This is a genomic window from Streptosporangium nanhuense (genome assembly GCF_059358815.1).
Window position 1 is genome coordinate 1 of sequence record NZ_JCADBG010000012.1, and the last position, 57,671, is coordinate 57,671.

General features: G+C 70.2%; 49 protein-coding genes (1 of these 49 running past the window's edge). 9 read left to right on the plus strand and 40 right to left on the minus strand.

Features of this window, described 5'->3' with window-relative positions:
- The 12 genes from AC5L38_RS22750 to AC5L38_RS22805 form a co-directional block, all read right to left on the minus strand.
- A partial coding sequence (locus tag AC5L38_RS22750; RefSeq protein WP_495244852.1) for an endo-1,4-beta-xylanase occupies positions 1-599 on the minus strand: 599 nt, incomplete at its 3' end.
- 529 nt (positions 600-1,128) lie between these two features.
- Positions 1,129-2,376 carry a cation:proton antiporter gene (locus AC5L38_RS22755; RefSeq protein WP_495244853.1) on the minus strand — a complete coding sequence of 416 codons (1,248 nt, stop codon included), beginning with the start codon at positions 2,374-2,376 and terminating at the stop codon, positions 1,129-1,131.
- 80 nt (positions 2,377-2,456) lie between these two features.
- Entirely contained in the window at positions 2,457-2,732 is a 276-nt protein-coding gene (locus tag AC5L38_RS22760; protein WP_495244854.1) for a hypothetical protein, read from the minus strand.
- Between the two features lie 64 nt (positions 2,733-2,796).
- Positions 2,797-3,963: a DUF418 domain-containing protein gene (locus AC5L38_RS22765; RefSeq protein ID WP_495244855.1), complete on the minus strand. Its 1,167-nt coding sequence runs from the start codon at positions 3,961-3,963 to the stop codon at positions 2,797-2,799.
- Between the two features lie 125 nt (positions 3,964-4,088).
- Positions 4,089-5,237 carry an N-acetylglucosamine kinase gene (locus AC5L38_RS22770; protein ID WP_495244856.1) on the minus strand — a complete coding sequence of 383 codons (1,149 nt, stop codon included), beginning with the start codon at positions 5,235-5,237 and terminating at the stop codon, positions 4,089-4,091.
- 5 nt (positions 5,238-5,242) lie between these two features.
- Positions 5,243-6,130: an alpha/beta hydrolase gene (locus AC5L38_RS22775; RefSeq protein ID WP_495244857.1), complete on the minus strand. Its 888-nt coding sequence runs from the start codon at positions 6,128-6,130 to the stop codon at positions 5,243-5,245.
- A gap of 144 nt (positions 6,131-6,274) precedes the next feature.
- Positions 6,275-7,669, minus strand: coding sequence for an NAD(P)/FAD-dependent oxidoreductase (locus tag AC5L38_RS22780; protein ID WP_495245057.1), 1,395 nt, complete (start codon positions 7,667-7,669; stop codon positions 6,275-6,277).
- 327 nt (positions 7,670-7,996) lie between these two features.
- Positions 7,997-8,848 carry an ABC transporter permease gene (locus tag AC5L38_RS22785; protein WP_495244858.1) on the minus strand — a complete coding sequence of 284 codons (852 nt, stop codon included), beginning with the start codon at positions 8,846-8,848 and terminating at the stop codon, positions 7,997-7,999.
- Entirely contained in the window at positions 8,845-9,696 is an 852-nt protein-coding gene (locus tag AC5L38_RS22790; RefSeq protein ID WP_495244859.1) for an ABC transporter permease, read from the minus strand. Before AC5L38_RS22790 ends, AC5L38_RS22785 begins: the two co-directional genes overlap by 4 nt.
- A gap of 46 nt (positions 9,697-9,742) precedes the next feature.
- Positions 9,743-10,951 carry a polyamine ABC transporter substrate-binding protein gene (locus AC5L38_RS22795; protein ID WP_495244860.1) on the minus strand — a complete coding sequence of 403 codons (1,209 nt, stop codon included), beginning with the start codon at positions 10,949-10,951 and terminating at the stop codon, positions 9,743-9,745.
- Between the two features lie 43 nt (positions 10,952-10,994).
- Entirely contained in the window at positions 10,995-12,140 is a 1,146-nt protein-coding gene (locus tag AC5L38_RS22800) for an ABC transporter ATP-binding protein (protein WP_495244861.1), read from the minus strand.
- A 25-nt stretch (positions 12,141-12,165) separates the two neighbouring features.
- A complete protein-coding gene (locus tag AC5L38_RS22805; protein ID WP_495244862.1) occupies positions 12,166-13,623 on the minus strand; it encodes a gamma-aminobutyraldehyde dehydrogenase in 1,458 nt (485 codons plus the stop codon).
- Positions 13,624-13,816: 193 nt separating this feature from the next.
- Between AC5L38_RS22805 and AC5L38_RS22810 the strand changes: the two genes are divergently transcribed.
- Positions 13,817-14,311 (plus strand): Lrp/AsnC family transcriptional regulator, encoded by a 495-nt coding sequence (locus AC5L38_RS22810; RefSeq protein ID WP_344745451.1) that lies wholly within the window; start codon positions 13,817-13,819, stop codon positions 14,309-14,311.
- A 34-nt stretch (positions 14,312-14,345) separates the two neighbouring features.
- On the opposite strand, the gene AC5L38_RS22815 is transcribed toward AC5L38_RS22810, so the two are convergent.
- Entirely contained in the window at positions 14,346-14,921 is a 576-nt protein-coding gene (locus AC5L38_RS22815; protein WP_495244863.1) for a DivIVA domain-containing protein, read from the minus strand.
- 541 nt (positions 14,922-15,462) lie between these two features.
- Positions 15,463-18,219 carry a glycosyl hydrolase family 95 catalytic domain-containing protein gene (locus tag AC5L38_RS22820; protein WP_495244864.1) on the minus strand — a complete coding sequence of 919 codons (2,757 nt, stop codon included), beginning with the start codon at positions 18,217-18,219 and terminating at the stop codon, positions 15,463-15,465.
- Between the two features lie 637 nt (positions 18,220-18,856).
- Here AC5L38_RS22820 and AC5L38_RS22825 point away from each other — a divergent pair.
- The 4 genes from AC5L38_RS22825 (at position 18,857) to AC5L38_RS22840 (ending at position 26,146) form a co-directional block, all read left to right on the plus strand.
- On the plus strand, positions 18,857-20,980 hold the full coding sequence (locus AC5L38_RS22825) for a ThuA domain-containing protein (protein WP_495244865.1): 2,124 nt from the start codon (positions 18,857-18,859) through the stop codon (positions 20,978-20,980).
- Positions 20,981-21,026: 46 nt separating this feature from the next.
- Positions 21,027-24,419, plus strand: coding sequence for a galactose-binding domain-containing protein (locus AC5L38_RS22830; protein ID WP_495244866.1), 3,393 nt, complete (start codon positions 21,027-21,029; stop codon positions 24,417-24,419).
- 312 nt (positions 24,420-24,731) lie between these two features.
- Positions 24,732-25,478 carry an ATP-binding cassette domain-containing protein gene (locus AC5L38_RS22835; RefSeq protein ID WP_495244867.1) on the plus strand — a complete coding sequence of 249 codons (747 nt, stop codon included), beginning with the start codon at positions 24,732-24,734 and terminating at the stop codon, positions 25,476-25,478.
- The gene (locus AC5L38_RS22840; RefSeq protein ID WP_495244868.1) at positions 25,475-26,146 is read left to right on the plus strand and encodes a hypothetical protein; all 672 of its coding nucleotides are present in this window, start codon (positions 25,475-25,477) and stop codon (positions 26,144-26,146) included. Before AC5L38_RS22835 ends, AC5L38_RS22840 begins: the two co-directional genes overlap by 4 nt.
- A gap of 129 nt (positions 26,147-26,275) precedes the next feature.
- On the opposite strand, the gene AC5L38_RS22845 is transcribed toward AC5L38_RS22840, so the two are convergent.
- Complete coding sequence (locus AC5L38_RS22845; protein WP_495244869.1) at positions 26,276-27,829, minus strand: alpha/beta fold hydrolase; 1,554 nt, start codon at positions 27,827-27,829, stop codon at positions 26,276-26,278.
- A gap of 254 nt (positions 27,830-28,083) precedes the next feature.
- Here AC5L38_RS22845 and AC5L38_RS22850 point away from each other — a divergent pair, with 254 nt between their 5' ends.
- Positions 28,084-28,359 carry a hypothetical protein gene (locus AC5L38_RS22850; RefSeq protein WP_495244870.1) on the plus strand — a complete coding sequence of 92 codons (276 nt, stop codon included), beginning with the start codon at positions 28,084-28,086 and terminating at the stop codon, positions 28,357-28,359.
- A 1,170-nt stretch (positions 28,360-29,529) separates the two neighbouring features.
- On the opposite strand, the gene rlmN is transcribed toward AC5L38_RS22850, so the two are convergent.
- Positions 29,530-30,654: a dual-specificity RNA methyltransferase RlmN gene (gene rlmN, locus AC5L38_RS22855; RefSeq protein WP_495244871.1), complete on the minus strand. Its 1,125-nt coding sequence runs from the start codon at positions 30,652-30,654 to the stop codon at positions 29,530-29,532.
- 72 nt (positions 30,655-30,726) lie between these two features.
- On the opposite strand from rlmN, the gene AC5L38_RS22860 reads away from it, so the two are divergent.
- Positions 30,727-31,818, plus strand: a complete 1,092-nt coding sequence (locus AC5L38_RS22860; RefSeq protein ID WP_495244872.1) for a suppressor of fused domain protein — start codon at positions 30,727-30,729, stop codon at positions 31,816-31,818.
- Between the two features lie 16 nt (positions 31,819-31,834).
- Here AC5L38_RS22860 and AC5L38_RS22865 read toward each other — a convergent pair whose 3' ends face one another.
- The 6 genes from AC5L38_RS22865 to AC5L38_RS22890 all read right to left on the minus strand — a co-directional run bounded on the left by AC5L38_RS22865 (position 31,835) and on the right by AC5L38_RS22890 (position 37,270).
- Complete coding sequence (locus AC5L38_RS22865; RefSeq protein WP_495244873.1) at positions 31,835-32,704, minus strand: phosphatidate cytidylyltransferase; 870 nt, start codon at positions 32,702-32,704, stop codon at positions 31,835-31,837.
- Between the two features lie 71 nt (positions 32,705-32,775).
- Positions 32,776-33,333 (minus strand): ribosome recycling factor, encoded by a 558-nt coding sequence (gene frr / locus AC5L38_RS22870; RefSeq protein ID WP_495244874.1) that lies wholly within the window; start codon positions 33,331-33,333, stop codon positions 32,776-32,778.
- A gap of 372 nt (positions 33,334-33,705) precedes the next feature.
- Positions 33,706-34,473, minus strand: a complete 768-nt coding sequence (gene pyrH / locus AC5L38_RS22875; protein WP_386160956.1) for a UMP kinase — start codon at positions 34,471-34,473, stop codon at positions 33,706-33,708.
- Positions 34,474-34,523: 50 nt separating this feature from the next.
- Positions 34,524-35,357, minus strand: a complete 834-nt coding sequence (gene tsf, locus AC5L38_RS22880) for a translation elongation factor Ts (RefSeq protein ID WP_495244875.1) — start codon at positions 35,355-35,357, stop codon at positions 34,524-34,526.
- Positions 35,358-35,466: 109 nt separating this feature from the next.
- On the minus strand, positions 35,467-36,423 hold the full coding sequence (gene rpsB, locus AC5L38_RS22885) for a 30S ribosomal protein S2 (protein WP_495244876.1): 957 nt from the start codon (positions 36,421-36,423) through the stop codon (positions 35,467-35,469).
- Between the two features lie 226 nt (positions 36,424-36,649).
- A complete protein-coding gene (locus AC5L38_RS22890) occupies positions 36,650-37,270 on the minus strand; it encodes an ArsR/SmtB family transcription factor (RefSeq protein ID WP_495244877.1) in 621 nt (206 codons plus the stop codon).
- Positions 37,271-37,388: 118 nt separating this feature from the next.
- Between AC5L38_RS22890 and AC5L38_RS22895 the strand changes: the two genes are divergently transcribed.
- Positions 37,389-38,711, plus strand: a complete 1,323-nt coding sequence (locus AC5L38_RS22895; RefSeq protein WP_495244878.1) for an MFS transporter — start codon at positions 37,389-37,391, stop codon at positions 38,709-38,711.
- A gap of 262 nt (positions 38,712-38,973) precedes the next feature.
- On the opposite strand, the gene AC5L38_RS22900 is transcribed toward AC5L38_RS22895, so the two are convergent.
- A complete protein-coding gene (locus AC5L38_RS22900) occupies positions 38,974-40,326 on the minus strand; it encodes a CoA transferase (protein ID WP_495244879.1) in 1,353 nt (450 codons plus the stop codon).
- A 79-nt stretch (positions 40,327-40,405) separates the two neighbouring features.
- On the opposite strand from AC5L38_RS22900, the gene AC5L38_RS22905 reads away from it, so the two are divergent.
- The gene (locus AC5L38_RS22905) at positions 40,406-41,176 is read left to right on the plus strand and encodes a murein hydrolase activator EnvC family protein (protein WP_495244880.1); all 771 of its coding nucleotides are present in this window, start codon (positions 40,406-40,408) and stop codon (positions 41,174-41,176) included.
- An 85-nt stretch (positions 41,177-41,261) separates the two neighbouring features.
- Here the strand turns inward: AC5L38_RS22905 and dprA are convergent, their stop codons facing one another.
- From dprA to AC5L38_RS22990, 17 genes are all read right to left on the minus strand, one after another.
- Entirely contained in the window at positions 41,262-42,803 is a 1,542-nt protein-coding gene (gene dprA, locus AC5L38_RS22910) for a DNA-processing protein DprA (RefSeq protein WP_495244881.1), read from the minus strand.
- A complete protein-coding gene (locus AC5L38_RS22915; protein WP_495244882.1) occupies positions 42,800-44,446 on the minus strand; it encodes a YifB family Mg chelatase-like AAA ATPase in 1,647 nt (548 codons plus the stop codon). Before AC5L38_RS22915 ends, dprA begins: the two co-directional genes overlap by 4 nt.
- Before the next feature lie 68 nt (positions 44,447-44,514).
- Entirely contained in the window at positions 44,515-44,868 is a 354-nt protein-coding gene (locus AC5L38_RS22920; protein ID WP_495244883.1) for a YraN family protein, read from the minus strand.
- Between the two features lie 455 nt (positions 44,869-45,323).
- Entirely contained in the window at positions 45,324-45,647 is a 324-nt protein-coding gene (locus AC5L38_RS22925) for a DUF2469 domain-containing protein (protein ID WP_030511723.1), read from the minus strand.
- 39 nt (positions 45,648-45,686) lie between these two features.
- Entirely contained in the window at positions 45,687-46,343 is a 657-nt protein-coding gene (locus AC5L38_RS22930) for a ribonuclease HII (RefSeq protein WP_495244884.1), read from the minus strand.
- A gap of 94 nt (positions 46,344-46,437) precedes the next feature.
- Positions 46,438-47,052, minus strand: coding sequence for a signal peptidase I (gene lepB, locus AC5L38_RS22935; protein WP_495244885.1), 615 nt, complete (start codon positions 47,050-47,052; stop codon positions 46,438-46,440).
- 9 nt (positions 47,053-47,061) lie between these two features.
- Complete coding sequence (gene lepB, locus AC5L38_RS22940) at positions 47,062-47,928, minus strand: signal peptidase I (protein ID WP_495244886.1); 867 nt, start codon at positions 47,926-47,928, stop codon at positions 47,062-47,064.
- Positions 47,929-48,084: 156 nt separating this feature from the next.
- A complete protein-coding gene (gene rplS / locus AC5L38_RS22945) occupies positions 48,085-48,438 on the minus strand; it encodes a 50S ribosomal protein L19 (RefSeq protein WP_344919323.1) in 354 nt (117 codons plus the stop codon).
- Between the two features lie 190 nt (positions 48,439-48,628).
- On the minus strand, positions 48,629-49,438 hold the full coding sequence (trmD, locus tag AC5L38_RS22950) for a tRNA (guanosine(37)-N1)-methyltransferase TrmD (RefSeq protein WP_495244887.1): 810 nt from the start codon (positions 49,436-49,438) through the stop codon (positions 48,629-48,631).
- Position 49,439: 1 nt separating this feature from the next.
- Positions 49,440-49,964: a ribosome maturation factor RimM gene (gene rimM, locus AC5L38_RS22955; protein WP_495244888.1), complete on the minus strand. Its 525-nt coding sequence runs from the start codon at positions 49,962-49,964 to the stop codon at positions 49,440-49,442.
- 104 nt (positions 49,965-50,068) lie between these two features.
- Entirely contained in the window at positions 50,069-50,311 is a 243-nt protein-coding gene (locus tag AC5L38_RS22960; RefSeq protein ID WP_329091253.1) for an RNA-binding protein, read from the minus strand.
- 1 nt (position 50,312) lies between these two features.
- Positions 50,313-50,816 carry a 30S ribosomal protein S16 gene (rpsP, locus tag AC5L38_RS22965; protein WP_389922756.1) on the minus strand — a complete coding sequence of 168 codons (504 nt, stop codon included), beginning with the start codon at positions 50,814-50,816 and terminating at the stop codon, positions 50,313-50,315.
- 1,099 nt (positions 50,817-51,915) lie between these two features.
- Positions 51,916-53,478 carry a signal recognition particle protein gene (ffh, locus tag AC5L38_RS22970; RefSeq protein WP_495244889.1) on the minus strand — a complete coding sequence of 521 codons (1,563 nt, stop codon included), beginning with the start codon at positions 53,476-53,478 and terminating at the stop codon, positions 51,916-51,918.
- A gap of 85 nt (positions 53,479-53,563) precedes the next feature.
- On the minus strand, positions 53,564-54,124 hold the full coding sequence (locus AC5L38_RS22975) for a GTP-binding protein (RefSeq protein WP_031158879.1): 561 nt from the start codon (positions 54,122-54,124) through the stop codon (positions 53,564-53,566).
- Positions 54,125-54,137: 13 nt separating this feature from the next.
- Positions 54,138-54,596: a DUF742 domain-containing protein gene (locus tag AC5L38_RS22980; RefSeq protein WP_495244890.1), complete on the minus strand. Its 459-nt coding sequence runs from the start codon at positions 54,594-54,596 to the stop codon at positions 54,138-54,140.
- A 24-nt stretch (positions 54,597-54,620) separates the two neighbouring features.
- Positions 54,621-55,034, minus strand: coding sequence for a roadblock/LC7 domain-containing protein (locus AC5L38_RS22985; RefSeq protein ID WP_326646986.1), 414 nt, complete (start codon positions 55,032-55,034; stop codon positions 54,621-54,623).
- 43 nt (positions 55,035-55,077) lie between these two features.
- Positions 55,078-57,671: the 3' portion of a sensor histidine kinase gene (locus tag AC5L38_RS22990; RefSeq protein WP_495244891.1), read on the minus strand. The gene runs 580 nt beyond the window's last position; only the last 2,594 of its 3,174 coding nucleotides appear in the window; its start codon lies beyond the right edge, outside the window; its stop codon occupies positions 55,078-55,080.

The following is a 57,671-nucleotide window of genomic DNA, read 5'->3' on the forward strand; positions in this document are numbered from 1 at the left end:
GCGGCGGGGTCGGCGGCGCGCGCGGTGCGGAAGGCGACCTCGATCCAGTCGTTGCCGGTGCGCTGCAGGTTGGAGTCACGCCGGCCGCCGGAGTTGCCGTCGGCGAAGGCCTCGTTCACCACGTCCCAGGCGTAGATCTTGCCCTTGTAGTGGTTCATCACGCCGTTGATGTGGTTGATCATCGCCTGGCGCAGGTTGCTGCCCGACATCGCCTCCATCCAGCCCGGCTGCTGGGAGTGCCAGGCCAGGGTGTGGCCGCGCACCCGCTTGCCGTTCTGCACGGCCCAGTTGTAGATGCGGTCGCCGTTGGTGAAGTTGAACTGGTTCTGATTCGGCTCGGTCGCGTTGATCTTCATCTCGTTCTCGGCGGTGATCATGTCGAACTCGCGGTTCGCGATCGTCGTGTACTGCGAGTCGCCCAGCTTGCTCGCCGAGATCGCGGTGCCGAAGTAGCGGCCGCTCTGCTGGGCCGCCGCGCCCAGCGTGGACGCGGCCGCGTCCGCGGGAACCGACGCCATCATCGCCGCGGCCAGGACACCCGCGACGCCGACGACGATGCCCCTGCGAAGGACACCAAAATGTCGGTACGCGGATGACACCGAAACTTTCATACCCATGCCTGACTCCATACTGAAATCACGGAAAGAGGGAACGCGGGGAACCCGGCGGACGACGCCACGCCCCGGCCGGAGGCGCACACCACGACGGCGTCATGACCGGCGGCCCTCGCCGATCACCACATCAGGTAGGGCCGACCGCCTTGAACACTCAGTGTGGAAACGTAGCCGAAACATGTCAATATCAGTACGAAACTTTCGGATTCACAGAGTCAGCATGTTGGCGTCACAGCCGGTACGACCGGGCTGCTGCGGGACACTTTCCCCCAGCGAGTCGCGCGAATTTCCCAGACAATGCCGTATGAAAATTTCATTTCGCATCCGCAACTTGCGAATATCAGGAGTGCCACGTGCGGGCGAACAACGCCTTCTGGGCACGGCCGGGCACGGAAGGCCACCGCCCCCTGAGGCCCACGTCACGACGGTCCACGCTCCCGGCGGCCACGCGGCCACCGGGAGCGCCTCCGTCTCCCGGTCTCGGGGAACGGGGTACCGGGGGTTGCCAGGAGTACTAGGAGACCTGTTCCCTTTCCCCGGCCTCCGCCGGGTCCACCGGGTCCACCGGGTCCACCGGGTCCACCGCCTCGGCGCCGCGCCTGCCGCCGGGGAGCAGCCGGGCGATCTGCTCGGAGCGGCTCGCGACCAGCGGGCCCAGCAGGGCGAGGATGAGCACGTACCCGGCGATGAACGGGGCGAGCCTGCCGTCCAGCCCCGCGGCCAGCGCCATGGTGGCGAGGACCAGGGCGAACTCGCCGCGCGAGAGCACGGTCAGCGAGATGTTGACCGCCTCCACCTGGCCGAACGCGTTGAGCCTGGCCGCGAGCACCCCGGCCGCGACGTTGAGCACCACCGTGACCAGTACCGCGATCGCGATGGGCCAGGCCACCGACAGCATGTCGCCCGGCTCGATGGACAGGCCGAAGGCGAAGAAGAACAGCGCGGCGAAGGCGTCCCTGAGCGGGTGGACGAGCTGCCGGATGCGCGGGGCGGCCCTGCTGGAGCTCAGGATGAGCCCGATCATGAAGGCTCCGATGGCGTCGGAGACGCCCAGTTCCTCGGCGACCCCGGCGGTGAAGATCGCCAGGCCGGTGAACATCACCACCAGCAGTTCCTCGTCCCTGGTGGTGACCAGCTTGTTGACCAGCCGCGTACCCCACCGCGCCAGTGCGGTCAGCGCGATCAGGAAGGCGAACGCCTTGCCGAAGGAGAGCGCGGCGGCGCCGAAACTGTCGGCTCCGCTGAGGACCGGCTGCAGCACGGCGAGGTAGAGCGCGAGGAAGACGTCCTCGACGACGATGATCCCCAGGATGAGACGGCTCTCGGGGTTGCCGAGGCGCCCCATGTCGACCAGGAGCTTGGTCACGATCGCCGAGGAGGAGATGCCGATCACCCCGGCCAGGACCATGGCCTCCCTGGTCCCCCAGCCCACGGCGAACCCGAAGGCCAGGCCGCCCCCGACATTGAGCACGATGTAGCCGACCCCGGCCAGCACCAGGCGCCTGCCCCCGGCCACCAGGTCGTCGAGGGAGAACTCCAGGCCGAGGTAGAACAGCAGGAAGATCAGGCCGAGCGCGGCGACGACCTTCAGGTCCGCCGGGTTCTCCACGAGGGCGAGACCGGGCGTGTGCGGGCCGAAGATGATGCCCGCCAGCATGAACAGGGGGATGGTCGGCAGCCCTATCCGGGTGCCGAGCCTGGCGATGATCCCGGCGGCGAGGAAGGAGCCGCCGAGCGCGACGAGAGCGTCACCCAGTGCCATGCGGCCCTCCCCCGGGGACGATCGCGGGCATGATCACGGGCATGGCGAACACACATTCGTGGAACATGGAAAAACCTCCGTCAAACGATCTCGGGCGGGAACCTCTGCTGATCGCTTGACGGGGGTGCTCGGGGGGAGCTGTCGTCGTACAGGGTGTGCGTGGCCGGGACCGGCCAGGCGGGCGGCGGCGCGACCCCCGCCGACGGGCCGGGCGGCGCGAGGCCGGGACCGGGCGGGCACAGGTCGCAGGCCGGCGGGTGGGGGGTCGCGGGAGCGAAGCCGACCCCGCTGGCCAGCGTGATCGCGGCGCCGGGGACGGCGGGGTGATGGGCGGGCCCCGGCAGCGGGGCGTACACGAGGGCATCAGGAAAAGCAGAAGGGCCGCGACCGTACCGGCGACCCTTCGCGACAAACCATGCCCTAACGTTTGGTGGAAACTTCTACTATTTTATCAGGCTTCTCCCGGCGCCCCTGTGGCAGCAGGTACGCCCACTGCCAGAGCGTCTCGACGGGACCTCGCTCGAAGCGACGCAGCCACAGCGTGGACAGCGTCATGAAGAGCGCGCAGATGCCCGCCCAGGCCGCCAGGACCCACCACGGCCGCAGGCCGTCGAGCGACGCGGCCAGGCCGAGGCCCCAGCCGTAGCAGAGCGCCGACGCGACCAGGTTCTGGAAGATGTAGGAGCTCAGGGCGGTACGGCCGACGTTGGTCAGTCCTCGCCTCAGCACGCCCGGGGCGCCGGTCGCCCGCCGCGCGAGGGTGGCGACGAGGCCGAGCAGGCCCAGCGCCACCAGCGGGGGCAGCAGGTACCGGTCCACCAGGAACCAGCCGGGACCGGCGAAGGAGGTGACCAGGTTCAGCGGCACCCCCACGGCGAGCCCGGCGACCATGAGCCTCCGGCGCAGCGCGGCCCCCCGCGCCGAGTCCTCGAACACCCCGGCGCGCATCAGCCGGGAGCCGAGCAGGAACAGCACGATGCCCATCGGGACGATGAGGACGATCTCGATCCGGTAGAGGCCGAACATCTCGATCCGGGCGGCGACCTGCTGCGGGTAGGTGCCGTCGGAGAAGAGCGTGGACGGCTCCGGGGCCACGCCCGTGCTCGCCGGAGCGGAGAGCATGCCGGCGGTGAGCAGGCCGATCAGCGCGGCGAACACCGACCCGACGGTGATCATCCACACCTTGACCGCGCGGTCGCTCCTGCCGATCAGGTACGCCACCACGATCGAGGTCAGCGCGTAGCCCATCAGCACGTCGAACTCGAAGATCAGCAGGTAGTGGATCAGGCCCTCGACGAACAGCAGCCCGGCCCGCCACAGGTACCAGCCGGGCCACGGCACGCCACGGCGCGCGGCCGAGCGGTACTGGAGTTCGAGCCCGACCCCGAAGAGCAGGGTGAGCAGCGCGAGGAACTTGCCGTTGGTGAGGAAGCGGAGGAAGGTCTCCAGAGTCTCCGGCCGGCCCAGCGCCCCCATGACGTCGGCGGGACCGCCGGGATCGGTGAAGATCCAGATGTTCGTGCCCAGGGTGCCGACGATGGCGATCCCCCTGAGCAGGTCGAGCACTTCGATACGGCGACTTGTCACGCCTTCCACGATCCCGTCCGGCGGGCCCGCGGACATCGTCACGCAGGCCCATCCGGGACGTACATCGATGTATGTACCGGCCCCGCGTTCCGGCCCGCCGGACCGGTCGCGGGAACGGGGCCCGGTCAGTCGCCGGAGACGATGCGGGCGTGCAGCCGGGCCGCCGTCGCCGGGTCCCAGCCGAACGCCTTCCGGCCGGCCAGCCAGGCCGCCGCCCCCGCGCCGTCGCCCGCCAGGACCGTCGAGGGCCCCAGCCTCTCCCGTACGGCGGAGGCGACCGGTCCCTCGCTGGTCAGCACGCTCCCGGCCAGCACGATCGGGCTCGTCTCCGCCGCCTGGCGGACCTCGGCCACCGTCTCGCAGAGCAACCGGGCCGCGGTGGACACGATCCCCAGGGCGGCCGGGTCGCCCTCCGCCGCCGCCCGGCTGACGAGCGGGGCGAGGCGGGCCAGCTCCAGCGGGGGCCGCGACTGCGCGCGGACCACCACCCTGATCGCCAGGGCCCGCATCTCCTCCACCGAAGCCGCCGAACCCACCGAAGCCGCCGCACTCACCGAAGCCGCCGAACCCACCGAACCTGCCGCACTCACCGAACCCGCCGCACTCACCGAACCCGCTGAACCCGCCGCGCCCGCTGAACCCACCGAACCTGCCGCACTCACCGAACCCGCCGTCCCCGCGTCACCACCGTCCATCTCGCCGACCCCCGCCCCGGCCCTCTCCCCCGCCAGGAGGGCGGCCACGACGAGGCGGGTGAGCCCGCCGTCCGCCTCGCCCCGGCTGAGGGCGCGGGCGGCGGCGCCGGCCGCCTCCCTGCCCAGCCAGAATCCGGAGCCCCGGTCGCCCAGCAGCCAGCCGAGCCCGTCGGCGATCAGCACCGGCTCGCCGTCCTCGATCCTGGCGGCGATGGCCCCGGTCCCGGCGATGAGCGCGGTGCCGTGCGGTTCCGCCGTGCCGGCGGCGAAGGCGATGCCCAGGTCGCCGGTGAGCCGGGGCGGGACGCGCAGGCCCGCGGCGGCCCACATCGGGTCGAACACCAGGCGGTCCAGCGCCCCGCCGCCCGCCAGCCCGATGACCGCCCCGGCCACCAGGCCCGGGTCGATCCCGTGCAGGGCGAGGTCCAGTGCCTGACCGATGTTGGCCACCGCGACGGCGTTGCCGTGGGCCGCGGGATTGCCGCCCGGGGCCCTGCCGTACCCGGCCCGCCGCCCGGAGGCGTCGAGCAGGAGGGCCCGCGAGGAGGTCCCGCCGACGTCCAGCCCGAGGACGTACACCGCGTTCAGAGGTGCTCGCCGAAGAACGCGGCGACGGCCTCGACCGCCCGGGTGACGTGCGGTTCGGCGTCGTAGAGGTCGATGTGCAGCCTGGCGTCCAGCCAGACGAGCCTCTTGGGCTCGTCCATCCGCCGGTACGCCTCCTCGGCGCCCTCCGGCGAGCAGAAGCGGTCGACCACGCCGTGCACGATCAGGCCGGGCTTGGGCGACAGGAAGTCGGCGCCCGTCATGTTGTCCACGGTGATCAGCTCGCGGACGGAGGCCCGGGTGACCTCGTTGCGCCAGTGCTCCGAGGCGCCCCTGGAGGTGCCGTAGTAGGCGAACGGCTCGTCGCCCGGCATGGCCGCCTCCCCCTCCTCGGCCACCGCGGGCAGGTATTCCACCTCACCACCCCCGTCCTGGCGCTCCAGCACCTCTGTGAACGAGGCCAGCGCCTGCTGGTACCCCGAGGGCGACATCCCGGCCCGCATGCCGTACGGGTTGTTGTAGGCCCCCGCGACGCCCGCGAACGCCTTCACCCGGGGGTCGAACGCGGCGAACTTGAGCGCGTAGCCCCCGCCGAGGCAGATCCCGACCGCGCCGATCCGGTCGCCGTCCACCTCGGGGCGCGAGCGCAGCAGCGAGACCCCGGCCCGCAGGTCCTCCAGCTTGCCCTGGGCGTCCTCGTGGTTGCGCGGCTCCCCGCCCGACTCCCCCCAGTTGCGGTGGTCGAAGGCGAGCGTCACGTATCCCGCCTCGGCCAGCCGGGCGGCGTACAGGCCGGTGACCTGGTCGCGGGTGCCGGTGAACGGGCCCGTGAGGACCAGGGCGGGGTGCGGGCCCGGCGCCGCCGGGATCCGCAAGTCGCCGACGAGGGTGATCCCTCCGGCGGTGAACTTCACCTTTTCGGACATGCCCCAAGTCTGTACGGCCCGCGCGGCGGAAGCCAGCGGGTTCCCCGGCCGTCCCCGCCCCCGCCCACCCGGCCGGCCTGGGCCGGTGAGCGGGAGCGGGAGCGGGGACGGGGACGGGAACAGCCCTCGGGAGCCTCGGGAGCCTCAGGAGTCGAAGCCGAGACCCATCCGGTCCAGGGTGCGCAGCCAGAGGTTGCGGCGCCCCTGGTGCAGGTCGGCCTGGGCGATCGACCAGCGGGTCATCTGGATCCCCGCCGAGCGGACCGGCTCGGGCGGGAACGGGACGGGCTTCTCCTTGACCATCCGGAGCTCGGTCCGCTCGGTCCGCTCTCCGGCGAGCAGGTCGAGCATGACGTTCGCCCCGAACCGGGTCGCGCCGACGCCCATGCCGGTGTACCCGGCCGCGTAGGCCAGGCGCCCGCCGTGCGACTGGCCGTAGAAGGCGCTGAACCGGCTGCAGGTGTCGATCACGCCGCCCCACCTGTGGGTGAAGCGCAGCCCGGAGAGCTGGGGGAACGTGGTGGAGAAGTGTTCCGCCAGCTTGACGAAGGTCTCGTCGCGCTGCTCGTACTCGGGCTTGATCATGCCGCCGTTGTAGTAGACCGCGTCGTAACCGCCCCAGAGGATCCGGTTGTCCTCGGTCAGCCGGTAGTAGTGGAACTGGTTGGCCGCGTCGCCGACCCCCTGCCGGTTGTGCCAGCCCACCGAGGCCAGCTGGCCGTCCGAGAGCGGCTCGGTCATCAGCGCGTAGTCGTAGACCGGCACCAGGAAGTGCTTCAACCGCCGCAGCAGCGGCTGGAACACGCCGGTGCCGAGCGCGACCCTGCGCGCCCTGACGCTGCCGTGCGGGGTGATCAGGTCCAGGCTCGTCGGGGTGTCCCTCATCGTGCGTACCGGCGTGCGCTCGTAGATGCGCACGCCCACCGAGAGGCAGGCCTGCCGGAGCCCCCAGGCCAGCCGGGCGGGGTCGAGCATGGCGCAGCCGTCGCGCTCCCAGTGGCCCCCGATGTACGTGGGCGAGTTCACCTCCGCCCGCACCTGTTCCTCGTCGAGGACGTCGAAGCGGGCGCCCAGGTCGCGGGCGACGCCGACGTTGCGGTTCATCTCCTCCAGCTGCCACGGCTCGGTGGCCACGTGCAGCTCGCCGGTGCGCTCGTAGCCGCAGTCGATGCCGTACCCGGCGATCGCCTCGCCGATCTCGTCGAGGTTGTCGACGCCGAGGCGTTCGAGCGTGGAGATCTCCTCGGGCCAGCGCTCCAGCCCGTTGGCGATGCCGTGGGTCAGCGTGGCCATCGCGAAGCCGCCGTTGCGGCCGGACGCCGCCCAGCCGACCCTGCGTCCCTCAAGGAGGACGACGTCGAGCGAGGGGTCGCGTTCCTTGGCCATCAGGGCGGTCCACAGCCCCGAGAAGCCGCCGCCGACCACCGCCAGATCAGCGGTGGTCTCGCCGAAGAGCCGCGCGAGCGGCTCGGGTTTCGCCGGACTGTCGAGCCAGTACGGCTTGCGCTCCGCGTCAGCAAGAGCCTTCAGCGGATCCACAAATCTCACTTCCCTACGTGAGTCAGGTTGTCTTTGTGTGTGTCGCGTGGTCACGGAGATCACGCGCGGGTTCCCCCCGCCTGGGTCCGATCTCGCCTCCCTGTTCTCTGCCGGAAATCTGTTCTGTGCCGGGTCGTTCTATGCCGGTTCGTTCCGTACCGGGTCGTTAGTGCCCGGTTGGCACTCGCCGGGTCGTCGCCCGTCGGGTCATTGTCCGCCGGAGACTTCGCCGCCGGGGACCCGGGGGTCCCGGGGTCCCGAGGAGCCGGGAACCCGGGTACACCGAAGCCCCGTGCCACCCGGTGAGGGCACGGGGCTCGGCGACGGCTAGGTGCGGCGGCGCGCGGTGACCGTGTTGACCACGGCGATGGCGACGCCTACCGCGAATATAAGCGTTCCGATGACGTTCACCTGAGGCGGCACCCCGATGCGGGTGGCCCCCCAGATCCACAGCGGGAACGTCTGGGTCGCGCCGCTGGTGAACTGGGTGATCACGAAGTCGTCGATGGACAGGGCGAAGGCGAGCAGCGCGCCCGAGACGACGCCGGGCAGGATCATCGGGAAGGTGATCCGCCAGAACGTGATCCAGGTGGACGCGCCGAGGTCGCGCGCCGCCTCCTCGATCGACCGGTCGAGCCCGATCACCCGGGCCCGCACGGTGATCGCCACGAAGGAGAGCGAGAACAGCACGTGCGCGACGACCACGGTCGCGAAGCCGGTCTGCACGCCGAGGCTGACGAACAGCGACAGCAGCGAGGCGCCCATGACCAGCTCGGGCGAGGCGATCGCGGCGAACATCACCAGGTTGGTGGCGCCCTGCCCGCGGAACCGGTAGCGGCCCAGGGCGAGGCCCATGAGCGTGCCGAGCACCGTCGTGATCACCGTGGAGAGCAGGGCGATGTAGACGGAGTTGCGCACCGCCCTGAGCAGCTCGGGGTACTCGTCCAGGCGGCCCCACCACTGGAGGGTGAAGCCCTGCCAGGTCACGTTCGACTTGCTCTGGGTGTCGTTGAAGCCGAACACGATCATGACGGCGATCGGCAGGAACAGCCAGATCAGGATCAGCCACACGTAGCCGAAGAGCAGCCGGTCGCCCAGCCTCCTCCGGGCCCGCGGGGCCTTCCGCCCGGCGGGGGCGTCCGCCACCGGAGCCTCCGTGACGTCGATGGTGCTGCTCATCGGGCCGCCGCCTCCAGGACGTTCTCGGTGCCGAGCGCCTTGGCGTAGGCGAAGATGCCGATCAACATCGCCGCCATCAGCGTGAACGACAGCGCGGCGGCGGTCGGGTAGTCGTTGTTGACCAGATACTCGGTCTGGATGATGTTGCCGATCATCGTGTTCTCCGGGCCGCCGAGGATGCCCGCGTTGACGTAGTCGGCGGTCATCGGGACGAACGTCATCAGCACCCCGGCGAACACGCCCGGCAGCGAGAGCGGCAGCACGATCTTGGTGAACGCCTCCCGCTTGGCCGCGTAGAGGTCCTGGGCGGCTTCCACGACCTTGGGGTCCACCCGCTCCAGCGCGACGTAGATCGGCAGGATCATGAACGGCAGGTAGTTGTAGACCAGCCCGCCGATCACCGCGAACGTCGTCTGCAGCACGTGGAAGTCCTCGGGCAGCAGCCCCGCCGACTTCAGCGGCCCCAGCAGCATGCCGTCGTCGGCGAGCATGAACTTCCACGACACCGTGCGCAGCACGAACGAGACGAAGAACGGCAGCAGCACCAGCAGCAGGTAGGTCGACTTGCGGCTGCCGCCCTTGAAGGCGATCCAGTAGGCCATCGGGTAGGCCAGGGCGATGGAGACGACGGTCGCGACCAGCCCGTACCCGGCCGAGCGCAGGAACTGGGTCTGGTACTGCGCCAGGACGTCGCCGTACACCGCGAAGTTGAACGTCTGGGCGAATCCGTCGACCACGTTGCCCTCCTGGATGGAGACCGAGGCCATGAAGACCATCGGCACCACCAGGAAGATCGCGAGCCAGAGCCCGCCGGGCAGGATGAGCAGGTAGGGGGCGAGTCGCTTCACCGGCCGACCGTCCCCTCAGGTCCGAGTCGCTCTCTCATCGGTCGGCCTAGCCCTGCGTGACCGGCTGGAAGATGTCCTCGAAGATCTTCTCCTCGGCGGAGGTCAGCGTCTTGTACGACCGCAGCTTGGCCATGTCCGCCTCGGAGGGGAAGATCAGCGGGCTCTCGGCGATCTGCTCCAGCGCCTTGCGCTCGTCGCCCTTGGCCTTGGCGGCGTCGGCGAGGACGAGGTCCTTGGCGGAGGAGACCGGCGTGATGTAGTTGATGTACTCGACCAGCATCGTGGCGATCTTGGGCTGGTAGACGTAGTCCATCAGGGTCAGCGCGTCGACCGGGTTCTGCGCGGTCTTGGGGATGCACATGTTGTCGGTCCAGATCGTGCCGCCCTCCTCGGGCACCACGAACCTCAGGTCCTTGCCCTCGGCGACCTGCTGGAAGATGTCGCCCGACCAGGCCATGGTGATCCAGATGTCGCCCCTGGCGAGGGCGTCGACGTAGTCGTTCTCGTAGTACTTGCGCACGAGCCCGGCGTCGCGCTGCTCCTTGAGCTTCGCCCCGGCCTTCTTCCAGTCGGCCTCGGTGGACTTGTCGGGGTCGATGCCCAGGGCGAACATGCCGAAGTTGGCGACCTCCTGGGTGTCGAGCATCATGCCGACCTTGCCCTGGTACTTGGGGTTCCAGAGGTCCTGGATGCTCTTGACCTCGTCCACGTACTTGGGGTTGTAGGCGATGCCGGTCACGCCGACCGTCCAGGGGACCGTGTGGGTGTTGTTGGGGTCCCAGGTGGGGTTCTTCACCGCGGAGCTCGCGTTGGCCGCGAAGTTCGGCAGCTTGGAGTGGTCGAGGGGGACGAGGTAGCCCAGCGCGATGGCCTTGCTCAGCTGGAGGCCGTTGGTCAGGACCATCAGGTCGTAGCCGATGTCGTTGTTGGCGGCGAGCAGCGGCTGGACCTTGCCGAAGAACGTGCTGTTGTCCTGGATGGCCTCCTGGTAGGCCACCTGGATGCCGGTGTCGGCGGTGAACAGCTCCAGGGAGGGGTAGCGCTTGCCCTCCTTGTCGATGTAGAGCGGCCAGTTGGCGAAGCGCAGCGTGCCGTTCTTCTTCTTGGAGCCCCAGTACTCGGCGATGGCGTCTCTCGGGGGAACGGCCGCCGCCTTCTTGCCCTCCACGCCGCAGGCGGCGAGGGCGAGAGCCGCGGCCGACATCCCGCCGAGGCGAAGGGCGTCACGGCGGGTGACGGAACGGCTCTGCGTCATGCCTCGCAGAAAGGCGGGGTTCTGGCGGGGGTCCATATCGAGCTCAACTTCCGATCGCGTACGAGTGGTGCGGCAACCACGACAACCAGACGGCGTCTCCACGCTCCGCCGTGCTCGCGCTGTCGAGTGCGTTCTGCTGGAAGACGGTCACCTCCGCGCCGTGGGCCAGGGAGACCGTGTAACTGGTGTAAAGCCCCAGGTAGACCACCTCTGAGACGGTGCCTCGCACGACACTGAGGTCTCCGGTGGGCTCCTCCGTGGTGATTCTGATCTTCTCCGGGCGGACCGTGATCGCGATCGGCTCCCCGGCACGGAACGATCCGCCCTCGGCGAGGACGTGGTCGTCATCACCCAGCTTAAGCACCGCGAAACCCGACTGAAGACGGTCGACAGTGCCGCTGAGCAGGTTGGACGTGCCGATGAACCCCGCCACGAAAGCGGTGGAGGGCCGCTCGTAGATCTCTCTGGGGGTGCCCAGCTGCTCGACCAGGCCGTCGTTCATGACGGCGATGCGGTCACTCATCGTGAGCGCCTCGCTCTGGTCGTGGGTGACGTACACGAAGGTGATGCCGACCTCGCGCTGGATGCGCTTGAGCTCGATCTGCATGGCCTGGCGGAGCTTGAGGTCGAGGGCGCCGAGCGGCTCGTCCAGCAGGAGCGCCCGGGGCTTGTTGACCAGGGCGCGGGCGAGGGCGACCCGCTGCTGCTGGCCTCCGGACATCTCCCGGGGGCGGCGTTTCTCGCGCCCGGTGAGATCGACGATCTCCAGGATCTCCCCGACCCGGCGCTTGATCTCGGCGTCGGCCACCTTCTTGCGCCGCAGGCCGAACGCGACGTTCTCCCAGACGTTCATGTGCGGGAAGAGGGCGTAGGACTGGAAGACCATGTTGACGTCGCGCTTGTTCGGGGGGACGTCGGTGACGTCCTGGCCGAGCAGCCGTACGGTGCCGCGCGAGGGGTCCTCGAAACCGGCGATCATGCGCATGGTGGTGGTCTTGCCGCACCCCGAGGGGCCGAGGAGCGAGAAGAACTCCCCCTCGGCGATCGACAGGGTGACCCCCTTGACCGCCTGGACGACCTCGCCGTGGGAGACGTACTCCTTGACGACCCCGTCAAGTTCGATTGCGGGTACGTGGGGCGGGCCGGAGACGGTGTCGGCCGCCTCCGCGCCCGCCTGGATTTCGGTCATTCCAGGCTTATCCCTCTGTTCGCGGCTATTCGCCGATGTAGTGCATGACGTGCTTGACGCGCAGGTAGTCGTGCAGTCCGAAAACCGAGAGGTCCTTGCCGTAGCCGGAGTGCTTGAAGCCTCCGTGCGGCATCTCCGAGACGAACGGGATATGGGTGTTGACCCACACCACGCCGAAGTCGAGACGGTTCGACACCCGCATCGCCCGGCCGTGGTCGGAGGTCCACACCGAACCCGAGAGCCCGTACCTGACGCCGTTGGCCTTGGCGACCGCGTCGGCCTCGTCGGAGAAGGTCTGGACGGTGATCACCGGCCCGAACACCTCGTTCTGCACCATCTCGTCGTCCTGCCTGAGGCCGTCGACGATGGTGGGAGCGAAGAAGTAACCCCGGTCGCCGACCCGGTTCCCGCCGGTCAGGACCTTGGCGTGGCCGGGCACCCGGTCGATGAAGCCGGTGACCCGGGCCAGCTGGTCGGCGTTGTTGAGCGGGCCGTACAGGGCGTCCTCGTCGGAGAGGTCGCCGGTCACGGTGCTCGCCGCCGCCTCGGTGAGCGCGGCCACGAACTCGTCGTGGACGTCCTCGTGGACCAGCACGCGGCAGGCCGCGGTGCAGTCCTGCCCGGCGTTGTACAGGCCCGCGGTGGCGATGGACTCCGCGGCGGACTTGAGGTCCTTGACGTCGTCGAACACGACGACGGGCGCCTTGCCGCCCAGCTCCAGGTGCACCCGCTTGAGGTCCTCGGCGGCGCTCCTGGCCACGGCCATGCCCGCGCCGACCGAACCGGTGATCGCGACCATCGACGCGGCCGGGTGGCCGACGACCAGCGCGCCGGTCTCCCGGTCGCCGACGACGACGTTGAAGACGCCCTTCGGCAGGACCTCGCCGAGGATCTCGGCCAGCTTGACCGTGGAGACGGGGGTGGTGTCCGAGGGCTTGAGCACGACGGTGTTGCCGGCGGCGAGCGCCGGGGCGATCTTCCAGACCGCCATCATCATCGGGTAGTTCCAGGGGGTGACCTGGCCCACCACGCCGATCGGCTCGTGCCGGATGACGGAGGTGTGCTCGGCGAGGAACTCGCCCGAGGTCGGGCCCTCCAGGGTGCGCGCGGCCCCCGCGAAGAAGCGGAAGTGGTCGGCGGCGATCGGGGTCTCGTCCTCGGCCATGCGGGCGCGCGGCTTGCCGGTGTTGCGGCACTCGGCCTCGTTCAGCTCCTCGGCCCGCGCGTCGATCGCGTCGGCGACCTTGAGAAGGAGGTTGGCTCGCTCACCCGGGGTGGCCTGGCTCCACGACTCGAACGCCGCCGCGGCGGCGGCATAGGCCGCGTCGACGTCCTCCGAACCCGATACCGGGGCCTTAAGGTAGATCTCTCCGGTGCACGGATCGATGACGTCGGAGAACCGGCCGCTTTTGGCCTCCACGAGTTCGCCGCCGACATAATTCCGCAGGCGCGGGAGTTCGTTGGTCTCAACCGGGGTGGTCACCGTCGGCCTCCTAAGGATCGGGGCTGAGTTGTCGCGACTCTTACAGAGCGACAGCCCTACGACAAGGGATTTCGTTGTTAAGATACCAAATTGCTACGAAATCGCTTGACAGAAGCACCGGAACTGACAGCATGTCGCATCGGAGCCGCAACATGACGGCAACAGCCCCGCAACATGACGCCAGGGAGCGCCCATGACGACGCCGCCCAAGGTTCGCCGTGAGAACGACGCCAGGAACGGCCCTGTCGTCCTCGACGAGATCTCCAAGCAGATCATCGAGCAACTGCAGACGGACGGGCGCAAACCGTATGCCGCCATCGGCAAGGCGGTGGGGCTCTCCGAGGCGGCCGTACGTCAGCGGGTCCAGCGGCTGCTCGACGCGGGGGTGATGCAGATCGTCGCGGTGACCGACCCGCTGACCCTGGGCTTCCCCCGCCAGGCCATGATCGGCATCAAGTGCGAGGGCGACCTGGAGACGGTGGCCGACGAGCTGTCGGCCATCAGGGAGATCGACTACGTCGTGCTGACCGCCGGGTCGCTGGACATCATGGTCGAGGTGGTCTGCGAGAGCGACCAGCACCTCCTGGAGATCCTGGGCAAGATCCGGGCCATCCCCACCGTCCGCGCCACCGAGACCTTCGTCTATCTCAAGCTTCACAAACAGACCTACTCCTGGGGCACCCGCTGACGGTTCCCGGGGCGCGCTCCGGCGCGTCGCCGGTTCACCGGGACTCCGGGGCCTCTCCGGCCGGACGGAGTTCCATGACGTCCGCGAGCTCGTCGAGGAACTCGTCGACGTCGCCGATCGCGTACCCCGGCCTCAGCATCACCGTGGCGAACCTCGCCTCGCGCACGTCGCCGGGGGTGAGAGGCGTGTCGGTGGTACCGCGCAGGGTGGCCACGATCCGGTCGAGGAAGTCGTCGACCTCGTCCTCGTTGTAGCCCATGCCGAGCCGTCCCGGCCTGAAGGCGACCCGCTCGACCCGGGTGGCGTGATCCTCGCGGTCCTCTGGGTCCTGCCGCTCGGACTCCTCCGGCTTCTCGGGCTCCTCGGGCGCGGTGCGGCGGGCGGGGACGGCCGGGCGCCCGTCCGTGCCGGTGGGCCGGGTCTCGATCGCCACGATGAAGGCCTCGAGCGCGAAGTCGACGGCGACCTCGTTGTAGCCGCCGAGCCTGGTGCGGAAGCGAGCGTCGCGGATCTCGTCCGCGGTGACCGGCCCGCCTTCCGGGGTGCCCCTGCCGAGGGTCCCCTCGATCCTGCGAACCAGCAGGTCCACCTGGTCCGTGTCATATCCCATGCGAATCCCGAGGACCCGTGGAAAGCGGTTCAAACCCGCGTCCTTTCGCGTCTCCCCGACAGGGCCTTTACTCGATGTGTCCATTCTGGAGGGAATGGCCGGGCAAAAGCGAGACGTCGGGGGCGGGCGTGAAGCCCGGCGTTCCGATGGGCGTCGAGCCCGTGAGAACGGCCTCGGTCACGCGGTGTCGCGCGCCGAGGTCCGGGCGATCCCGCGGCGGCGCGGAAATCCGGGCGTGACGGCCCGTACGACCTGCGAGAAAAGGCGAAGACCGGATACCGCGTGCCGGACGGAACGCGAGGATGACGGAGATCGGGCCCGGCGGATCGGGTGACCTGCGGGAAAGACGGAAATCGAGCCGGGTGACCGCCGGAAAAGACGGAAACAGGGCCCGCGTGACCGGCGGGAAAGACGGAAACCGAGCCGGGTGACCGGCGGGAAAGACGGAGACCGGGCCCGCGTGACCGGCGGAAAAAGGGGGAAACCGGGTCCGGCGGGTCGAGGTGTCCCGCCGGGCCCGGTTTCCGGAGAATCCGCCGATCTAGTTGTTCACCAGGTCGAAGCTCTCCCAGGGACCGACCGCGTCGCGGTCGGCGATCAGCGGCTGGGCGCCGCCGCCCTCGGCGCACACCAGCTTGCCGTTGACCTGGGCCCTGAGGCTGACCGAGCCGTCCGGGTTGGTGACGAGTTGGAAGACCTCCCAGGGGCCCACCGCGTCACGGTCGGCGATCAGCGGCTGGGCCCCGGCGCCCTCCGCGGCCACGAACTTGTTGTTGACCTTCGCCCGGAGCGCGATGGTGCCGTCGCTCTGGTTGACCCGGTCGAACTGCTGCGCCGTGCCGGCGGACGTCCCGTTCGCGATCAGCGGCGAGCCGTTGGCGGCGGTGACGTAGAGCCCGTTGGCCTTGGAGCGCAGGCTGATCGTCCCGTTGCTCGTGCCGCCCGGCAGGCCCAGGGTGGAGGCGGTGCCGCTCAGGGCCTTGACGCCCTGGTTGGCCGAGCCGGTCAGCGTCGTCGAGGCGTAGCCGCTCAGCGGCTTGGCGGTCCGCTCCACGACGTACACCGTGTTGGCGGCGGTGGCGAAGGAGACCTCGCCGGTGGAGACGGTGGTCAGGATGGCGTTGTCGGAGGCGCGGCGCACCCGGATCTGCTGGGTGCCCCAGGGGTTGACCACCGTGGCCTGCTTGCCGTGCAGGCTCCTGAGCCCGACGTACTTGGTCTCCCCGGCCTCGCGCTCGGAGCTGACCAGGAAGCCGTCCTTGGCCAGGAGGGTGAACTTGCCGACGAAGGAGGAGTCGCCCGGCACCGCGGGGAACACCCTGATCTTGTCGTTGTAGCTCTGCATGAGCGACTCGTTCAGCGCCGACAGGTGCACGCCGAGATACTCGAAGACGCCGTTGGTGTTGGTCGTCATGCCGTTGGGGTAGTTCTGGTACTTCTGCAGCATCGTCTTCATGCCCTGGTACGCCTGGTCGCCGAGGCCGAGGCGGGCCGCCTGCACCGCGTCGTTGGACCAGACGTTGCCGTAGGGGAACGGCCGCTGGTTCCAGGTGTTCAGCGCGGTCTGGTAGTCGGGGTAGCCGATGCCGGTGATGTTGTACGGCCAGATCAGCTCCGAGGCGACGTTCTCGTTGTTCCTCGTCTGCGAGATCGGCGGCTCGTGGGGCAGGTAGGCACCGTTGCCCGTCGGGTAGGCGGTCAGGTTGTTCACGATGTTCTGCCAGTCGGCGCGCAGGCCGGAGTCGAGGCCGAGCTGCTGGCTGACCTGGATCGTGAGCGGGAAGATGCTGCGCACCGCGGCCAGGTCGGTGATCGCGTTGCGGACGTTCCAGTACGTCTCGTGCGAGTGGGAGTTGGCCATGTAGTACTTGCCGGTCGGCCCGTCGAAGGACAGCAGTCCCTTGTAGAGCTTGGCCGTCTCCCGCATGTACGGGTACGCCACGTCCCGCAGGTAGTTCGCGTCGTTGGTGTAGCGGTACTGCAGGTACATGTTGTACGCGGCCTGGTAGCCGGTCGTCAGGATGTTCTTGGTGTAGTCGCTGTTGACCGTGCCGCGCGCGTTGCCGTCCCAGCCCATGGTCTCGGGCACCCACAACGCGTCGATCCCGTACCTCGTCTGCGTGTACGCCTTCAGCGCGGTGTAGTTACGGCTGTAGAGCCGGTTGAAGGTGTTCATCAGGTCGGCGTGGTTGGAGGCGAGGAACGAGTTGTAGACGTCCCGCTGGTTCCAGTACCAGTAGGCGTTGCTCCACTTGGAGTTGTCCTGCGTGGCGCGGAAGACACCGTTGATGAAGTGCAGCGGGTAGTTGCCGTAGCCGCCCGCGGCGATCATGTACGTGCTGAGGTAGTAGACGTTCTCCAGGTAGTCCGCGTCGCGGTTGGAGTTGGAGTACTGGACGAACGACTTCTCCCAGAACGCGTGCCACCAGTTGCGGTAGTTGTTGTACGTGGTGGTGTAGCCGGTGCTCTTCACCGAGGCGAGCTGGCTGCGGGCCTGGGCGACCGAGTCGCGGTTGGGGGCGTTGATCCGGCTCGCGGCGGTGAACCAGATGGTGTAGCTGGAGGTGGGCGTGATGTTCAGCCGCACGTTCCTGCCGTTCACGACCTGGGTGGTGAAGTTCGCGCCCTCGACGGTGGCGGCCATGGTGTAGCCGAAGCCGTTCGCGTCGGTCTGGCCCCGGCTGAACCCGGCCACGCCGGAGTCGGAGAAGGTGGAGATCGTCCGCCAGGTGTTCAGGTCGGGCACGTCCGCGATGTTCTGGACGGTGGCCGGGTCCCACATGCTGAGGTCGAACGCCACGTTGGACACGCCGCCCCGGGTGTCCTCGACGTGGATGCCCATGACCTCGGAGTTCGGCGACCCCATCACGGTCACGGTCCGGTTGGAGTCGTACTTGGTGGTCAGCGTCCCGTCGTACAGCGACAGCCGCTGCTGGAAGGTCGTGTACCCGCTGTCCATGGCCGGGCTGGTGCTGAGGTTCGCCAGGCCCGCCGCGTAGGTCGACTGCGGCGACAGGTCCACCCCCGACACCTGCATCGTGAGGCCGTTCTGGTTCCAGGCCATCGCCCCGGTGCGGCCGTTGCCGACGGTGAGGCCCTGGATCGGGTTGGTGTTGGGGCGGTTGTAGACGATGTCGTGCTTCGACAGGTACGACCCGTGGTTGACCCTCAGCGCCCCGGCCGCCTGGTCGAAGGCCGTGTCACCCGGTGCCGCCCACGCCGGCACGGCCATGCCGACCGCGGCCAGGCATGTCACGAGGAACCACATGAACAACAGGCGTACTGGTTTTCTCGACATGATCTTCCTTAATCGCCACCGGGGACGGCGGCCACGCCGCCCCGCCTTGACCAAGCGCGCGACTCACCCACCTGCGGGCCGGCGCCACCGCCCGGGGAGGGCGGGTCGCATCGGCGGACGTTCCGGATCGGCGGACGTTCCGGTGGGCGGGTGACGTGGTGCAGGGAGCACGCCGGGGAGTCAGGGAGCCGCCGCCGGCAATCGGCGACCGGCGGCGGCTCCCTGACTTCCCCGTGGGTACAGATCCGCCACCGGGACACCTGCGGTCACAGGCCGGGCCTGCTTTCACACTTGGTAGATCGGATCTGTCAGCCGTAGTTAACATCGGACGTCTGTGAACGTCAAGATGTGAAATATCCCCTTTGGACAGGAAAAACTCGCCCGCCGATTGCGATGAGTCGCTGACCAGGCCGTATTTTGTCCATCTCGTCCGGAAATTACAGCGCGACGCAAATAAATACATCCGATGTATCAAGATCATCGAGGGGCGAACCGCCTGTTAGCGCTACCAATCCATTGACGCTTTCGTTGGTCCGTGCGAATCTTTTGTCGTACGGCGGCGAATGTCTTGACGTCACCGCCGAAAGGTTGTCACCAGGTGCGGCGGCGCGCTCCTCTCCCCCCTAGGAGTAGACGTATGCGCCGGATCTCGCGGGTTCTCCTCGCGCTGGCCGTCATGATCACCGGAGCCATCGCGCTGCTGCCCGGCACCGCCTCGGCGGCCCCCCTGACCAAGGTCCTCATCTTCTCCAAGACAGCCGGCTTCCGGCACTCCTCCATCCCCTTCGGGATCTCCGCCATCCAGCAGCTCGGCGCGGCAGAAGGCTTCACGGCGGTCGCCACGGAGGACGCGGGCGCCTTCACCACCGCCAACCTCGCCCAGTACCAGGCGGTCATCTGGCTGTCGACCACCGGAGACGTGCTCAACGCGGCGCAGCAGACCGCGTTCCAGTCCTACATCGCGGGCGGCGGCGGATACGTGGGCGTCCACGCCGCGGCCGACACCGAGTACGACTGGCCCTGGTACGGCGGCCTGGTCGGCGCCTACTTCCGCGCCCACCCCGCCACCCAGCAGGCGACGATCCGCGTCGAGGACCGGGCGAACCCGTCCACCTCGCACCTGGCGCCCACCTGGACCCGCACCGACGAGTGGTACGACTACCGCGCCAACCCGCGCCCCGCGGTCAAGGTGCTGGCCAACCTGAACGAGGCGTCCTACAGCGGCGGCGGCATGGGAGCCGACCACCCGATCACCTGGTGCCAGGACTACCAGGGCGGGCGGGCCTGGTACACCGGCCTCGGTCACACCGACGAGTCCTACGCCGACCCCAACTTCACGAAGATGCTGCTCGGCGGCATCCAGGTCGCCGCGAGGGCGAAGGCCGCCGACTGCCGTCCCGAGACCGGCTACACGCCGCTGTTCGACGGCACGCAGGCCAGCCTGAACCAGTGGCGGCAGGCCGGCGCCGGCAGCTTCACCCTGGCCAACGGGACGCTGTCCTCCGTCGGCGGCATGGGCCTGCTCTGGTACCCCGTCTCGACCTTCTCCAACTACTCGCTCAAGCTCGACTGGATGATGCCGGGCGACGACAACGGCGGCGTCTTCATCGGCTTCCCCGACCCGGGCAACGACCCGTGGCAGCCGGTCGACCTGGGACACGAGATCCAGATCGACGCCAGCGACGCCGACCCCACCCGGACCACGGGCAGCGTCTACAGCTTCAAGGCGCCCGACACGGCCGCGCGCGACGCGGCGCTCAACCCGCCCGGCTCCTGGAACACCTACGAGATCGCGGTGCACGGGCAGCGGGTCGAGATCTACCTCAACGGCACCAAGATCAACGACTACACGAGCACCCGTAACATCGCCAACGGCTACATCGGCGTCCAGAACGACGGTGACGGGCTCGACATCAACTACCGCAACATCCGCATCAAGCAGGACGGGCCCTCCAACCCGCCGGCCACCGACCTGGCGCAGGGCAAGCCGGTCACGGTCAGCAGCGTGGAGAGCGGCAGCGCGCACGCCGGGGCGAACGCGGTGGACGGCGACCCCGCCACCCGCTGGGGCAGCGCCTACGCCGACCCGCAGTGGATCACCGTCGACCTGGGCGCGACCTACAACCTCAGCCGGGTGCGCCTGAACTGGGAGGCCGCCTACGGCAAGGCGTACCAGGTGCAGACCTCCACCAACAACAGCACCTGGACCAACGCCTACTCCACGACCACGAGCGACGGCGGCGTGGACGACCTGACGCTGACCGGGACCGGCCGCTACGTGCGCGTGTACGGCACCCAGCGCGGCCTGGCCCCCTACGGCTACTCCCTGTGGGACCTCAACGTCTACGGCACCCCCGCCACCTCGACCCCCGCGCTGCTGTCCGTCGGCAAGCCGGTCACGACCTCCAGCGTGGAGACCGGCAGCGCGCACGTCGGATCGAACGCGGTGGACGGCAACTCCGCCACCCGCTGGGGCAGCGCCTACGCCGACCCGCAGTGGATCACCGTCGACCTGGGGGCCACCCGCTCGATCAGCCGGGTCCGGCTGAACTGGGAGGCCGCCTACGGCAAGGCGTACCAGGTGCAGACCTCCACCGACAACAGCACCTGGACCGGCATCTACTCCACCACCGCGAGCGACGGCGGCGTGGACGACCTGACCGTCACCGGCAGCGGGCGCTACGTGCGCGTGTACGGCACCCAGCGCGGCCTGGCCCCCTACGGCTACTCCCTGTGGGACCTCGACATCTACGGCACCTGACACCCCTCCCGCACGCATCTGCCTTTTCACCCCCCTGGAGACCTTCGTGTTAGGTTTCACGCGCCTTCGCACGGCCTTGGGCGTCGCGGTCCTCGCTCTCGCCACCGCCGCGGCGGGAGCCACCGGCACCACCGCCGCGGCGTCCACCGCCTCCACGCTCGGCACCGCCTCCACGCTCGGCACCGACACCACCTCCACGCTCGGCGCCACCGCGTCGCTCGGTGCCGGCTCCACGCTCGGCACCGGCACCGCCGCCCTGGCCGCTCCCCCGCCGACCAGCGCCTTCGAGAAGGTCAAGCTGGACGGCGGGCTGTCGATGGGCGAGCCCATCGAGCTCTCCGTCCTGCCCGACGGCAAGGTGCTCTACATCAACCGGGGCACCACCTCCGGCGGCGGCCAGGTCCGTCTGTACAACCCGACCACGAAGGCCACGACCGTGGCGCTCACGCTCCAGCTGGACGCGCGCTTCGAGGACGGGCTCATCGGCATCACCCTCCACCCGCAGTTCGCCACCAACCGCTGGGTGTTCCTCTTCTACTCCCCCAAGGTGACGCCGCTGGTGAACCGGATCTCCCGGTTCACCTTCAACACCACCACCAACGTCCTCGACCCGGCCAGCGAGGACATGATCATCGAGTGGCCCACCGAGCGCGAGCTGTGCTGCCACTCGGCCGGCTCGATGACCTGGGACGGCAACGGCAACCTGTACTTCGCCGTCGGCGACAACACCAACTCCGGCGGCGACTCGGCGGGCATGGCCCCGATCGACGAGCGCACGAGCCGCAACCCGCAGTACGACGCGCAGCGCACCTCCGGCAACACCAACGACCTGCGCGGCAAGATCAACCGGATCCACCCGGAGAACAACGGCACCTACACCATCCCCTCGGGCAACCTCTTCGCCCCGGGCACCGCGCAGACCAGGCCCGAGATCTACGTCATGGGCACCCGCAACCCGTACCGGATCTGGGTCGACAAGAAGTCGGGCAACACCCTGCACTGGGGTGAGGTCGGCCCCGACGCGAACGCGACCCTCGCCAACCGCGGCCCCGCCGCCTACGACGAGTTCAACCGCGCCACCGGGCCCGGCAACTACGGCTGGCCCTACTGCGGCGGTCCCAACGTCGCCTACAACGACTGGGACTTCGCGGCCAACGCCCCCCGCGGCTGGTTCCCCTGCGGCGGCACGACCGGCCCGGTCAACAACTCGCCGCGCAACACCGGCCTGCAGCAGCTGCCCCCCACCAAGCCCGCGCTGGTCTGGGAGCAGCACGGCGGCAGCAAGGAGTGGCCCGCCCTGGACAACCCCGGCGGCTGCGGCTCTCCCAACCACGCCGAGGTCTACCACTACGACCCGAACCTCGTCTCGGACGTGAAGTGGCCCGCCTACTACGACAACAAGCTGCTGATCTCCGAGTACTGCCGCAACTGGATCAAGGAGGTCCAGTTCGACAACGGCAACCCGACGACGGGGGCGCCGACCGTCATCGAGCCGGTGCTCGCGGGGATGAACCTCGTGCACCCCATCGACATGGAGTTCGGCCCCGACGGCTCGCTCTACCTGCTGGAGTACGGCAGCGGCTACTTCTCCGGCGCCGCCGACGCTGGCCTCTACAAGATCAACCATGTGCAGGGCGGCCGCTCGCCGATCGCCCAGGCCACGGTGAACCGGGACAACGGGCTCGCCCCGCTGGCGGTCACCTTCTCCAGCGCCGGGACCTCCGACCCCGACGGTGACGCGCTCACCTACGCCTGGGACTTCGACGACAACGGCACCGTCGACTCCACCGCCGCCAACCCCACGTACACCTACACGACCAACGGCGACAAGCGGGCCCGGCTCACCGTCAGGGATCCGAGCAACCGCACCGGGACCGTCGTGATCCCCGTCGTGGTGGGCAACAACCGGCCCGCGGTGACGCTGAACGGCCTGCCCGCCGGAGGCATGTACAGCTGGGGCGACGACCTGGTCTCGACCGCGACCGCGACCGACGCCCAGGACGGCACGCCCGCCTGCGCCGACGTCGTCATCCGCGCCGCGCTCGGCCACCAGGAACACGCCCACGAGGAGGGCCAGGGCACCGGCTGCGGCTTCACCGTGAACACCGGCCCGATCCACGCCGGGCTCGACGCCGTGCAGTTCTTCGTGATCCGCAGCAGCTACACCGACCGCGGCGCGACCGGCTCCGTCCCGCTCACCGGCGAGAAGGAGATCACCCTCTGGCCCAAGCAGTGGCAGGCCGAGCACTACGCGCAGCTCAACGGTCCCAGGGTCGTCGACCAGGCGGCGGCCGAGGGCGCCAAGCGGCTCGGTGACATCCAGAACGGCGAGTGGGTCAGGCACCACGCCGTCAGCCTCAAGGGCATCACCGGGGTGAAGGCTCGCGTCTCCTCCGCCAACGCGGGCGGCACCCTGTCGTTCCGCTTCGACTCGCCCACCGGACCCGAGGTCGCCCGCCTCACGGTCGGCGGGACCGGCGGCTGGGACAACTACGCCGAGGTGACCGCCCCGGTCACCAAGCCCGACGACGGCACCCACGACCTGTACATCGTCTTCACCGGGACCGGCACCGGCGCCCTGTACGACCTGGACAGCTACACCTTCACCGGCACCGGCGCCGGCACCCCGCCCGGCAACCCCGGCGGCGACGTCGCGCGGGGCAAGCCGGTCACGACCTCCAGCGTGGAGGGCGGCAGCACGCACGCCGGGGCGAACGCGGTGGACGGCGACCCCGCCACCCGCTGGGGCAGCGCCTACGCCGACCCGCAGTGGATCACCGTCGACCTGGGCGCGACCCACAACCTCAGCCGGGTCCGCCTGAACTGGGAGGCCGCCCACGGCAAGGCGTACCAGGTACAGACCTCCACCGACAACAGCACCTGGACCGACGTCTACTCCACCGTCGCCTCCGACGGCGGCGTGGACGACCTCACCGTCACCGGCACCGGCCGCTACGTCCGCGTGTACGGCACCCAGCGCGGCCTGCCCGCCTACGGCTACTCCCTGTGGGACCTCAACGTCTACGGCACCCCCACCGGTTCGTCCTCTTCGCTGCTGTCCGTCGGCAAGCCGGTCACGACCAGCAGCGTCGAGGAGGGCAACGGCCGGGTCGGGTCCTACGCCGTGGACGGCGACCCCGCCACCCGCTGGAGCAGCGCCTACAGCGACCCGCAGTGGATCACCGTCGACCTGGGGGCCACCCGCTCCATCAACCGGGTGCGGCTGAACTGGGAGGCCGCCCACGGCAAGGCGTACCAGGTGCAGACCTCCACCGACAACAGCACCTGGACCGGCATCTACTCCACCACCGCGAGCGACGGCGGCGTGGACGACCTCACCGTCACCGGCACCGGCCGCTACGTCCGCGTGTACGGCACCCAGCGCGGCCTGCCCGCCTACGGCTACTCCCTGTGGGACCTCGACGTCTACGGCAGCTGATCCCACGGACGCGGAGCCGGAGGGCACGTAACACCGCGCGGATTCGATGACAACGGCTCGACGGCAACGGAGACCTCGCACCCACGCGGGGTCTCCGTTGCCGTTCCCGTCCTCCAGCGGGTGGCCCGGGAGGCCGGGAGCGGTGAGACGGACGACGGCGACCCGATGACCGCGACCGGCGACGGACAGCCGCCGGCGGAAACCGACAACGGACGACCGGCGACCCGCGACCCGCGACGGGCAACCGGCAACCGGCAACCGGCAACCGGCGACCGGCGACCGGCGCGGGTGATCCCGGTAGGGTTGCGGCTTATGCGGCTCTCCACGGTGTCCTTCCGATACTCGCGGCGCGGCCCCTGGATCCTGCGGGATGTCGAGCTCACGCTCCGGCCCGGCTCCGTCGTCGAGGTCACCGGCCGCAACGGCGCGGGGAAGTCGACGCTGCTCCGCCTGATGGCGGGCTTCGTCCCCCCGTCCCGGGGCTCGATCTCCGACCGGCCCGGCGTCGTCGGCTACGCCCCCGACGTGTTCCCCGTGGACCAGCCGTTCACCGTCGCCGCCTACCTGGCGCACATGTCCAGGATCCGCGGCCTCCCCTCCGCCGCCTCCGCCGCCTCCGCCGGAGATCTGGCGGCGCGGCTGAACGCGACCCACCTGCTCGACCAGCCGCTCGGCGACCTGTCCAAGGGCAGCGCGCAGAAGGTGGGGCTCATCCAGTCGCTGCTGGCCCCGCCGGACCTGCTGATCCTCGACGAGCCCTTCGCCGGGCTCGACGAGCAGACCCGCGTCGAGCTCCCCGTGATCATCGAGGAGATCGCCGCACGCGGCGGCACGGTCGTGGTCAGCGACCACCAGAAGCAACTCCAGGACCATCCCGGCGCCGAACACTGGCTCGTCGCGGACGGCGGCGTCACCACCGGCCTCCGCGCTCCCTCCGGGAATCTCCCTCATGAGGCCCCCGCGCAGGTGGTCATCGAGGTCGTCGTGAACGCCTGCGACGCCGACGAGGTGGAACAGAAGCTCCGCGCCGACGGCTACCTCACCAGGCGGTCATCATGATCCCTCTCGTACGCTTCAAGCTCGCCGCCTACGCCCGGTCGCACCGGCTGCTCCAGCCGATGATCGGGCTCTTCGCGATGCTGGTCATCTTCTACTCCACGCTGACCCCGCCCGGCAAGGAGCTGTCCGCGTACGCAGACTCGGCCGGGTTGCTGATCCTCATCTTCGCCTGGGCCGCCCGGGGGCTGCTCGACACCGAACCCCCGACCCAGCGGCTGATCTCCATGACCGCCGCCGGGGGGCCCGGCCGGGAGATCGGGGCCGGGCTGCTCGCCGCGCTGGCGGTCAACCTCGGCCTGGCGGCGATCGCGGTCGGGCTCCCGCTGCTCCACGGCTTCGCGGCCATGCCCGCCCCCGCCGACCTGGCGCTCGGCATCGCGCTGCACCTGCTCGGCGTGAGCGTGGGAACGGCCCTGGGCGCCCTGACCAGCCGCCCGATCCTGGCCTCCCCCGCCGTCTCGATGCTCGCCCTCTTCGGCGGCTATCTCGCCCTGCTGCTGATCAGCCTCACCCCCGTGGGCCGCCTCTCGGTGCCGATCATGCCCTGGATGCGCGCCGCCAACGCCGGCCTGCTCGACACGGTCCTCCTCCCCGTCTCGGCCGCCACCCTCTTCTGGACCGCCGCGAGCCTTGTCCTGTACGCACGGCTGCGCCGCCTGAACCCCTGAACGGGTGTCGTCGAACCACCGGACTCGCCGTGGTCCGACGACACCCGTCCACTCGACGGCCGCACATATCTCACCCGGACGAGCCGCCCGGGTGGAGCCCGCCTCCGAGGTTGGAGGCGGGCTCCGGCGTCAGAAGGCGGGCGAGGCCGCGACCGGGCCGGCCGCCCAGTGGTTCGGGTCGGTCGGCCACGTCCGCGACGGCGCCTGCTGCTTGAGCACGCTCTCCTCGGGCGTGCCCACGGCGCAGCGCGTGCCGCGCGGCGGCACCTTCAGCGAGATCAGGTACTCGTCGAAGATGTCCGTCTGGCACTTGTCCTTGCCGTAGATGCGGTGTCCCCAGCCCTCGTATGTGAGCAACACCGCCTTGGACCCGAGCTGACGGGCCGCGTTGGCGGACCATATCCACGGGGTGGCCGGATCGTGCAGGGAGTTCCCGAGCAGCAGCGGGGCGTCGCCCGTGTATCGCAGTGCGTGCGGCGCGTTGGTGGTCGGGTAGTTCATGCAGATCGGCAGATCGTCGATCGGGTACGGGTGGTACCCCGTGTCGGGTGCGAGCCCGTTGGAGACACGCATGAGCGCGGCGTACTCCGCGTAGTTGCGCAGCTTGAGGTTGTAGTCCTGGCAGAGGACCGCGGTCGGCAGATGCGCGACGTCACCCTCCACGGGCTGCCGGCCGGACAGCGGGGGCACCCACTCCGGCTCCGGCCCGCCGTCCAACCAGTTGATCACCTGGCTCAGCAGGTACCAGGCCGGCCCCTCGGTGCCCAGCGCGGCGTTGTAGATGACCTGCAACTCGGTCATCGTCTGGCCGGTGCTCGGGTACTTCAGCTCACCGCGCCGCGCCTTCTCCCGCAGGCCCTTCCAGATCCCACGGACGTCACGCCCGTACAGGACGCAACTGGTGTCCTGCTCGCACCAGCCGACGAACTGGTCGAACGCGTCCTCGATGGCGAGCGCCTCGGTGGCCAGGAAGCCAGCGACGCCGAGGCTGTGGTCCATGTTGCTGTCGAGCCCGAGGGCCCGGACGCGGCCGGGGAACAGCTCGGCGTACATCTGGCCGATCAGCGTGCCGTACGAGATCCCGTAGTAGGTGAGCTTCTCCTCGCCCAGGGCGGCACGCAGCGCGTCCAGGTCACGGGCGACGTCGGCGGAGTCGACGTGGTCGTACAGCGGACCGGTACGGGCGCGGCAGTCGGCGTGCAGCTTCTTGGTGAACGCGTCCCAGGCGTCGAAGTCGGCCTGGCTTCTCATGACGGTGTGCGGCATCCGGTTGTACACCGACGCCGAGCAGATCACCGGGTTGCTGCGCCCCACGCCCCGAGGGTCGAACCCGACGATGTCGAACCGTCGCTGCAGTTCCTCGGTGTAGGACCCGGGGGCGCCGTACACGGCCTCGACGCCGGACCCGCCAGGACCACCGGGATTGATCACCAGCGAGCCGACCCGCGCGGCCGGATCCGTGGCCTTCCGCCGCGCGACGGCGATGTCGACCTTCGCGCCGCCCGGCTTCGACCAGTCGATGGGCACGGTCAACGTGCCGCACTCGGCGGCGGGCTCCTCCTCACAAGGCGCCCAAGCGATGGTTTGCGCCCTCAGTACTTCGGTGTCCGCGTTGGCCACCGCGACCGGTGAAACCGTCGCCGTCGCCAGGAGGACGGCGAACCAGAAGGTTCTTCTTCGCACAATGCTCCAGTCTCTAGTTGATCTTCTGTCGTAACGGGCGACGGTAGCCGATCGCCACATATTGGAAAGCAGAAACAGGAGAAAATAACAGCATTTCCCCTAAATGGGTATCAGGTCCGGTGGAGTTCATGCCCTGTCATCAACGTGGACGACGACACCGCCACACAGACGCGCGACCGGTGGAACAGGACCCGCCGGGTCCACCTCGCGGAAAGGCCCCTCGGGTCCCCTCACGAGCGCCTCGAAACGGACCCGTGCCCGGTTCGGGGCATCGACGACGCGCGTTCCGCGAAGCGTTCTTCACCTACTGCAACCGCAAGCACCGCCACTCGGGGATCGGGCCGCACACCCCGGCCCCGGCGCGTTTCGGCACCGCAGCCCAGATCCGTACCTGGCGGACCGTCACGCCGGAGGCCGCCTACCAGGCCGCCCCCTGCCGGTTCCGCGAAAGACCGGTTCCACCCGCGATGCCCACCACAGCGTGGATCGACGATCCCGGCAAACGGGAGACGCGGCCACCGGACAACTGAAGCGACCGCTGAAGCGACCGCGCCTCACCAAACTTGACGAGTTCCGTCGAGCCAGACCCGGTGCTGTGACCGGAAAGGTTCACCGGGTTGGCATACAGGACGCTCATGCCGGTTGGATGGCGCTGATCACGTTCGATCGACACCCAGGAGGTCAGGTGGCGCAACCGGTCAAGGTCCGCGGGATCACGGATCGAGAAGGGCAGAAGCTGCCACGGATCGTGCGGCGCGTGTCGGCCGACTTCCTGGAGAGAGAATGGTTGTAACCGGGTCGCACATCGTGGACCACTTCACGCTCGGCGCTAATCCCGCCCTGGGCTGAATGGAAATCAAGCACGTGAACCGAAATATTTCTCAACCCCGATAACCTCATCCCCCTATGCGCGATAAGTCCAGTCCGCACGACAGAGCAACAATGACATAAGATCACCCGGTTATCCTTGCCTCTGAGCGTCAACTCCTTGACTACGCGCGCCAACCGAGGACGTGATCGGGCCGGTGCCGGCGCCGGTGCTCCTGGGGAGTGACTCCGTAGGCGCCGCCGAGGGCGCGGGTGAGGTGCGCGGGGGCGGGAAAACTCCAGCGAGTCGCGATGGCGTGGATCGGCCGGTCGCCGAGGGTGGGTCGGAGAGATCCCGTCGGCAGCACTCCCGTCGCCAGGCGCGGATCTTGGCGAGAAGGCGGACCGGGGTTCTCTTGCCGCACCGGCGCACCCCCGCGATGAGGGTGACGCGAGTATCGGTCAGGGCCTCCTCGACGAGTCTTTCCGCACATCGTGGAACGACCCTGCCGAGAGGAGTCCGTGAGCCGCCGACCACGGGGCGAACATGTCACAGCATGAGGTCTGGTGACAGGACGGCCGCTGGGTCACCGGCGGGACAGGCGTTGGTTCGGTGGTGGATCGGTCGCCCATCTCCTGGCGGAATGGTCGCTGTCCCGGTGGTGGATCGGTCGCTCATCCGCTGAAAGAACAGCCGCTGACAGCGGGCCGGGATGGTCGCCGGCCGGTCCCTGATCGGCCGATGTGAGTATGACCGTGCCGCAGGAAGGCAGGGGAACAGGGCGGGGAGTCCGGCGTCGCGGCGGGAGGGTGGGGCGGGCGAGGAGCGCCGCCCCGGGAGTGGGCCGGGGCGGCGGTCGGCGCCTCGGTGGGCGCAGCCGTACGGTGAGAAGCTACTCGGCGGCGGCGAGCTGGCCGCAGGCGCCGTCGATCTCTCGGCCGCGGGTGTCGCGGACCGTCACCGGCACGCCGTGATGCTCCAGGCGCCGGACGAAGGCGCGCTCGTCCTCGGGGCGGGAGGCGGTCCACTTCGAACCCGGGGTCGGGTTGAGCGGGATCAGGTTGACGTGCACCAGCTTGTTCTTGATCAGCTTGCCGAGCAGGTCGGCGCGCCACTCCTGGTCGTTGATGTCCTTGATCAGCGCGTACTCGATGGAGACCCGGCGCTTGGTCCTGGCCGCGTAGTCCCAGGCCGCGTCGAGGACCTCGGCGACCTTCCAGCGGGTGTTGATCGGCACCAGCGTGTCGCGGAGCTCGTCGTCGGGCGCGTGCAGCGAGAGGGCCAGCGTCACCGGCAGGCCCTCGGCCGCGAGCTTGCCGATCGCGGGGACCAGGCCGACCGTGGAGACGGTGACGCCGCGGGCGGAGATGCCCAGGCCGTCGGGGGCGGGCTCGACCATGCGGCGGACGGCGCCGATCACGGCCTTGTAGTTGGCCAGCGGCTCGCCCATGCCCATGAAGACCACGTTGCTGACCCGCCCGGGACCGCCCGGGACGTCACCGGCCGCGAGCGCGCGGGCCCCGGCCACGACCTGCTCGACGATCTCGGCGGTGGTCATGTTACGGGTGAGACCCGCCTGGCCCGTGGCACAGAACGGGCAGTTCATGCCGCATCCGGCCTGCGACGACACGCACATGGTCGTACGGTCGCTGTAGCGCATGAGGACCGACTCGACCAGCGCGCCGTCGAAGAGCCGCCACAGCGTCTTGCGGGTGGTGCCCGCGTCGGTGGTCATCTCCCTGACCGAGGTCAGCAGGCTGGGGAACAGCGCGCCGGCGAACTTCTCCCTGGCCGCGGCCGGAAGGTCCGTCATCAGCTCGGGATCGCCGTTGAACTTCTCGAAGTAGTGCCGGGAGAGCTGGTCGGCGCGGAACGGCTTCTCGCCCAGCTCGGCGACGACCGCCCGGCGCTCGGCCATGGTCAGGTCGGCCAGGTGGCGGGCGGGCTTGGCCCGGCGCGGCGCCACGAAGGTGAGCTGGCCGGGTACGGGGGTCCCGGACGGGCTGACGGTCGACAAGTCCAACGCCTTCTCTCAACGGTTACGCGAATGCTCGAAGCGGTGCCCGACAGTGATCTAGAGTCCGGGGGTATGGCGACAAACCGCCCCACGGGCCCCGCAGGAGAGCGGGGAGACGGCGTCGAGGTCGTGCTCACCGACGTCAATCCCTACGGAAGCCGCACCCTGGTGGTCGAACGCGACGAGACTTCCTCGGTAGCTTACCTGTGCGGGCCGGGGGGAACGGTGCACGGAGCCGTCTGGCTCGCCAACCACCGCCCGGCCCCGGACGGGATCGACCCCGATCGCCTGAACTCCGAACTGCCGCCGATGGCCCCGAGGGCGAACACCCGCCACCCCGGCGGCAGAGGCCCCCTGGGACCGCTGCGGTCGCTGTGGTTCGAGGAGGGCGACGGCGTCGCCCTGTACGAGAACGACGAGCTGCTCGCGGTCATTCCGGGATGGGCGGACATGAGCCGGGGAATGCCCGGCTACTCCCGCGACGCGCTCGGCGAGTCCCCGTTCGCCTGGTCGCTGGAGGAGGCCCACGAGGGCCTGGCCTCCCGGATCTCCAAGGCCCGCGCCTACTGGGAGTGGCGCGCCGGAGACGGCTCCTGGGCCACGTTCCAGCAGTTCGTGATGGGTCACCTGGACCGCAAGGTCGGCGGCGCGGGCAGGTTCTGGGACGCCGGAGGCGAGCGGATGCCCGCGGTGGGCATCACCGAACGCCCCCCGGAGCGGGACAGGGAGCACACGATCCTGTCCACGGTCGGGATGAGCTGCCAGCGGATGCCCACCGTCGAGCAGTACATCGACCGCCCTGACGCGTACGCCCGGGTGGAGCTCGCCGTCGCCGCCCCCGGCGACGCCCGCGACGCGGCCCGGCTCTTCCTGTGGCTGGGGCAGTATCCCTGGCACTCGGTCACCTGGCTGGGCCACGGCCACACCGCCAGGTGGTACCACCGGCCGGAGACCTTCCCGCTCGGCTCCGCCTACGGCGGCGTCATGATGCTCACCGGGCTGCCCGGACTGCCCGACCTGTCGGGCTTCTCCTTCGGCGGTGACTCCGTGCAGTGGCTCTGGCTCGTCCCGGTCACCCCGGACGAGCTGAGCCTGGTCTCGGCCGAGGGCTACCGGGCGGTGCTCCCGCGCCTGTCCGCGACCCGGCTCACCCGGGCGGGCTGACCCCGTACTCGAACGGTCAGACCAGCAGGGTGAGCAGCACCCAGACCGGGATCAACGCGGCCACCATGGAGTCGAGCCGGTCCATCATGCCGCCGTGGCCGGGAAGCACGCTGCCCATGTCCTTGACGCCGAGGTCGCGTTTGATCACCGACTCGACCAGGTCGCCCAGCGTGGCGAAGACCACCACGACCGCGCCGATGAGGACGCCCTTCCAGATGTCGTCCTCCAGCAGCCACGCCACCAGCCAGCCGCCCACCGCCATGCAGGCCAGTGCCGACCCGGCGAAGCCCTCCCAGGTCTTCTTCGGGCTGATCACCGGGGCCATCCTGTGCCTGCCGAGGGAGATCCCGGCGAAGTATCCGCCGATGTCGCTGGCGGCGGTGGTGGCGATGAAGACGACCACCCGGTCCGGGCCCTGGTCGGGGTCGGCGAGCAGCAGCGCCACGAACCCGGCGAGCAGGGAGGGGTAGACGACGACCAGGATGGTCGCGGTGATGTCGCGGACGTAGTTCTCGGTGCCCTGGAACATCCGCCAGATCATCAGCACGAGCACGGTCATCGCGAAGACGCCGACCAGCCAGGCGGTCCCGCCCCAGGCCGAGCCGGTCACCTCACCGCCCCAGTAGGCGCCGACCAGCATGGCGGTCATGCCCGCCAGGACCGGGACGAGGGGGACGGTGATGCCCCTGGCCTCGAACGACCGGACCAGTTCCGTCACGCCGATGCCCACCGCCGCGATCAGCACGGCGAGGAAGAGCACCTTCACGAAATAGAGGGAGGCGATGATGACCGCCGCCAGGGCGAGCCCCACCGCCACTGCGACGGGGAGGTTCCGGCCGGTACGGCTACTGCCCGCCACGGGTTCCACAGGGGGTCCTACTTTCATACCTGCACAAAATCCTTGCCCCGTGCGGACGGCGATGGCTCACACGGCCCGCACGGGACAAGGATCGTGGTTCAGACCTCGAGCAGCTCGGCTTCCTTGTGCTTGAGCAGCTCGTCAATCTTGGCGACATGCTTCTGGGTGAGGTCGTCGAGCTCCTTCTCCGCCCGGCGCACCTCGTCCTCCCCGGCCTCGCCATCCTTGATCAGCTTGTCCAGGGTCTCCTTGGCGTTGCGACGGATGTTGCGAATGGAGACCTTCGACTGCTCCGCCTTGTTCCGGGCGACCTTGATGTACTCCTTGCGGCGCTCCTCCGAAAGCTCGGGGAAGGCCACACGGATCACCGCACCGTCGTTACCGGGGTTCACACCAAGATCCGAGTTACGGATCGCCTTCTCGATCGCGGCCATCGAGCTCTTGTCGAAGGGCTGGATGATGACCATGCGCGCCTCGGGCACGTGGAACGAGGCGAGTTGCTGAATGGGGGTGGGCGTCCCGTAGTACTCAGCGCTGATCTTGTTGAACATCGACGGGGTGACACGACCTGTGCGGATGCCCGCGAAGTCGTCCTTCGCCACCGACACGGCCTTGTCCATCTTTTCCTCGGCTTCGAGGAGGGTTTCGTCGATCACAGCGGCTCCCTGTCTTCTCGGTCACTCCCCATCCTCACGCACTTCGCGGGACGCCATCACGCCGGAGGCCCGCCCTGGACCGCCACGGTCGCGTACCGCTCAGCTCGCTACGTCAGGTTCGCATCCTGTCCTCTGGTCGCTCACCACTCCTCACTCGCTTCGCGGGACGCTCATACCTCGCGTACCACTCCACTCGCTGCGTCGGGTTCGCTTCCTGTCCTCTGGTCGCTCACCACTCCTCACTCGCTTCGCGGGACGCTCATACCTCGCGTACCACTCCACTCGCTGCGTCGGGTTCGCTCCCGTTGCCGTCTCGGCCCTGTCACCGAGCCGGCCGGTCACCCTCCGGCCTGGTCACCGTGGCCGGCCCGGTCATCGTGCCGGGCTCACCAGTGTGCCGATCTTCTCACCGCGTACCGCCCGCAGGATGTTGCCCTCGCCCATGAGGTCGAAGACCACGATGGGCAGGCTGTTGTCCATGCACAGGCTGATGGCGGTGGCGTCCATGACTCCGAGGCCCCTGGTCAGCACCTCACCGTATTCGAGATGATCGAACCGGACGGCATCGGGGTTCTTGCGGGGGTCGGCGTCGTAGACGCCGTCCACCTGGGTGCCCTTGAGCAGCGCCTCCGCACCGATCTCCAGCGCTCGCTGCGCGGCGCAGGTGTCGGTGGAGAAGAACGGCGAGCCGAGCCCCGCCCCGAAGATGACCACGCGGCCCTTCTCCAGGTGGCGGATGGCGCGGCGGGGCAGGAACGGCTCGGCGACCTGCTGCATGGTGATCGCCGTCTGGACCCGGGTGTCGATGCCCCGCTTCTCCAGGAAGTCCTGGAGGGCCAGGCAGTTGATGACCGTGCCGAGCATGCCCATGTAGTCGGCCCTCGCGCGGTCCATGCCGCGCTCGGACAGGGCGGCGCCCCGGAACATGTTGCCGCCGCCCACCACGACCGACACCTGCACGCCACCGCGGACGGCCTCGGCGATCGAGTCGGCGAGATGGCCCACGACGCCCGGGTCGATGCCCAGCGGCTCGCCTCCGGCGAACGCCTCACCGGACAGCTTCAACATCACCCGCTTCCAGCGAAGCGGGTCCGAGTACGAAGAAACCGCCGGCGTAGCGGGTCCTGGATTCTCCTGCACGGCGGCGGCCTCCTCGTTTGGTGCTCTGCTTGAAGAGCGGATGTCAGGGATTAGGCCTGGCCGACCTTGAAACGGACGAAAGCCTGGACCTTGACACCATTCTCGTCCGCGAACTTCGCGACCGACTTCTTGTTGTCCTTGACGAAGGACTGCTCAAGGAGGGTGAAGTCCTTGTACCAGCCGTTGATCCGGCCATCGACGATCTTGCCGACGGCGGCCTCGGGCTTGCCCTCCTCGCGGGTCATCTCCTCGAAGAGCGCGCGCTCCTTCTCGATGACGTCGGCCGGGACCTCGGCGGGGCTGAGGTACTTCGGCGCCATCGCGGCGGCGTGCTGCGCGATGTCCTTGGCGACGTCGGCGTTCGAGGAGTCGAGCTGCACGAGCACGCCGACCGCCGGGGGAAGCTGGGGGTCGGTCTTGTGCATGTAGGCGCCGATGAAGCCGCCCTCGAGCACCGCGAACCTGCGGATCTCGATCTTCTCACCGAGCGCGGCGTTGGCCTCGTCGAGGTGCGCCTTGACGCTCTTGCCGTCGAGCTCGGAGTCGAGCAGCGAGGGCACGTCGGACGGCTTGGTGGCCAGGATGTGGTCGACCACCTGGGCCGCGAGCTCCTGGAAACGCTCGCCCTTGGCGACGAAGTCGGTCTCGCAGTTGAGCTCCAGCAGCGCGGCGGCGGACTCGCCGTCCTGCTTCAGGGCGACCAGGCCGTTGGAGGCGGTGCGGGCCTCACGCTTGCCGACGTCCTTGGCGCCCTTGAGGCGGAGGATCTCGACCGCGCGGTCGAAGTCGCCCTCAGAGGACTCGAGAGCCTTCTTGCAGTCCATCATGCCGGCGGCGGTCAGCTCACGAAGCCGCTTGACGTCGGCCATGTTCACGGAAGCCATTGTCTTTTCCTCGTGGGAATCGTCGTGGATCGGGTGGGTGCCCCCGACTGAGCGGCACCCACCCGGAAGGGTCTTGCGGGTCGTACGGCCGGGGCCGTACGGAAGTGACCTAGGCCTGCTTCTCGGTCTTCTCGGCGGTCTCGTCCTCGGCGGCGGGAGCGTCCGTCGCCTCGGCCGGAGCCTCCGCGGTCTCGGTCTCCGTGACCTCGGCCTCGGCGGGGGCCTCGGCAGGGGCCTCCGCGGCCTCGGTCTCGGTCGCCTCGGCGGCCGGGGCGCTGTCGGCGCCGCCCGCGAGCAGCTCCTGCTCCCACTCGGCCAGCGGCTCGGCGCCACCGGCGACGGCCGGCTTGTCGTCGCCGCGGTTGGCGCCGGCGCGGGCCATGAGACCGGCGGCGACGGCGTCGGCGACGACGCGGGTCAGCAGGCCGACGGCGCGGATGGCGTCGTCGTTACCCGGGATCGGGTAGTCGACCTCGTCGGGGTCGCAGTTGGTGTCGAGGATGGCGACGACCGGGATGTGAAGCTTGCGAGCCTCGCTGATCCCGATGTGCTCCTTCTTGGTGTCGACGACCCACACGGCGCTGGGGATCCGGGACATGTCCCGGATGCCGCCGAGGGTGCGCTCGAGCTTCTCCTTCTCGCGGCGGCGCATGAGGAGCTCCTTCTTCGTGAGCCCCGAGGCGGCCACGTTGTCGAAGTCGAGCTCCTCCAGCTCCTTCAGGCGCTGGAGCCTCTTGTGCACGGTGGAGAAGTTGGTGAGCATGCCACCCAGCCAGCGCTGGTTGACGTACGGCATGCCGACGCGGGCGGCCTGCTCGGCGATGGCCTCCTGGGCCTGCTTCTTCGTGCCGATGAACATGATCGTGCCGCCGTGCGCGACGGTCTCCTTGACGAAGTCGTAGGCCCTGTCGATGAAGGCCAGCGACTTCTGGAGGTCGATGATGTAGATGCCGTTGCGCTCGGTGAAGATGAAGCGCTTCATCTTCGGGTTCCAGCGACGGGTCTGGTGGCCGAAGTGCACGCCGCTTTCCAGCAGCTGTCGCATGGTGACGACGGGGGTGGACATTGATGTCCTCCAGATCGGGGCGCCCATCTCTGGGCGCTGTTCTCGGTTGGACGCGACAGCCTGCGGCTGTCGCCCTGATGCCCCGAACAGGATCCAGCCGGGCTCTCGCCCGGACCGAGGGACCCCGGTTCTTGACGGGGCATGCGAAGTCGGCCCATGACTCACAGGCCTCCAAAAGTGTACCCGCAACCGCGCCTCTTCCCGACCTTCGGGCGTCAGGCTGCCTTTACCCGTCGCGTGGAAGGCCGTGCGGCCTGCGCCGGGCGCGGGGGAAGAGGCTGACCTGTGCCTCGGAGACCCTGGCCCCGGGCGGGGCGTCCTCCCGGTCCCTCACGGTGGTCTTGTAGGGGGCGAGCAGCTCGTCGATCCGCTCGTTCAGCACCTTCAGCTCGTCGGCGTCGACCAGCAGGATGGCGCGGTTGAACATCGCGGCCTCGCGCCACTCGCGTGACTCCCGCTCAAGGCCCTCCAGCGCCCTGCTCGCCTCGTCGGCCGCCTGCTCCCGGAACGCCTTGATCAGGAATTCCTTGGCGCTGCGCACGTCCGGGCCGTCGTCGGGCTCGGGGCTGACGCTGAACCCGCCGGCACTGGGGCGCCACAGGCGCTCCCTGCCGTCACCGCGGCCGTCGTCGCGCGCGGGCGCGTCCTCGACGAAGCCGTACTTGGCGAGCATGCGCAGGTGGTAGCTGGCCGCGCTGGGCGTGACCCCGACGACCTCGGCGACCTCGGTCGCGGTGCAGGGCCCCTCGGCCTGGAGCCGGTTCAGGATCGCGAGCCGCGCGGGGTGCGCCAGCGCGCGCATCGCCGTGGGGTCGGTGAGGGACTTGCGCCTCGGTACCTCGGTCATGTGCAGACCGTACCCACTCCACATATGAAGCATTGCCTTCATAACTGTGAAGGGTTATCTTCACAGTTATGAAGCATTCCCTTCAGAATTGCCGGAAGGCGGAGAGGTGCCGATCCCTATGACGTCCGGGTCCTCCGCGATCGAGCCGGTGCCCCTCAGGAGGCAGCGTGACTACCTGCTCCTGCTCTCCGCCCGCGCCGTCACCGAGACCGGCACCGAGGTCTCCCGGCTCGCGGTGCCGCTGACCGCCGCCGTCCTGCTCGGCGCCTCCCCGGTCCAGATGGGCGTGCTCACCGCCGCTACCTCGCTGCCCTACCTGCTGATCGGGCTCCAGGCGGGGGCCTTCGCCGACCGGCTGAGGCGGCACCGGCCGGTCATGGTCGCCTGCGACACCGTCTCGGCCGTCGCCATGGCCACGATCCCGGCGGCCTGGATCACCGGGGTGCTCAGCGTGCCGTGGCTGATCGCGGTGGCGTTCGTCGTCGGCACCTGCACGATGATCTTCCGGGCGGTCAACTTCCCGCACCTGGCCACGGTGATCCACGAGAGCCAGCGGACCGAGGCGCTCGCGGGCTTCCAGTCGGCCTTCTCGGTGGCGACCGTCGCGGGACCGGGCCTGGCCGGACTGCTCGTCCATCTGATCACGGCCCCGTTCGCGCTCCTGGTCGACGCGGTGTCGTTCCTGGCCTCGGCGTTCCTGATCAGATCGATCAAGGCGCCGGAGAGCCACACGCCCGCCGTTCCGCGCGGCATGTGGACCGAGATCCGCGAGGGCCTGGGCACGGTGGCCCGGCATCCGGTGCTCCGCGCGCTCTGCGCCGCCGGGGTCACGATCAACTTCTTCGGCAGCGTGTACATGGCGCTGTTTGTGATCTACGCGCTCACCGTGGTCGGCCTGCCCGCGGGGCTGGTCGGCGCCATCACCGCCTTCTTCGGCGTCGGCGGCCTGCTCGGCGCGGCCGCCGTCTCGCGCCTGACCCGGAGGTTCGGCGAGAACCGCGTGCTGGTCTGCTCCGTGCTGCTCTTCCCCGTCGACTTCGTGGTCGCCGCGCTCGCCTCGGGGCCGGTGTGGCGCAGCTTCCTGCTCCTGGCCGTCAGCGCGGTGACCTCCGGGGTGGCCGTCGTGGCCTTCGCCGTCTGCATGGGTGCCATCACCCTGCGCGAGACCCCCGCCGAGCTACGCGGCCGGGTCAACGCCACGCAGTCGTTCATGGTCCAGGGGGTTCTCACCCTCGGCGGTCTCGCGGGCGGCCTGGCGGGCGAGCTGCTCGGGCTGCGCCCGGTGTTCTGGATCTCCGCGGCCGGGGTCCTGACCACGATCGTGTGGATCTGGCTCTCCCCCCTGCGCCACTCCTCTGTCCCTGTCCCTGTCCCTGGCCCTGTCCCTGTCGCTGCTCCTGCCCCTGCCTCCGCCGGTGACGAGGCCGCCCCGACCCCATGACCCCGTACGGGCCACTCCTGCCCGCACGGGCACACCCGCACGACAGGTGAGCCCGCACCAGGACCAGGGGTGTGCCCACGGCGAGGCCGTTCGCGGGAGGAGGCACTCGGGAATGCCCGGGAGGCACTCGGGGATTCGCGGGAGGCACTCAGGGAGGTGGCACGGGAGGCACTCGGGGATTCGCGGGAGGCACTCAGGGAGGTGGCACGGGAGGCACTCGGGGATTCCCGTGAACCCCTCGGGGAGGGGTCGTGGAAGAGCCTCACCACCATAAGGGCGGGTGTTCGTCCCGCTCGGGAGGCGGGCTCGACCAGTACGGTGACACACCGTCGACGGTGCCGGGCGGCCGGAGGTGGGTCAGGCGGCCGAAGGCGCTGTCCATCTCCTCGATCATGCCGGTGACGTCGGGCTCCGGTGTGGCCGCTCCGTCGACCCGGCCGAGGCCGTCCAGCCATAGCGCGGTCCTGGCCAGGGAGAGCTCGACCCGCCAGGATCCCCCCTCGGCGGCGCGGCGGAGCAGGGCGGCCATCGCGCCGAAGGCCGCCAGGTGGCCGGTGGCGTGGTCGAGGACCTGGGCGGGCAGCGGGCGCGGCCGCGACCCGTCGCCACCTTCGTGGGCGATACCGGACACCATCTGCACCAGGCTGTCGAACCCGCGCCGGCCCGCCCACGGCCCCTCCGTCCCGTACGCCGAGATGTCGACGCACACGATTCCGGGCCTGATCCCGGCCAGTCTCCGGGGACCGAACCCCAGTGCTTCGAGGGCACCCGGCCGGTAGGACTGCACGAGCACGTCGGCCTCCGCCACCAGGTCGCGCAGCGCGGCGCTCCCGGCCGGAGTCCTCAGGTCGAGCAGGCAGGACCGCTTGCCGAACGCGGTGCCGACCACCAGCCCCGGCACCTCGGGAAGGTGCCGTGCGCCCACCCTGAGCACCTGGGCCCCGTGGGCGGCCAGCGTGCGGGTCGCCACCGGCCCGGCGATCACCCTGGTCAGGTCGAGCACCCGCACCCCGTCGAGCACCCGCCCTCCCCCGCCTCTCGAAGCAGCGGCCCTCGGGCCGCCGGGATCGCCGATCCGGGTCAGGTGGACGAGCGGCGACGCGGCGACCGCCCGGGACTGCGGGTGCTCACGCCATCCGGCGCGGTCGCGCATGGCCGCCGCGCATCCTCCCGCGCTCGTCACCGCCTCCTCCACCTCGACGGCGGCACGCCCCGCGCAGGCGCGTTCGACGGCCTCCCTGCCCGTACCGGCGGGCAGTCCCAGCGCCGCGAGGGCCGCGTCACGGTGATGGTCGAAGTTGCAGTGCAGCCGGACCCAGCCGTCCGAGGTGCGGTAGTCCCCGGAGAGGGGAGCCCACGGATCCACGGCGACCCCGTCGATCCTGAGGCGGCGCTCGTCCAGGAAGGCGATCGCCGCCTCCCGCACGTCCACCGCGGCCTCGCTCCCGCCTCCCCTGAGCGCCGCGGCCGCCGCGGTGGCGGCCCCGACGGCGACGGCGGCGGCGGTGCCCACCCGGAAGACGGAGGGCAGCACCGGATCGTCCCCGCTCACCCGGACCGGCGGCAACTCGACGCCCACCTCCGCGCCCAGCTCGCGAACACGCTCCTCGACCATGTGACCCTCCCCTGCCGCCTGTCCACAGAATCCCATTCGGCCCATCCCTCACCCGTCAAGGGTCTTCATGCTCACAGGCATGAGGTCCGTACACACCGTGAGGCTGCGAGCCCTGCTGGGCTCACTGATCCTGTCCGCACCGGCGGCGGGCGCCCACCACGCCACCGCCCTCCCGCACCCGACCGCCGTGACCGGCCGCGTACACATCGCCCCCGGCAGCACCCCCGGCGCGCACAACACCCCCAGCGCCCCCAGCGCCCCCAGTGCCCCCAGCGCGCACAGCGCGCCCGGTGTGACGGCTCCCGCGACCACCCCCGTGTCCGCCCCCATGTCCGCCCCCGTGTTCGCCCACGCTGGTGCATACGGCCCGGTGAGGACGACGCGTCCGGCTGCGGAGCCCGCTCCCTCCTCTCGCTGGAAATGGCCGCTCGCCGGGCGGCCACGGGTGCTCAGGGGCTTCGCGCCACCGGCGCAGCCATGGCTGGCCGGTCATCGGGGCGCCGACCTCTCCGCGTCTCCCGGAGCCGAGGTGCGCGCCGCGGGAGCGGGAACGGTCGGCTACGCCGGGCCGCTCGCGGACCGCGGCGTGGTGACCGTGCTCCATCCCGGTGGCCTGCGGACGACCTACCTGCCCGTCCAGCCCTCGGTGCGGCGCGGGCAGGCGGTCGCCACCGGCGAGGTGATCGGCACCCTCCAGGACGCCCCTGGCCACTGTCCTGCCGCCTGCCTGCACTGGGGCCTGCTCCGCGACCGCGCCTACCTCGACCCTCTGCTCCTCCTGGGCCACGGCCAGGTCCGCCTCCTCCCCCTGTGGCCCGCTCCGCCCTCGACCTCACGGCCCGTCCCATGACCCGCCGCCCCTCCGCCCGCACGGCCCTCTCCATCTTTGCGACCCGCTCCTGTGCCCCACCCCGACCTCGTGGCCCGGGAGCGGGCTATCCGCCGGGAGGGCGGTCGGGGCGGAGACGCCAGCCTCGGGACACGCGTTCGACGTAGCCCGCGGCCGCCAGACCGCCGAGGCAGGAGAGCACGGTCTCCAGGTCGACGCCCGCGGCGACGGCTATCGTCGCGGGGCCCACACCGATCCGGGTGGGCATGGCCTCGACGACCTTCCGGGTCTCCGGGTCGAGCCGGTCGCGGGGAAGCACCGGGCCGCGTGGCTCGGGGGCCAGGTCTGTGCCCATCGCCCCGGCGAGCTCGATCACCTCCTCGGGGCCGGTGACGCAGACGGCCCTGCCCTGGCGGATCAGCCGGTGGCACCCCGCGGAGAACTCCGAGGTCACCGGGCCGGGTATGGCGGCCAGATGGCGGTTGAGCGCGATCGCGTGCCCGGCGGTGTTGAGTGCTCCGCTGCGCACGGCCGCCTCGACGACCACGGTGCTCCTGGACAGGGCCGCGATGACGCGGTTTCTGATGAGGAACCTGGGCCGGGTCGGGTGCGCACCCATGGGGCACTCGCTGACCAGCACCCCCTGCGCCCGGATCGCGGCGAACAACTGCTGGTGCGCGCTGGGGTAGGCGACATCGGCGCCGCAGGCGAGCACCGCGACGGTCGGTCCCTCACAGGCGAGGGCGCCCCGGTGGGCGGCCCCGTCGACGCCGTAGGCGCCCCCGGAGACGACACCCCAGCCCTTCTCGCTCAGCCCCGCTCCGAGCTCCGCCGCCACGTGCGCGCCGTACGGCGTGGCGGCCCGGGAACCGACGACCGCGACGGACCTGAGACAGGAGAACCGCAGGTCGGCGTCGCCGTGGAGCCAGAGGGCATAGGGCCGGGAGTCTCCCAGGTCGTCCAGCTGGGTCGGCCATTCCGGATCGCCGGGCACCACCAGCCTGGCCCCGATCCGCTCGCCCTCGGCCAGGTCGCGCCCGGGGTCGGCCGTCCTCAACCGGGCCACCCAGGAGGCGACCGTCCGGTCCAGCCTGGCCGCGAGCCGCTCGTCCAGGGCGGCCTCGGAGCCGTCGCCCTCTCCGGACCGGCCGCCGGACCCGCCTGGTCTCCCGCGCCGCACCGCCTCCGAGGCCTCATGCCGGAGAGGGCGGCCCCCGGAGAAGCCGTCTCCCGGCTCCGGTGTCCCCTCGCACCGGCCCCCGCCGCCCGTACGCGAAGGGCCGCCCGTACGCGAAGGAGAGCGGTCGCCGGACGGGCCGGGTCTCCCGCCCGGCGGCTCCGGACTCCCGCCACGCCGGCCGGGGCCTTCGCCACCCGCGCCAGGATCTTCGCCATGCGGGCCGGGGCCGGCCTCGCGCGCGCCGGAGCCTCCTGCCAACGGGCCGGGGCCGCCGGTAGGGCGGCCGGGATCTCCGGCCGGACGGCCGTGGGCGTCGGCGAACCATCGAATGAGATCCGCGTCGGCGGCCCCCTTTTCGACCAGGGCGACGGCGGCCTCGGGGCCGCGCAGGGCGACGAGAGCGCCCATCACGGTGTCGCCCGGCTCGGCCAGGCGCATCAGGGTGAGCCGCGCGAGCCTGTCGTTCATCGTTCCTCCCCCAGCCAGAGCCCCAGCGCGGAGTTGGTCTCGCGGAGCTCCGGCCGGTCCTTGCCCGCGAGATCGGCCAGAGTCCAGGCCAGCTTGAGGATCCGGTCGAGGCCCCGGGCACTCAGCCGTCCGCTGTCGAGATGCCCGAGCAGCGGCGACATCGCCGCGGGCGACGGCCGGTATTCGGAGTGGAGTGCCCGGGCGGGCACCTCCGCGTTGCACCGCCACGGCGTGCTCGCGAACCTCTTGGCGGCCCGCTCGCGCGCGAGCAGCACCCGCTCGGCCACCACCGCGCTCGGCTCGATGAACCGGCGGTCGGCGAGCAGCTCGCGCCTGGTCGACCGGAACAGGCCGACCTTGACGTCCACCCGGTCGAGCAGCGGGCCGGAGAGCCTGGCGAGATAGCGGCGGCGGGCCGCGGGAGCGCACGCGCACGGGTCGTCCGGGGTGGAGGGCCGCGCGCACGGGCACCTGTTGGCCGCCAGAACCAGCATGAACCTGGCGGGGAAGGTCACCGACCCCAGCGCCCTGGAGACCGTCACCCGCCCCGATTCGAGCGGCTGCCTGAGCGCGTCGAGGACGGTCGTCGGGAACTCGGGCGCCTCGTCCAGGAAGAGCACTCCCCGGTGGGCCAGTGAGACCGCCCCCGGCCGGATCATCCCGCTGCCCCCGCCGATGACGGACGCGACGGTCGCGGTGTGGTGGGGCGCCACGAACGGCGGGCGGACCAGCAGCGGGCGATCCCTGGGCAGCACACCGGCGATCGAGTAAATGGCGGTCACCTCCAGGGCCTGGTCCCGCTCCAGAGCGGGGAGCAGGGTGGGCAGCCGCTCGGCGAGCATGGTCTTGCCGGTGCCGGGAGGACCGAGCATCCAGAGGTTGTGCCCTCCGGCGGCGCAGATCTCCAGCGCGCGACGGGCGAGCGGCTGTCCCGCGACGTCTCCCAGATCGGGAGCGCCGTCCGGGCCCTCCCCGGCATCGTGGGCGTCTTCGGGACCGGCCTCGCCGGGAAATCCCGGCGGGAACGGGCCCGCGGCCCCCGAGCCGCGATCTTCGGCACCCGCACCGGCTCCCGGCGCCCCCACGGCTCCGGCCCTTCCGGCGTCCGGCCCGGGACCTTCCGCCGGTTCGTCGCTCCGCAACCAGCTCACCAGCGCGCCCAGCGTGGTCGCGGGAACCACGGTCACCCCCGGCACGAGGCCGGCCTCGGCGGCGTTGCGGGCGGGGACGACGACGGTGCGGGCACCGGCGGCGACGGCCGCCAGCACGGCGGGGAGCACGCCCCGCACAGGCCTGACCGAGCCGTCCAGGCCCAGCTCGCCCAGGAAGATCGGCTCGACGACCCTGGCGGCGGGCACGAACCCGGCCGCCGCGAGCAGGGCCATGGCGATGGCGACGTCGAACAGGCTTCCGCGCTTGGGCAGGCTGGCGGGGAACAGGCTGACCGTGATCCGGGCGTCGGGCCAGGCGTAGCGGCTGTTGACCAGGGCCGAGCGGACCCGGTCTCTGGCCTCGCTCAGCGCGGTGTCGAGCATGCCGATGAGATGGAGACCCGCCACACCGCTGCCGACGTCGGCCTCGACCTCGACGAGACGGCCGGTCACCCCGACCAGGGCGACGCAGCGCGTGCGTGCGACGGCCACTCACCCCACCTCCCGCGAGGAGCGAATGATCCACGACAGGCCGGGGGACGCCGACGGGCCGGGAGACATCAGCACACCCCCCGCTCGTGGCGGACGACGAAATCCCCGGCGAACCGCTCCAGGGCGACGACGTCGACACGGATCGCGTCGAACCGCTCCTGACGCCCGGCGAGCCAACCGGTCGCGAGCCTGTGCAGTCGAGCGATCTTCGCGACGGTGACCGCTTCGAAAGCGGTGCCGTGACTGCGGCCCGAACGGGTTTTCACCTCCACCGCGACGAGCGTGCGCCCCTCCCGGGCGACGACGTCGATCTCCCCTTCCGGGCACCGCCAGTTGCGATCAAGGATCTGCAGGCCCTGTGCCAGCAGATAGTCGACGGCGATCTGCTCGCCGTGCTTGCCGAGCTCGTCTTTCGCGGCCATGGAACCACCTCCGGTTCCAGACCTTCGCTCAGCTCACCGCCCCGCCGAGAAGCCGAACGCGGTTCTGTGGAAAACCGTCCGGCCGCGAGACCCGCCTGTGGACACCGAGCACGAGGCCTGCCGGACGCCGGGCACGATGACACCTGCGGGACACCTGGCACGAGAGACACCTGCGGGACGCCGGACACGAAGCCGAAAGGACGCCAGGCACGAGGCCCGCGGGACGCCGGACACGAAGCCCGCCCGTGGACACCCGGTACGGGCCCTGTCCGCGGACAACGTCTCCCCGCCGCTCAGCCGCGTCACGAGGCCTCGGGCACCCGGCCCGGCGCAACGGGAGCACCCCGGCCCTCCGACCCCGTGGAGGGCCCCCTCGAAGCCGCCCGGGGGAAACCACCCGGGAAAAGCCGCACAGGAGCGGCGGCCGGGGAAGGCCGCTCACGAGAACGATCGACTCAGGAGGAGAAGCCCTCCTTGGGCATCTCCAGGTCGGGCTTGGCGAGCTCCTCGACGTTCACGTCCTTGAAGGTCACCACGCGGACGTTCTTGACGAACCTCGCCGGGCGGTACATGTCCCAGACCCAGGCGTCCTGCATCTTCACGTCGAAGAACACGTCACCGTTCTCGGCGGTGCGCACGTCGAGATCGACGGAATTGGTGAGATAGAAGCGCCGCTCGGTCTCCACGACATAGGTGAAAAGGCCGACAACGTCGCGGTACTCACGGTAAAGCTGCAGCTCCATCTCGGTTTCGTACTTTTCGAGATCCTCTGCGCTCATACCGGTCCTCCTGTTAAACGCCCACCCCGGCCCGCCCGATCAGACGGCGCCGGCCCCCACTTCATTCTCACCCATCACCTCGCCCGCTCCTGACCGCGCCACCGTCGAGAACGAGAAGCGGTGATCCGGACACGGACCGTAGGTTCTGAGAGCCCTGCGATGGTCGGCGGTGCCATACCCCTTGTGCACGGCGAATCCGTACCGGGGATGGCGTTCGTGCAGCGCCACCATCATCGCGTCCCGCGTCACCTTGGCCACGATCGAGGCCGCCGCGATGCAGGCCGCGACCTGATCTCCCTTCCAGACGCCCAGCGACGGCGCGGGCAGGCCCGGAACGGGGAACCCGTCGGTCAGCACGTAGCCGGGGTGACAGGTCAACCGCGCCACGGCCCTGCGCATTCCTCCGATGTTGGACCGGTGGAGCCCTCGGGCGTCGATCTCACCCGGCGGGATCACCACCACGCTCACCGCCTCCGCGGTCACCGTGATCCGCTCGAACAGCTCCTCGCGCCGGGAGGCCGTCAGCAGCTTGGAGTCGTCCAGGCCGTCGATCCGGCCGCCCAGCACCACGGCGGCGACCACCAGCGGCCCGGCACAGGCACCACGACCCGCCTCGTCGACCCCCGCCACGGGACCGAGCCCGCGGCGGCCAAGAGCCCGCTCGTAGCCGTACAGTCCCGAATCCCGCCGGACCACACTGGGTCTGGGGCGAAACGCAACCGTCATGGCACCACGGGTGACAGAGCGACCATGCCCAGAGAGTACGCCCCCGCCGGGGCATTCGGTACCGCTATCTCACCTTGAGGAAGCTCTCCGGTCTCGAAAGGATCGCGGCCCTGGAGAACGGCCAGTAGATCGCGACGGCGCGGCCGATGACGTCGCTCTCCGGAATCGTGCCCTCTCCCAGCCGCTCCTCGTGGGCACGAGAGTCGGCGGAGGCGGTGCGGTGATCGCCCATGACCCACAGCCGCCCCTCGGGAACGACCTTCTCGAACGGATCCCCCGACGGGAAGTCGCCCGGGAAGAGGTAGGAGCTCTCCTCGATCGGCACCCCGTTGACCGTGATTCGCTTCTTGGCGTCGCAGCACTTCACCGTGTCACCGCCGACCGCGATCACCCGCTTGATGGTGTCCTCGTCGTTCCAGCCCCTGAAAACCACGATGTCACCGCGCTCGGAGTCACCGTGCAGCTTGTTGACGACCACCCGGTCGCCCACCAGAAGGGTGTCCTGCATCGACTCCGAAGGGATCCAGAACGACTGGAAGACGAACGCCTGCAACAGCAGCGCCACCACCACCCCGCACCCCAGCAGGAACAGCGACTCGCGCAGGCCACCGCCCTTGCCGCCCTTGCCGCTCTTCTCTTTCTTCTCGGCCTTGTCGGCCTCGGGTTCGTCAACGGTCATGGGATGCGGTTACCGCCTTGAGAGCCGACGACGACGCCACAGCACCAGTGGTACGGCGCCCGCGAAGCCCGCGAGGAGCGGGGTGGCCCCTCCCAGGGCCGCGGCGGCCTTGAGGGCCGGCTGGCCGAAGGTGTCGGGGATGGGGAGGGTCGTGGCCCTGGAGAACGGCCACACGATCACGAAGGCCCGGCCGATCACCTTGTCCACCGGGATCGTCCCGCCACCGGGGTCACCCAGGTGCGAGCGGGAGTCGAGGGAGACCAGCCGGTGGTCGCCCATCACCCACAGGCGCCCCTCACCGACCTTGGCCTCGAAGAAGCTCTGGGACGGCACGTCGCCGGGGTAGAGGTACTCCTCGTCGAGGGGGACCCCGTTGACCGTCACCCGGCCCTGGGCGTCACAGCACTTCACGGTGTCGCCGGCGACGCCGATGACCCGCTTGATGTAGTCCTTCTCGCCGGGGACCACGCCGAAGGCGGTGCCGACCCAGCGGAAGAATCCCGCCACCGGGTTGGGCGGCTCCTCAAGGTCGATCTCGGGGTCCCAGGAGTCGACCCCGGAGAAGACCACCACGTCGCCGCGCTCGATGTCGCGGACGCGGTAGACGAGCTTGTTGACCAGGACCCGGTCGTTCGTGAGAAGGGTGTTCTCCATCGACTCCGACGGGATGTAGAACGCCTGGATCACGAAGGTCTTGATTATGAGGGCGAGCACCAACGCCACGACGACCAGGACGGGCAACTCCTTCCAGAAGGAGCCCTTCTTCTTGCCCTTGCCGTCCTCGGCGCTCTTCTGGGTGTCTTCGGCGACCACGTCCACCTCGTCCTCGACAGGTCGACGCGAGACTGCGCCGTACTCCCGGTCTTCGCTAGTCATCGCTGACGAGCCTAGATGATGGGCGGTACCAAGTGGTTGAGTGACGGGGTACCGCATAGCCATGCGTATTGCCATAGGAGGTCAAACCTCCTTACATGCGACTGGCCCGCTCCCCGGAGAAGGGGGCACGGGCCAGGTCGGCGGAGACCGGCGCGCCTAGCGGGCGTCGCGCTTCTCGCGGATGCGAGCGGCCTTGCCGCGCAGGTCACGCATGTAGTAGAGCTTGGCGCGGCGGACGTCGCCACGGGTCACGAGGGTGATCTTCTCGATGACCGGGCTGTGCACCGGGAAGGTCCGCTCGACGCCGACGCTGTAGCTGACCTTGCGGACGGTGAAGGTCTCGCGGGAGCCACCACCCTGGCGGCGCAGGACGAAGCCCTTGAAGACCTGGACACGGGACCGGCTGCCCTCGATGACCCTGACGTGGACCTCAAGCGTGTCACCGGGCCGGAAGTCCGGGACGTCGGTGCGGAGCGAGGACTTCTCGAGCTCGCTGATCAGCGTGTGCATGGCAGTGGAACCTCATTTACGAGCGCACACGGAGGTCCATCCGGCCGCGACGAGGCGGCGTCGCGATGGACACGCGTACTGAAGTGGACTATGTCTCGGAGCCGGGATCGCCTGCCCGGCGGCGCGCGCCAGCCGGCGTTCGGTCGGCGGCAACGCTTCAGTCTGCCATATTTTCCCGACCGACCGGAAATCAACCGGTCAGGACGGCCGGACCTCCGGGGTCCGCGGGGCCCGCCTCGGGGAGGTCCAGCTCCTCCAGGGTCCGCCTGTCGTGCTTGTCCAGGCTCTCCGGGTCGAGCGCCGCCAGCAGCTCGGGCCTGTTCCTGGCGGTACGGCGCAGCGCCTGGTCCCGCCGCCACCGGGCGACCTTCCCGTGGTGCCCGGAGAGCAGGACCTCCGGCACCTCGTGCCCCCGCCACTCGGGCGGCTTGGTGTAGACGGGGCCCTCAAGGAGGTTCTCCATCGCGCCGGGCGCGAAGGAGTCGTCCACGGCCGAGTTGACGTTGCCGAGCACGCCCGGCAGCAGCCGCCCGACGGCCTCGATCATCACCAGCACCGCCACCTCGCCCCCGGCGAGCACGTAGTCGCCGACGCTGACCTCGTCCACGCGCATGCGGGCGCCGTACTCGGCCATCACCCGGGAGTCGATGCCCTCGTAGCGGGCGGGGGTGAACAGCAGCCACGGCTCGGCGGCGTACTCCATCGCCAGCCGCTGGGTGAAGGGCACGCCGCTGGGGGTCGGGACGATCATCCTCGGCGGGGTGTCCGGGCCGGAGGCGAGGACCGCGTCGACGGCCTCCCCCCAGGGGCCCGGCTTCATGACCATGCCGGGGCCGCCGCCGTAGGGGGTGTCGTCCACGGTGCGGTGCACGTCGTGGGCGTGGTCGCGGAGCTGGTGGAGGCGGACGTCGAGGATGCCGCGCTCGCGGGCCTTGCCGATGAGGGAGACGTCGAGGGGGGCGAAGTACTCGGGGAAGATGGAGATGACGTCGACGCGCATGTCAGGCGATCTCGTCCGGGTCGAGCAGCCCGGCCGGGCCGTCCACGACGAGGATGCCCTTGACGAGATCGACCTCGGGGACCAGCGCCTTGACGAACGGCACGTAGACCTCGGCGCCCCCGGGCTTGCCGCGCCGTACGACGAGCAGGTCCTGGCCGTGGTGGAGCACGTCGGACACCTCTCCGACCGTCTCTCCGTCGGGCTTGACCACGGTGAGGCCGATGAGCTGGTGGTCGTAGAACTCGTCGGGGTCGTCGGGGGGCGGGATGTCGTCCGAGTCGATGACGAGCATGGTGCCGCGGAGGTCCTCGGCCTGGTCTCGGCCGGTCACGCCCTCGAACCTGACCAGCAGGATCCCGGAGTGCCAGCGGCGGGACTCGACGACCAGCGGGCCCGCCGACGCGGGGTCGGTGGCCAGGGCGGTGCCCGGGGCGAAGCGCCGGTCCGGCTCGTCGGTGCGCACCTCCACGGACACGTCCCCGCGGAGCCCGTGCGGGCGGCCGATCCGGCCTACGACGAGCTGCACGCCCGCCTCCTCACGTAGTGGTGTCTAGGGAAAGTCTGGGAAAAGCAGACGGGCCACCCACACTGGGCGGGTGGCCCGTTCGCTCGATGGACGCGTCTCGCCGGCTAGCGGGCCTCGTTCAGGTCGAGGAGATCGACCCGGACGTACTTGCCGTCGCCGAGGGCGTTCACGACCGTGCGAAGCGCCTTGGCCGTACGGCCGCCGCGGCCGATGACCTTACCGAGGTCCTCGGGGTGGACCCGGACCTCAAGCACACGCCCGCTGCGGATGCGGCGAGCGTGAACCTGGACATCGTCAGGATGCTCGACGATGCCCTTCACCAGGTGCTCGAGGGCCTCCTCGAGCACCTCAGGCCTCGCCTTCCGGCTTCTCCTCGGCGGCCGCGGTGGGCTCAGCCGGGGTCTCGGCGGCGGCCTCTTCGGCCTTGGGTGCCTCGTCGGCCTTGGGAGCCTCCTCAGCCTTGGGAGCCGCCTTGCGGGTCGACTTCTTCGGCGTGGTGGCGGCCTCCAGGGAGAGCGCCTCCTTGGCCGCGGCCTCGTAGACGGCGTGACGGTCGGCCTTGGGCTCGGCGACCAGGAGCGGAGCCGGAGCCGGCTCGCCCTTGAACTTCTGCCAGTCGCCGGTGAGCTTGAGGAGCTTGAGCACGGGCTCGGTCGGCTGCGCGCCGACACCCAGCCAGTAGGCCGCCCTGTCGGAGTCGACCTCGATGCGCGAGGGGTTCTCCTTCGGGTGGTACAGGCCGATCTCCTCGATCGCCCGGCCGTCACGCTTGGTGCGGCTGTCGGCGATGACGATGCGGTACTGCGGGTTGCGGATCATACCGAGCCGCTTGAGCTTGATCTTGACTGCCACTGGTGTGGTCTCTCCTGCATTAGAGCGTGGGTGAGCGGCGTCTCGTCGAGTGGGGCACGAGGAGAGGACCGTTCGAGGGACAGGCATGGCACGCGGGAGTGAGAGGGCAACCACGTGTCACGATGTTCCAACATGTCATTGTGCCAGACGCGCGGAGGTGCCCCGCCAACCCGCGGCCATCCGGTACGGCGGCCGGAGGGCAAATCTCGGTAATCCCCGTGTGTCCGGGCCCCCGGGCGGGCCGCCCTGGTGCGCTAAATGGCCGCCGTGGCAACCACCCTCAGATCCCTGTTGCTGACCGCGACCGGATCCATCACCGTGCTGGGCGCGGTACTGGCCATCAGGGCGACGACCCCCGCCGGCCAGGCCGACGTGTCCCCGGCCCCCATCTCCTCCCCCGCCGGAGCCCCTGCGGGGACCTCCGGGAGGACCTCCGCGGGAACCTCCGTGGAAACCCCCGCGCGGACCCTCGGGGAGATCTTCGAAAGCCTCGGGAAAACCACCGGGGACGGCGGCGCCGGGGCCTCGGGAACCCTCGGGAGTCCAGGAACCGGCCAGGGCCCCGAAGACCCCCGGATCCCGTGGGGAGCCCCCGGAGCGCCGGCCGCGCCGGAAGGCCCCGCACGGTCCGGTACGGTCACCGCGCCCCGGTCCCCGGCTCTTCCCTGGACGGCCGTCCGGCCGGGGGCACCGGCCCCCGCCGGGGCGCCCGCGTGGCGGGGAGACGCCGTCATGCCGGAGGCCGTACCCGAGGTGCCGTTTCCCTACGAAAGTGGGCAGAGGCCGGAGAGGCCCGTCTCACCGGTGATCCCGATCCCGCTCGGGGGCTCGCTCCCGCTGAGGGATCCGGCCGCGCCAGCACCTCCGGCGATCCCGGTCCCGCCGGGATCGCCCGCGCTGTCCGTGTCTCCGCCGTCTCCGCCGTCTCCGCCGTCTCCGCCGTACTCAGCGCACGGGCCGCGAGGCGGCGGGCTCCGGTGGGAGGCGTGGGAGGGCTACTTGGGGCGTACCCCGAGCAGTTCGAGCACGGCGACGAGGATGAAACCGCCGACGATGATCACCCAGATCCACCTGGCGCGCGAGTGGAAGCGATCGTCGCTCACTTCTGTCCCGGAAGCTTGAACTTCGAGGGGTCGAAGCCGGGCGGCAGTTCCAGGCCCGGCGGCAGCTGCTGCCGGGAGCCGCCCAGCTTGCCGAGGAGGCCGCCGCCCGCGGGGGCCGCGGGCTCCTCGGTCCTGTCGGAGGCGGCCTTGCCGAGCGCGGCCTTGCGCGGGTCACCGCTGACCCTGCGCCCCTTGGCCGCCTTCTTCTGCGCGGCCTTGCCGCCCTTGCGACCGCCCGGCATGCCGGGGATGCCCATGCCGCCGGCCATCCGCTTCATCATCTTCTGGGCGTCGAAGAAGCGGGTGACCAGCCCGCTCACCTCGGTCACCGTCACACCGGAACCTTTGGCGATGCGGGCCCGGCGGGAGCCGTCGATCATCTTCGGGTTGTGGCGCTCGGCCGGGGTCATCGAGCGGATGATCGCGGCGATGCGGTCGAGGTCGCGGTCGTCGACCTGGTTGAGCTGCTCGCGCATCTGCCCCATGCCGGGCATCATCCCCAGCAGGTTCTTGATGGGGCCCATCTTCTGGACCATCATCATCTGCTCGAGGAAGTCCTCGAGGGTGAAGCCCTCGCCCGAGGTGAGCTTGCTCGCCATCTTGGCGGCCTCGGCCTCGTCGAAGGTCTTCTGCGCCTGCTCGATCAGGGTGAGGATGTCACCCATGTCGAGGATGCGGGACGCCATCCGGTCGGGGTGGAAGGCGTCGAAGTCCTCGAGCTTCTCACCGGTGGAGGCGAACATGATCGGCCGGCCGGTGATGTGGCGGACCGACAGGGCGGCGCCACCGCGGGCGTCGCCGTCGAGCTTGGTCAGCACGACGCCGTCGAAGCCCACGCCTTCCATGAAGGCCTGGGCCGTGGAGACGGCGTCCTGGCCGATCATGGCGTCGACGACGAACAGGACCTCGTCGGGCGAGACCGCGTCGCGGATGTCGGCGGCCTGCCTCATCAGCTCCTGGTCGATGCCCAGGCGGCCGGCGGTGTCGATGATGACGATGTCGTGCTGCTGCCGCTTGGCGTGGTCGATCGACTGGCGGGCCACGGCGACCGGGTCGCCAACGCCGTTGCCCGGCTCGGGCGCGTAGACCGCGACGCCCGCGCGCTCGGCCACGACCGAGAGCTGCTGGACGGCGTTGGGCCGCTGGAGGTCGGCGGCGACCAGCAGCGGCGTGTGGTTCTGCTCGCGCAGCCAGCGGGCCAGCTTGCCGGCCAGGGTCGTCTTGCCCGCGCCCTGCAGGCCCGCGAGCATGATGACGGTCGGCGGGTTCTTCGCGTAGCGAAGCCGCCGGGTCTCGCCGCCGAGGATCTCGATGAGCTCGTCGTTGACGATCTTCACGACCTGCTGCGCCGGGTTCAGCGCCTGGGAGACCTCGACACCGCGGGCGCGTTCCTTGACCTGGGCGACGAACGCCTTGACCACGGGCAGCGCGACGTCGGCCTCGAGCAGCGCGATGCGGATCTCGCGGCAGGTCGCGTCGATGTCGGCCTCGGACAGCCGACCCTTGGATCGAAGGGAGGAGAAGACCGATGTCAGCCGGTCGGAAAGCGTCTCGAACACGTGATTGGCCAGCCTCTGCGCTACAGGTCTGCGACTCGACCTCCCAGCCTATCCGCTGGGAGGTGCGACTGACGCCCTCCAGCGGTCAGCGACCCCAGCCGGGGACGGCCATCCGCATGGTGAGCGCGTGCTCCACAAGCGTGATGAGCGTGGCCTTCACCGCGTCGCGCGAGCGGGCGTCGGTCCGGGAGATGGGGATGTGCGGGGCCAGTGTCAGCGCCTCGCGTACCTCCTCCTCACCGTGGAGGTAGGTGCCGTCCCAGCCGTTGACCGCGACGACGAAGGGCAGCTTGGCCTCCTCGAAGTAGTCGATCGCCGGGAAGCTGTCGGCCAGCCGCCGGGTGTCGACGAGCACGATCGCGCCGATCGCGCCGCGGACCAGGTCGTCCCACATGAACCAGAACCGGTGCTGACCCGGCGTACCGAACAGGTACAGGATCAGGTCGCGGTCCAGCGAGACGCGGCCGAAGTCCATGGCGACCGTGGTGGTGGTCTTGTTCGGTGTGAGGCCGAGATCGTCGATCCCGGCGCTGGCATCGGTCATCACCGCCTCCGTGGTCAGCGGCAGAATCTCCGACACCGCCCCCACGAAGGTGGTCTTGCCAACACCGAATCCCCCGGCGACGACGATTTTCGTCGATGTCAGGCCGCCGCCGCGGCTAGAGCCTGCGAAGTCCACTGAGCACCCTTTCCAGCAGGTTGAGATCCGGCTTGCCCGCGTCCAGCTGCGGCTGGTGGATCTGCACCAGGCCCTCGGCGGCCATGTCGGCCACCAGGATCCTGGTCACGCCGAGCGGGATGCGGAGCATCGCGGAGATCTCAGCGACCGAACGCACTTGCCGGCACAGGGCACTGATCCCCTGATACTCCGGGGTGCGGGTGGATAAATCATGATGTATGGAGGTCGCCGAGGAGACCAGGGCCTCCAGGGCGAGTTGGGTCCGGGGGGCGGTGCGCCCCCCGGTCACGGCGTACGGACGGACGAGGGAGCTCTGCTCCGACGGCGCCGAGTGCATGAGATGGGAGGGACCGCCCTGATGCCGGTGGGGGTCGTCCATCGATTGATAGGGGAACCCGCCGTGCGGGTCGCCCTCACCGGTCCAGCCGCGGCCTGCCACGACAGCCTCCTAGCGTCATCGCCGTCACCGTGAGTGGGAAGACTGCAGTTCGGCGCGGACTGCCGGGGTCAGCACCTGACCCGCCCGCTCGACGAGCATCGTCATCTGGTAGGCCACCAGCCCCATGTCACAGTCGGCGGCGGCCAGCACCGCCAGGCACGAACCGTCACTGATGGACATGATGAGGAGCAGCCCTCGCTGCATCTCCACCACGGTCTGGGTGACCGCACCGCCCTCGAAAACCCGCGAGGCACCCTGGGTCAGGCTGATCAGGCCGGCCGCGACCGCGGCCAGCTGGTCCGCCCTGTCCCTGGGAAATCCGTCCGAGTACGCCAACGGCAGACCGTCGGCCGACACGACGACCGTGTGCGCCACACCTGGGACGTTGTTCACAAAGTCGGTGATCAGCCAATTGACCCCCCGGGCGGCCTGGCTCATTTCGCGCACGTGTCATCCTCCTTGGCGACCATGATGAGCTCGCTCACCGGTCCTCCTTGTTTCCTTCAACATCCCGGCCGAAGTCGGGATACGGCCGCCCGTCTCCGGCGCCGCCCCTGGCGGCCGCGCGGCCCTGCCGTACTCCCTGCTGGAAGCTCGCCAGCCTGCTGCGCACCGCCTCGGGGGAGACAGTCGGCCGGTGCACGGGAGTTTGGGGGGCCGCGCTCAGGTCGGGCGCGGCCGTACCGGGTACCAGGTTCGCCTTGGGAACCCGCTTGGGCAGCCCGGAACCGGTGACCCCGCCGAGCGAGGGCTCGCTGGCGGCCTTGGCGGCCTGCCAGCCCACGTCGGCGGGCGACGACCAGCCGTTCCCCGGTGCGGGGGCGGCCGGTTGCGAGAGCTGGACGGTCTCCTGGGCGGCCTGGGCCTGGGCCTGGGGAGCCTCCTCGACGCGCTCCTGGACGGCCAGGGCCGGCTCGACCTTCCTGAACCAGTCGGACTCGACGGCCGCGAAGATCGGCAGGAACTCCTCCTTCGCCTCTTCCATGGGCGAGGCGTCGGGGATCACCGGCAGCGGGCCGGTGTTGTCCGCCGGGTCGAAGACGCGCCGTCCGAACGGCCCGGAGTTGCCGGCGGACGGCCAGCCCCCGGAGTCGCCGCGCGAGGCGGTGGACCAGACGTCGGAGCCGGTGTCCCTGCTCTGCTGGCCGCCGGGCCAGACGGGGGCGTCGCCGCGCGGGGCCGTGTTCGGGCCCGTGGACCACGCTCCCCCGTCAGTGCGGGGCCCGCCCTGCCCCTGCCGCCACCCCGAGGGGTCGGGCTGGGAGGCGTTCGGCCAGCCGTGGCCGGGGTCGGTGCCGGGCGGCGGCACCTGTCCCGGCCAGGGGGTGTCGACGGGTGCCTGCCCGAACTGGCCGCTTCCGAAGGGAGGCTGCGAGGCCTCGAAGGAGTTGAACTGCTGCCCCATGTCGAAGGAGGCGAACGAGTTCTGGTGGGCGGCCTCGAACGAGGCGAAGGACGGCATCGGGGGGGCGGTGGGGCTGGCCAGCACGGGCGGGCGGTCCATGGAGGCCATGGATCCGGACCAGTCGCCGCTCTGCATGCTGGGAGAGGTCGCGCCCGGGCGGGCGGTGACGGCGAGCAGGTTCTCCGGGAGCAGGACCATCGCGGTCAGGCCGCCGCTGTCCTGCTGCCTGAGCTGGACGCGGATGCCGTGCCGCAGGGCGAGGCGGCCGACCACGAACAGGCCCATCCGGCGGGAGACGGAGACGTCCACCACCGGCGGGTTGGCCAGGCGCCAGTTGGCCTGGGAGAGCTCCTCGGCGGTCATGCCGATGCCGATGTCGGTGACCGAGACCATCACCCCGCCGCCGTCGATGCGGTTGCTGGAGACGATGACCTTGGTCTCGCGGGGGGAGAAGGAGATCGCGTTCTCCACGAGCTCCGCGACCAGGTGGACGACGTCGTTGACGGAGGTGCCCACCACGGACACGCCCGCGGACAGCTGCAGGTCGACCCGCTCGTAGTTCTCGACCTCCGACAGCGAGGCGCGGACCACGTCGATGAGCGGGACCGGCTGGCTCCACCGGCGGGCGGGCTCCTGGCCCGCGAGGACCAGGAGGTTCTCGGAGTTGCGGCGCATGCGGGTGGCGAGGTGGTCGAGGCGGAAGAGGCTGCCGAGCCGGCCCTCGTCCTGCTCGCCCTGCTCCAGGCTCTCGATGAGGGAGAGCTGGCGTTCGACCAGGGTCTGGCTGCGCCGGGAGAGGTTGACGAACATCGAGTTGACGTTGCTCCGCAGCGTGGCCTCCTGGCCCGCCAGCCGCACCGCCTCGCGGTGGACCTCGTCGAAGGCCCGGGCGACCTCACCGATCTCGTCGTCGGAGGCGACACCGATCGGGGCGATGTCGGCCGTCGAGACCTCGCCGCTCTCGCGCATCGTCTGGACGGTCTCGGGGAGGCGCTGGCCGGCGATGGACAGCGCCTCGGTGCGGAGCCTGCGCAGCGGCCTGACCAGCGACCGCGCCATGACGGCGGTGACGATCAGGACGAGGAGGAGCAGCAGTCCGCTCAGGCCCGCGGCGATCAGCGCGCCGCGCTGCTCGGACGCCTGCAGGTCCGCGCTCTGCATGATGAGGGTCCTGGCTACCTGCTCCTCCACCGCGCGCATGCGGTCGACGACCTCGGTGGAGGAGTCGAACCAGGAGGGCAGGTCGTTGAGCCCGCTCTTGGAGACGTCGACGTTCACCAGCGGCCGGCCGTTGAGGGCCAGGAAGATGGCGCGGGCGCGCGTCGCCGCCGCGCGGTCCTTCTTCTGGCTGCTGACCGTGTCGTCGTAGAGCTGGCGCTGCTGGATCGACGCCTCGGAGCGGAAGGTCGCGAGCTCGCTGTCGCCCTGCGCGCGGGCGGCCAGCATGGCGTTGAGGCCCTCGGCGCTGAACCCCCTGATGACGAGGGCGACGGCGAGGTTGGCCCGTTCCCTGGACGCCTGCTCCTTGGCCCTGGCCAGCGCGGCGAACGCGGCCGCGCCGCCGGTGAGGTCCTCGTCCGAGACACCCTGGATGATCTCGTCGTGCAGGGCCAGCAGGTCCACGATGGTGCGGGAGTACATGGCGATCGTGGGCAGGGCCGGCAGGAAGG

Bases quoted from the DNA above. Each gene is read 5' to 3' on its own strand.
- AC5L38_RS22755 (WP_495244853.1), bottom strand. From the start codon at position 2,376: ATGGCACTGGGTGACGCTCTCGTCGCGCTCGGCGGCTCCTTCCTCGCC.
- AC5L38_RS22775 (WP_495244857.1), bottom strand. From the start codon at position 6,130: ATGTCCGAAAAGGTGAAGTTCACCGCCGGAGGGATCACCCTCGTCGGC.
- AC5L38_RS22785 (WP_495244858.1), bottom strand. From the start codon at position 8,848: ATGAGCAGCACCATCGACGTCACGGAGGCTCCGGTGGCGGACGCCCCC.
- AC5L38_RS22795 (WP_495244860.1), bottom strand. From the start codon at position 10,951: ATGACGCAGAGCCGTTCCGTCACCCGCCGTGACGCCCTTCGCCTCGGC.
- AC5L38_RS22800 (WP_495244861.1), bottom strand. From the start codon at position 12,140: ATGACCGAAATCCAGGCGGGCGCGGAGGCGGCCGACACCGTCTCCGGC.
- AC5L38_RS22810 (WP_344745451.1), top strand. From the start codon at position 13,817: ATGACGACGCCGCCCAAGGTTCGCCGTGAGAACGACGCCAGGAACGGC.
- AC5L38_RS22815 (WP_495244863.1), bottom strand. From the start codon at position 14,921: ATGGGATATGACACGGACCAGGTGGACCTGCTGGTTCGCAGGATCGAG.
- AC5L38_RS22820 (WP_495244864.1), bottom strand. From the start codon at position 18,219: ATGTCGAGAAAACCAGTACGCCTGTTGTTCATGTGGTTCCTCGTGACA.
- AC5L38_RS22825 (WP_495244865.1), top strand. From the start codon at position 18,857: ATGCGCCGGATCTCGCGGGTTCTCCTCGCGCTGGCCGTCATGATCACC.
- AC5L38_RS22835 (WP_495244867.1), top strand. From the start codon at position 24,732: ATGCGGCTCTCCACGGTGTCCTTCCGATACTCGCGGCGCGGCCCCTGG.
- AC5L38_RS22840 (WP_495244868.1), top strand. From the start codon at position 25,475: ATGATCCCTCTCGTACGCTTCAAGCTCGCCGCCTACGCCCGGTCGCAC.
- AC5L38_RS22860 (WP_495244872.1), top strand. From the start codon at position 30,727: ATGGCGACAAACCGCCCCACGGGCCCCGCAGGAGAGCGGGGAGACGGC.
- AC5L38_RS22865 (WP_495244873.1), bottom strand. From the start codon at position 32,704: ATGAAAGTAGGACCCCCTGTGGAACCCGTGGCGGGCAGTAGCCGTACC.
- tsf (WP_495244875.1), bottom strand. From the start codon at position 35,357: ATGGCTTCCGTGAACATGGCCGACGTCAAGCGGCTTCGTGAGCTGACC.
- rpsB (WP_495244876.1), bottom strand. From the start codon at position 36,423: ATGTCCACCCCCGTCGTCACCATGCGACAGCTGCTGGAAAGCGGCGTG.
- AC5L38_RS22890 (WP_495244877.1), bottom strand. From the start codon at position 37,270: ATGACCGAGGTACCGAGGCGCAAGTCCCTCACCGACCCCACGGCGATG.
- AC5L38_RS22895 (WP_495244878.1), top strand. From the start codon at position 37,389: ATGACGTCCGGGTCCTCCGCGATCGAGCCGGTGCCCCTCAGGAGGCAG.
- AC5L38_RS22900 (WP_495244879.1), bottom strand. From the start codon at position 40,326: ATGGTCGAGGAGCGTGTTCGCGAGCTGGGCGCGGAGGTGGGCGTCGAG.
- AC5L38_RS22905 (WP_495244880.1), top strand. From the start codon at position 40,406: ATGAGGTCCGTACACACCGTGAGGCTGCGAGCCCTGCTGGGCTCACTG.
- dprA (WP_495244881.1), bottom strand. From the start codon at position 42,803: ATGAACGACAGGCTCGCGCGGCTCACCCTGATGCGCCTGGCCGAGCCG.
- AC5L38_RS22920 (WP_495244883.1), bottom strand. From the start codon at position 44,868: ATGGCCGCGAAAGACGAGCTCGGCAAGCACGGCGAGCAGATCGCCGTC.
- AC5L38_RS22925 (WP_030511723.1), bottom strand. From the start codon at position 45,647: ATGAGCGCAGAGGATCTCGAAAAGTACGAAACCGAGATGGAGCTGCAG.
- lepB (WP_495244885.1), bottom strand. From the start codon at position 47,052: ATGACCGTTGACGAACCCGAGGCCGACAAGGCCGAGAAGAAAGAGAAG.
- lepB (WP_495244886.1), bottom strand. From the start codon at position 47,928: ATGACTAGCGAAGACCGGGAGTACGGCGCAGTCTCGCGTCGACCTGTC.
- rplS (WP_344919323.1), bottom strand. From the start codon at position 48,438: ATGCACACGCTGATCAGCGAGCTCGAGAAGTCCTCGCTCCGCACCGAC.
- trmD (WP_495244887.1), bottom strand. From the start codon at position 49,438: ATGCGCGTCGACGTCATCTCCATCTTCCCCGAGTACTTCGCCCCCCTC.
- AC5L38_RS22985 (WP_326646986.1), bottom strand. From the start codon at position 55,034: ATGAGCCAGGCCGCCCGGGGGGTCAATTGGCTGATCACCGACTTTGTG.